Raw genomic sequence first — 57,671 nt, 5'->3', positions numbered from 1 at the left:
ATGAAAGTACAAATCAACGCCTATTGAATGAAACAACACAGATGCGTGTTCAATTGGATAACTATGAAGCAAATCTAACAGATGTGAATGAGAAGATGCAGTATACAAACCATGTGTTAAATATTGTGGTTGTTGTGCTGATTCTATTGCTTGTAATCTTATTATTACTAGCAGTTTATGGCATTGTAATGAATAGTGGTAGGGCATAAGATGAAGATAAATATTGCGATTGATGGACCTGGTGCAGCGGGAAAAAGTACCATTGCTAAGTGTCTGGCAAAAAAATTGAATTATGTACATTTAGATACAGGTGCGATGTATCGTAGTACAGCATATAAGGCTTTACAAAATCATATTTGTTTGGAAGATGAAGAGGCTGTATGTAAAATGTTAGAACATACGAAGATTCAGTTATTGACGGATGGTTCTATCTTATTGGATGGAGAAGATGTATCTGATAAAATTCGTACGAATGAGATAAGCCTAGCAGCAAGTCTTGTATCTAAGCTAGCAAATGTACGTCGTATGCTTGTTGCACGCCAACAAGAAATGGCAAAAGAGAAGGGCTTTATTATGGATGGCCGTGATATTGGAACTGTAGTTTTAAAAGATGCGGAAGTGAAGATTTATATGACAGCTACGCCAATGGCCCGTGCAAAGCGTAGATATGATCAGAATATCGCTAAGAATATTCCGACTGGAAGTATTGAAGAAATAGCGAAGGAAATCGCAGAACGCGATTTACAAGATATGACACGTGCTAATTCGCCACTCAAAAAAGCAGATGATGCGGTTGAAATTGACACAAGTGATATGTCAATCGAAGAAGTAACAGAACGTATCTATGATCTTGCTAAGCCTTTTATTGAAAAGGAGGTTTTGTAATGCATAGTGGAGTAATCGCAATTGTTGGTCGTCCGAATGTTGGAAAATCAACAATTTTTAATCGTATTGCGGGTTCTCGTGTATCTATTGTGGAAGATTTTCCTGGTGTAACACGTGACCGTATTTATACGACTGGTGAATGGACTGGAAAGAAGTTCCAGCTGATTGATACAGGTGGTATCCAATTAGCAGATCAACCTTATCAAGAAGAAATCCGTGCCCAGGTACAGATTGCAATGAATGAAGCTGATGTTATTCTCTTTGTTGTAAATGGCAAGATGGGTATGACGGATGATGATTCCTATATTGCAGGGATTTTGCAGAAACAGACAAAACCGGTTGTTCTTGCGGTAAATATGATTGATGATTCAACTCGTATGATGAATATCTATGAGTTCTATAACCTTGGTTTAGGTGATCCAATCGCTGTATCTGGTGTACATGGTATTGGTATTGGCGATGTTTTGGATGAATGCTTACGCTTGATGCCTGAAGAGGACAAAGATGATAAGCATACAGGTATTCACATTGCTGTTATTGGAGAACCAAACGTTGGTAAATCATCACTTGTAAATGCAATTCTTAAAGAGAAACGTTCCATTGTTTCTAACGTACAAGGAACAACGCGTGATGCGGTTGATACACCATTTGTTTATGAAGGAAAACCATATGTTATCGTTGATACAGCAGGTATTCGTAAGCGTGGTAAAGTATATGAATCTGTTGAAAAGTATTCTGTACTAAGAGCAATGACAGCGATTGAACGTTGTGATCTAGCTTTATTTGTCATTGATGGTGAAGCAGGTATCCGTGAACAAGATAAACACGTTGCAGGATATGCTTGTGAAGCTGGTAAGCCAATTGTCATCGTTGTCAATAAGTGGGATGCAGTTGAGAAGGATGATAAGACAATGAATGCGTTCATTGAACGTATTCGTATTGAATTTGCTTATCTTAGTTATGCGCCTATTGTATTCGTAAGTGCTTTAACACATCAACGAGTAGATACAATTATTCCGGTTGTTGATCAAGTATATGAAAATTCTTGCCGTCGTATCGCTACAAATATCCTTAATGAAGTGATTACGGATACACAGATTACAACTCCAGCCCCAGCTCGTAATGGAAAACGTTTCCGTGTATATTACGGTACACAGGTATCAATTCAACCACCTACATTTGTACTTTCCTGTAATGATCCAAGACTCATGCACTTTACGTATGAACGATTCTTAGAGAATTCATTACGTCAAGCATTTGATTTTAGTGGTACACCAATTCGTATTGTTGTTAGAAAGAAGGTATCCGAATGAAAATATGTGTATTAGGAACAGGTAGCTGGGGTACAGCTTTGGCACAGGTTTTAGCCGATAATCAACAGGAAGTTATGATGTGGGGAATTGATCCACGTGAAGTTGAAGATATTGAAGTCAATCATCATAATACAAAGTTTTTTGATACAGAAATTAACCATGATATTCATGCAAGTACAGATTTATCTGTTGTTTCAGATGCGGATGTAGTATTAGCGGCAGTTCCAACAATGGCACTTGAAGAAGTACTGACAAAAGCTAGTCAACATCTAACAAAACCAGCAATCATAATCAATGTAGCAAAAGGATTTCATCCTGTTACACATGAACGCTTGAGTGTTGTGATTTCTAAGATTGTCCCACAAGAAAAGTGTAAGGCTATCGTATCATTGATTGGCCCATCCCATGCTGAAGAAGTTATTCTACGTTTGATGACTTCTGTTAATGCGGTAAGCGATAATGAAGAAGCAGCTAAGACGGTACAGCACTTATTTTCCAACCAATATTTCCGTGTATACCGTAATGCGGATGTGATTGGTGCAGAAATTGGTGTTGCGATTAAGAATGTCATGGCGATTGCTAGTGGTATCTTAGAAGGTAGTGGACAGGGTGATAATGCAAGAGCTGGTCTTATGACACGTGGTCTTGCGGAAATGACTCGTTATGGTGTTGCCTTAGGTGGTAAACAAGAAACATATCTTGGACTTGATGGAGTAGGCGACTTGATTGTTACATGTACATCACGTCATTCCCGTAACTTTATGGCTGGATATCAGATTGGTCTAGATAAAGGCGCGAAGAAGTTCTGGGAAGAAAACAAAAAGACTGTAGAAGGTGTATTTGCATGTAAAGTTGTTTATGAAGAGGCGAAGAAACGTAACATTTCAATGCCTATCACAAATGAAGTATATGCAGTACTTTATGAAGGAAAAGCACCATTAGATGCAATGAAAGATCTAATGGCAAGAGATTTAAAGGCAGAATAGTATATTGGACATCTATATAGATGTCCTTATTTATTATCAAAAATCAAACAAAATGAAAAAAATACAACGTTTTATTCTGTTATCTTTTCTTATTTGAGAGTGATTAATATAAGTCGTAAAATTGTGATATTTCTGATTTATATTTATAATTATGATGGAACTTGTGGGGGTATATGATTAGGAGGTCATGTTTAATGCTTAACTTTAAAAAGATACTTATGAGTATTTTGGGCTTGTTGATGATTACTACTTTAGTTGGATGTAATCCTTTTGATAGTAAGAATGCAAATAAGCAAGCAGCAGATGAAGAAAAGATTGATAAGGTTCTTCAAGGCTTTGAAAGAATGAAGACAGGTGAAATACATATCGTTAATACAGAAGACGGTAAACATTCTACTCCATTGCCAGGTGAACCAGCTTCGTATCACAATGAAAAAGAATTTACGGGTACATTTTACCTAAGACAAGATCTTATTTTAGGTAAATTTAAGAATGAAGCTGGTGTTGTTTATGATTATTATTATGAAGATGGTGAGTTATATTACAAATTAGAAACTCAATCGCAATGGAAACGCAAGAAATACGATACAGATAAACAAGAAAGGCCAGTTGGAATCCAGCGTGATGCGATTTCATATTTCAGAACAATAAAAGATCAATTTACAATTACAGAAGATAAAGAAACTATCACAATACATTATCAAAATTCTGATATAGATTTCTTGAGTCAAAATTCAGATTTATTTGCTACATCAGCAAATAATCGCTTTCATTTTTTTCCTGATGATAAAAGTGCAGAATTAAACATTGACTTAACAGTATCGAAAAAAGACTATACACCATTATCAGTTACGTTTACATGTTCTAGACGTTCGTATTCATCTTCAAAGGAGAAAATGGTTAGTCAAGTGACATATTCTAATATTAACTCTGGAATTCATGTAGAAGCTCCTAGTGGAGTTGAAAATGCAATTTCGGATGAGGGGGAACTAAAATGAAACATATAAGAACTATCTTTCTGACATTCCTTACGGTTGTTTTAGCAGTTACTGTTTCTGCTTGTCGAAAACCAGAGGACTCTGCAGCAGAAACATCTACAGAACATGCGGCTGAAGATGTTATGAATTTTGCAACAATTCTTCATGATGCAAAAAGTTTAAAATATGAGAGTTCTTATTATACTAAGAACCTGCAAAAATATAGACAAACAAGACAGTATGGTTTTACAATGTTTGGTAGACAAGGGGAAATTATATTTGAGCCACAAACATATTATGAGCAATTCTATCGTCACTTTGCTGATTATGATGAAAGTAAAGGTTATAAGGATAGCATTGATGAAAGCCTTCTTAGGGTTACGGAACCGGCCTATTATCGATATAGACTGTTTTACTATTCTCCTAGCAAAGGGGTTAGCTACGCCAGTTATATTAATGATAGAAGGGATTTGGGATGGCAAAATATAAACAGCTGGAAAAAGTCTTTGGAAGGTATTTATGAAGAGAAAGATCCGGAGGTGGGCCATAGTGATGAATTCTATAAGTTATGTGAAACATTTGCGGATCAGTTTACGAGAGCAGAAGATGAACAATTTGTATTTCTAGACTTTAAAGGAGATGCAACAGATAACTATGATGTTGTCTCTGCATTTAGATCAACGTTCTTAGATAGTGGACTTTTTGAATCTGAAAAAGATAGTATAACATCTATCGATTTACAAATTCATCTTGTACTTGAAAAGATGGAAAATGGAGAGTTTAAACTTGTTCCTAGTGAAGTAAATATTTCAATTGACACACAATATGACAACAAGAAAACAAAAACAAAGATGTCTACTGAGGATAATTTCCAGCTATATATCAGTGGTATTAACCAAGTCAACGAGATTGTTACACCAGACCCTGTAAAACAGCTTATGGCAGAGGGAAAGTAGTATACAGTGGCGAATGATAGATGTATTTCTATTATTCGCTTTTTGTTTATAAAAAAAGAACCTATATCGCTATAGATTCTTATTGTTTATTTTGCATCCTTTGCGGCAGTAGCGTCTGGATCATAATAACCAGCATCTGTACAGATGGTATCTGATTTCTTACCACTACTTGTCACAAAGTAACCACAAGCTTTGACTTTTCCTTTGAAATATTCTGGTAGACCTGCATACATGTTCGTCTTACTTGTTACTGAAGTGATATAGACATCATCCTGATATAAATCTGCATAGAATTTACCGTTTGCAGATGTTTGTAGGAAACTGTTGTATGCAAGGCAAGCACCAGATTTAGAAATGTTGTTATAGTTATCTTTGAGAGATATATTACGGCTACCAGAACATGTATCTTGAGTCAGCCAATTAATATACACAATTCCATTTGAAATAGAAGCGTTAAGTCCTGCTAAATAACTGCTATTGTTACGATAAGAACTTGCGTATTGTGTTGGTGTGTAATTTAAACCGCTTGATGATACTTGCGAAGTTATTGTCTTACCGCCATAACTTGAACCATCATTTGCAACGTGTGGATATGTACCATAAAGGTAAGTTACATCTTGTACATCACTTGGTTGAGATACACCTCCAATTGTATCTGGAGAGATATAGGATTCAATGTCTAGCATGTGACGATTGATTTGCCCAGGTGTATTCAGGTCTCGCCAAGTAGGGAAGTACGTCATTTCACCATCAATTGCTTGATCAAATCCATACCATACTGCATTGGTATATTGAGATGTACTCGCAATCATCCATTTATCTTTTGCGGCACCACTTGGAATTCCGTATTGTAAACCATCATTGCCCCAGTCGGTTGTGCCAGTCTTTGCATAGACTGGATAACCACTCTGTAATATTTGCATATGGTTATAATACTTGTTTTGATTAACGTTATTTTCCATCAATTGGTCTACGAGGTAGGCACTACCGGAAGAAAGTGCACGAATATTCTGATTCTGCGGTTCATATACATTACCGTCATCAGTTTGTATACGACGGATAGTATGTGGTTCGTTATAAACACCTAGATTCACTAACATTGCATGTGCAGCTGCCATCTCAGCTACAGAAGCAGTAAAGTCGTTGCCACCGATTGCGTAGGATAGGTGATAATTACCATATTTTACTTGCGAGAAGCCTATCTTCTTAAGGTAATCGACAACTGCGTCAGAACCAATCTTGGCTGTAACTTTCTCTAACGTTTGGATTGCAGGGGTATTTAAGGAGTTTGCCATTGCATCTTTTAATGTAACATCACCCTCATATTTTCCGTTATAGTTTACAAGAACACGTTGTTCTGCTGGATAGGTAATTGGTCTATCAATCAAGACTTCATCTAATGAAAAACCTAAATATTCAAATGCAAGAGCGTATTCTAATACAGGTTTAATACTAGAACCTGGTTGTTTGTATTGTTGTAGAGCACGGTTTAATAGTCGTGATCCACCATCACCACCATAGTTTCTACCTCCACCAACACCAACGATTTCGCCGTTCTTGTTATTTAAAGTAATCATCGCTAACTGAACAAGGTCACTTTCAAAGTTAACAACTTCACCATTTTGAATGGCTTCGATTTCCGTTTGAATCGTTGGATCTAATGCGGTATAGATAGACATACCGGTTGATAATGGGTCAAGTCCTGTCATACGTTGTACTTCATCTAGCACAACATCTAAATAAGATGCGAAACGGGTGTTGCCTGTATTGAAATTAGATTTACCAACAAGCGTATCTTCGACTTTGATTGATTTGGCTAATGCGCATTCTTCACTTGTAATATAGCCATGGTATTGCATTAAATCTAATACGTTATTACGACGCTGTGTTGCGTAGTCTAGATAGTTATATGGGTTATAGGTATTTGGTAAATTGATAATACCAGCAAGTAATGCAGATTCCGCAAGTGTAAGTTGGTTTGCATTTTTGCCATAGTAGTATTGAGCTGCTTTTTGTACACCACGGATACGATCACCAAAGTTTAATTTATTTACATATAACTCAAAGATTTCTCGCTTGCTGAGTTGCTTTTCTAATTGCATACTCAGAACAATCTGCTGTGCTTTGTAGGAAAGGGTAGCAGAGCGCTCTGTACTGTTGTCGCCATCTTCGATGGAGAAGTAAGTATTCTTAACTAACTGCATCGTAAATGTAGAACCACCTTGTGTATTATGATGTAAAACAGTTTCTAGTATAGACTTCGTAAAACGTGGTATATCAAATCCATTGTGTTCAAAGAAACGTGAATCCTCAACAGATAAGAATGCATCAATTAAGGATTCCGGCATTTGTTCGTAAGGAATATTTTCACGATAGTAGGTACCGATTTCCGTTAGTAGTGTACCGTTACCATCATAGATTTTTGAGGATTCTGTACTAATTAAATCATCTACGTTTAACGTTGGCATTCCTTTTAACAGTTTATTAGCATAACGTACGGCATAGATGCCACCAACGACATAAATACTGACTACCAAAACCATAAATACAGTCAAAATCTTCTGCCAACGTAATTTACGTATGTATTGTTTTCGTAATTTTTCGCGCTGCTTTTCATCTGGCTGTTCTACTTTTTCCGGATGATCAAAGTCAGGCAAAAATGACTTTTTCTTTTGTGCCATAGAACCTCCATTTCTTAGCAGGTTTTAAAATATTGAATTGCAATACAACCAATACCAGTATGTACCGCAATTGCATTAGGTAATTCAATGACCTGAATCTTTGCGCTAGGGAAGCGCTCTGACATTGTATGGTATAGATTCATTGCCTCAGAAATATTTGCGACATGTGCAATTGTGATGAGTGTATTCTCATCTGGGTTATCTTTTGCAACTTCATCTACTGCTGTGCTAAGCGCTTTGCGGAAAGTTCGAACTTTTGTTAGAGTATCAACTTTACCTGCAGTTTTTTTGTTAATCTGTAAAACTGGGATAATCTTTAAAAGTTGTCCTAGTTTTGCCGCAAGAGGTGTCATACGACCTCCGCGAATAAACTGTTCCAAAGTCTCTGGGACAAGTAATGTATTTGTTGAGTTGATAATATTTTCAACTAAGATTTGAATTTCGAGATGAGACTTTCCTTCGTCATACCACTTCTTAATATTTGTAATCAGATAATCTTGTACAACTGCCGTAACATATGTATCAATACAAATAATCTTAATATCTAAACTATTCGCAATTGCGGTCATTGTGCTGATTGTGCCAGAAAGTCCATTACAAATAGGTACGGCGATGATTAATTCAACACCTTGTGCCTTGAGACTCTCAAAACATTCTTCAATAATACCTGCAGATGGTTGGGAAGTTGTCAGAACTTTTCCTTCCTTCATCAAGCGAATACAGTCATTTCGATTCAATGTTTCCATGTCTTGATATGTTGTATCATCTACGCTGATTTGCAATGGAAGACTAATGATTCCTTGTTCTGCGTATTCGTGAATAGATTTTCCAGTACCACTATCTGTAACAAATGCAACTTTCATACTGATTGACCTCACTTTTAAAAATGTATCATTTAATATTATATCGCAGTTTCGTCTCTTTTTTTAATTTTAATGACAACATTAACTTTTCCCTTAAGTTATTTCTTATTAGTATCGCCATAAGGTATAATAGTTATATGACTACACATCTATTTGTACGTAGCTGCTACACATTACTGGATAGCACAATTCGCATTCCAGAGCTTGTTTCAACAGCGAAAAAATATGGATATAAAAGTGTCGCTTTGACCGACCATCATGTGATGCATGGCGTTGCGCGTTTTCTGCATGAATGCAAGAAAGAGGGAATCCACCCGATAATTGGATTAGAAGTTGATGTTTTCTATCACGAACAGAAAGTTCCGTTTTTATTGCTTGCAAAAAATAATAAAGGCTATACAAACTTGATGAAGCTATCCTCTATATTATGCGATGGGAGAGAGTATGCCACATATGAAGAACTGCTTCAATACTGTGAACATAATTTCCTCATTGTCTATGGTGAAGGTGGATATTTTGACGCAGAACTCATCAGTGAAGATCGTACTGGAATCACACAGAAATTAGCACAGATGAAATCGGAATTACCTTCTTTTGACATTGCAATTTCATACGAAGAAACATCTTTATGGCGTTCTAAGAATGCTTTGTTAAAAGCGTTAGCAAATGCACAAGGAATTCATACAGTTGCTGTAAATAAAATCTATTATCTTGGCCAAAAAGATTATGAAACATTAAAGGTACTTTCAGCCATCAAGCAGGGTACAACCTTGAAAGATAAGAATGTAACTCCAATTACAGGAAGATATTTTTTATCAATTCCTGAAATGGAAAAAATCTATGATGCGGATGACTTACAAAGAGCCGATGAAATCGCTAGTGAATGTCATTGTGATGGAAATTTAGAAAAGACAGGTATACCTTTATTCCCGTTAAAAGATGGTATTACTGCAGAACAATACTTACCGCAATTATGTCTTGCGGGATTGAAAAAACGTTTGAATGGTGATCTAAAACCAGTGTATGTCGAACGTTTAAAGCATGAATTGCAGGTCATTCATCAGATGGGCTTTGAAGACTATTTCCTTATTGTCTATGACTTTATTCGTTATGGAAGACAAAAGGGAATTTATATTGGACCTGGAAGAGGTAGCGCTGCTGGTTCTTTGGTTGCGTATTGTTTGGGGATAACAATGGTAGACCCTTTACAATATAATCTATTATTTGAACGGTTTTTAAACGCAGAACGTGTATCGATGCCAGATATCGATACAGATATTCCGGATATTCATCGCCAAGAAATTATTGATTATGTATATCAAAAGTATGGTGAACAACATATTGCCAACATCATTACATTTGATACTTTAGCAGCACGCGCTGTCTTACGTGATGTTGGTAAAGCGATGGATATTTCGAAGCGTGAGATTGATATGATTGTTGGTTTGATTCCACAGACACCAAAGATTACGCTTGAGAAAGCGTATGAACAAAAAGAAAAATTACGTGTATTACTCAATGCAAGTCCTCAATTAATGAACTATTTTAATATGGCAAAGCAGATAGAAGGACTTCCAAAAAATAAGAGTATTCATGCGGCTGGTATTGTCATGTCAGGAAAGCCGATTGAAGAAATCATTCCAACAATACAAATGTCGGAAGGTATGAAAACAACGCAGTTTGTTGGAAATTACTTAGAGGAAAGAGGTCTTATTAAGATGGATTTCCTTGGGCTTAAGAATCTGACAACGATTGATGAAATTGTACAGATGATTCATAAGAATAATCCAGATTTTCATATTTTATCGATTCCGTTAAATGACGCAAGAACATATCGTTTATTTGCACAAGCAGATACAATTGGAGTTTTCCAGTTTGAATCGGATGGTATGCGTAATTTATTACGGAAGATGAAACCAAATTGTTTTGAGGATATTATTGCGGCTTTAGCGCTTTTTAGACCTGGTCCAAAAGATCAAATCAATGTTTATTTGGAAGGTAGAAAGAATCCATCGTCGGTTGTATATCCATCGAAGGAATTAGAACCGATTCTAAAGGAAACCTATGGTGTTACAATCTATCAGGAACAAGTTATGTTGATGGCGCAGATTGCGGCGAAGTTTTCACTCGTTAAAGCGGATATTCTTCGTAAGGCTATTTCAAAAAAGAACGAGGAAGAATTAGCTGGATTAAGACAAGAATATGTTCGTGGATGTAAAGAGAATGGTTATAGTGATCAAATGGCGAGTGATCTCTTTGATTTAGCAGAAAAGTTTGCTGGGTATGGATTTAATAAATCACATGCGGTTGCGTATGGATTAGTTGCGTATCAATTGGCGTATCTAAAGGCAAACTATCCATTAGAGTTTTATACATCAATTCTAAATAGTGTGATTGGGGATAGTACTAAGAGTGCAATCTATATTACAGAATGTAGAAGAAAGCATATCTCTATTGAAGCGCCTGATGTAAATCGTTCTACAGATATTTATTATCACAATGGAAAGTCGATTATTTTACCGCTCTCTATTATCAAAGATGTTGGAACATTAGCGGCTAGAACAATCCTTGATGAACGTAACAAGAGCGGAAATTTTAGTGATTACTTTGACTTTGTCGCAAGAGTTGTGTTACGCAAAATCAATCGAACCCAACTAGAACGTTTGATATCAGCAGGTGCACTTGATGATTTTGATTTAGGTAGAACTACAATGTTGAATACCTTAGATGATGCTATTAAGTATGCAAAGTTGATACAAGTACCTTTTGGCACACAATTATCTATCGATCCACAACTTGTTTCCAAACCGGTTGTGATTCGTATGAAAGATAGCCAAGAAGAACTCAGTGAAAATGAAAAGGCTGCACTAGGATTTAATCTAGGTGAACAACCAATCGTTCATTTAAGACAAAAACTAGGAATTACATATCCTCCACTAGCGGAATTAAATAGTAATCGAGGTTTGTACCGTGGATTTGCGTATATTCAAAGTGCAAGACAAATTCGTACTCGTAAAGGGGACTTAATGTGCTTCCTAAAACTAACTGATGAAACTGGTGAAAGTGATATGGCAGTCATGCCAAATCTCTATGCGCAATATAGTCAGTATCTAGTGAAGGGTGTATATATACAGTTTTATGCTAAAATTCAAGATGAAGCTTCCTTTTTAGCAAATCAAATAGAAATAGTAAGGCAGAAATAGTATGGCAAAAATTTTAATTGTAGATGATGAAGCAAATATCCGTGAAGTTGTACGTGAGTATTGTGAAATCAATGGTTTTGAAACAGAAGAAGCAGAGAATGGTCTGGTGGCAATCGAGAAAGTAAAGAATACACATTTTGATTGTGTAATCTTAGATGTGATGATGCCGGTGTTAGATGGTTTTTCTACTTGTAAACAAATTAAGAATATTGACCAAGTTCCTGTAATTATGTTAAGCGCAAGACAAGAGGAATATGATAAGTTATTTGGTTTTGAATTAGGTGTAGATGATTATGTCACAAAACCTTTCTCACCTAAGGAATTGATTGCGCGCATTAAGGTTGTTTTAGAGCGTGGTAAAAAGACGCAGACAAATTCCGATGTGATGAACTTTAAGGGATTACAGATTGATGTGCTTGGTAGAGTTGTAACCGTTGATGGGGAAAAGGCTCCATTAACACCAAAAGAAATTGATTTACTTCTTTATCTAGCAACACATCCAAATGTTGCGCTCTCACGTGAAACTTTATTAGTAGAAGTATGGAATTATGATTATTTTGGCGATGATCGCACGGTTGATACACATATCAAGATGCTAAGACATAACTTAGGTCCTTACCGTGATTTCATCACAACAGTTCGTGGAATGGGGTATAAGTTTGAAGCTTGATACACATGGTATCCGCTTTCGTTTGTGGCTAGCGTTCTTTACGATGGCCGTTGGCATTACGTTATTTATCGCTTTATTACAAACTGGCTTAATTCGTCCATATTATCGTAATTCTAAGATTGCGGCAGTACGTACCGTCGCTGATCACATCCAACAAACATTAATTAAAAATAATGCAAGTGGAAATGGAGTGGAGTCTGCGATTCGTGAAGCGGTCAATAATAACGTTTGTATCGCTATCTATAATGACAGTGGGACAAAAATTTACAGTGCAGATAGTTTAGGCGCAGGTTGCGCTTTACAAGATCCTAAGTCCGAAGAGATTCAGGGTCTTTTGGACCTTTCAACGATTGACAGTAAATTACAGAATGGCGAACTCAGTATGAATATGACAAATGAGCGTACTGGACAGGAGATGATTATCTATGCACGTCATATCCGTGAAAACCTTGGTAATTATTATCTGTTTGTTAATACTGCACTTGAGCCTATTGATAGCGTTGTAACGTTTTTTACACGACAATATGCACTCTATACGATGATTGTGATTGTCGTGGCTTCCATTGTAGCTTTGATGATTTCGGGTTTGGTAACCGATCCTATCATTCGTATGAAACAAGAAGCTGTGAAACTATCACAAGCGGACTATAGTGCGCATTTTGATGGTGGGTCCTTAACAGAACTACAACAACTTGCCAATAGTTTGAATACAGCAAATCGCCAACTATCTAAAATTGATGAGTTAAGAAGAGATCTTTTGGCAAATGTATCACATGATATTCGTACGCCTATGACGGACATTCGTGCATACGCAGAAATGATTCGAGATATCTCTGGTAATGACCCGGTTAAACGTGATAAACATTTAGGAGTCATTATTAAAGAGACGGATTATATGACTAGACTTATCAATGATATGAGCGAGCTTGCTAAGATGCAATCAGGCAATTATGTTCTCAATCGTACAAATATGGATTTGGCGAATAAAATCCGTGAAATTATCGAGTTAAATCAAAAGTCTATTACCCAAGGTGGACAGATTGTGGAGCTAAAGATTCCAGGAACACTTTATATCTATGCGGATGAAGTGAAGATAGGACAGGTTATTACAAACTTCTTAACCAATGCATTAAAGCATACTGCTGCAGGACAGCACATCACGATACAAGCTTATCGTAAGCCTGATGAAGAAACGATGCATTTTGAGATACGTGATGATGGCGAAGGAATCCCTGAAAGTGAACTACCATACGTATGGGATCGTTATCATAAAACATCGCGTTCTTTCTCACGGAATCAGTTAAATACAGGTTTAGGTCTAGCGATTGTCAAAGCAATCTTAGATGCACATGATGCACAGTATGGTGTTACGAGTATTGTTGGAAAGGGTTCAACATTCTGGTTTGAACTAAGGGAAACACATGAAGCTTGATTATTTAGGCGGAACAGAATTTCTTATCAATCAAGGGGTTGAGTTCTACCGTATGAACTCTGATACAGAGTTACTTGGTCGATTTCTGCGTATCAAACACCAACATCGCTTTCTTGAGATTGGTTGTAATACAGGTGCTATCTTACTGTATGCATCATTACGAAAACCGAAAGAACTGGTAGGGGTAGATTTATTTTCGGAAGTATTTGAACTAACAAGACAAAATTTAGAACGTTATAAAGTAAATGCTCAATTACATGCATGCAAGATTCAAGATTATAAAGATCAGCCCTTTGATGTCATTGCATGTAATCCACCATACTTTTCTACAACCAATCAAAACTTGATGAATGTAAATCAGTATAAAAGAGCAGGTCGGCATGAAGAAAATTTACCACTTAGCGAACTATTTACGGCGGTGAAACATTTGTTAAAGTCGAATGGTTCATTCTATCTTGTACATCGTGCAAGTAGATATAATGAGTTATATCAATATGCTAGTAGAGTGGGTATGTTACCGGTAAAAGTGACGTTTGCCTATGATCATCTTGGTGGAGCTGCGAAAACTGTGCTAATTGAATTTCAGTTTGCAACAACACATGAATGCATGGTTGGTGCACCAGTCTATTTGGATGATCGTAGTACATTTCCGACAATTGAATAAAACATGATAAAATCCACCAATTGGTGGATTTTTTATTTATGATAATTATGGTGCTACGGTTGGAACAGGTGTTGGTGTAGCGTTAGGATCAGACTCTGGTGTAGGGGTTAAAGTTGGCGTAGCCTCTGGTGTTGGAGTTGGTTCTATTGTTGGCTCTGGTGTAGATTCTGGAGTGGTTTCAGGTGTTGGGGTTGGTGTTGCCTGTGGGTTATCATTGAATATTCCTGGCGTTGTATTTGTTTCTGTTGCGGGTGCTGTTGATTTTAGGGTGTAGCATACAACTTCAGCTGGACTTAAGAAACGCATATCAACACCGATTGTACCGACTCCATTTGTGATATCGAGCATAAATGAATTTTGAATTAAGTGTTTTCCACGCAGATAATTGACTGCCTTTTCAGGTGCATAGTAGGCTCCTAAGAGGTAATATGCTTGACCACCTAAAGAATGACCTGCTAAGAAGTAATCTGTTGTATCAAGAGGTACTAGTGATGCAGTGTCTGGGGTATGGCAAACGGTAATGACATAGTTATCACTACTTACATTTGCATAAGCTGTATTTATATCTGGAGTACTGTTTAATTCATTTTCAAGTCCGACTAATGTAATAAAACCTGATGAACCATTATGTATCGATACAGAACTGTTGGAAATCACTTCAAAGTTTGCAGTTTGTAAGATGGATAATACATGTGATTTGATATCTGCAGTTGCACAGTCTTGATCACCTAATACCGCAAACTTACCAAGTGGAGCTTTGATGGAAGATAGTGCTGTTGCAACTTCACCATCAGAGTCTGCTGTGATTGTTGCGTTAGGTGCGTAGATATCTCCTCCAAATACTACCGCATCAGGAGCAATGCGATTGATGGTATCCACTAATTTTTGCAAACGACTTTGATTCATGTGATTGCCATAGTAGATATCAGATACATATAAGATTTTAGTGTTACTAAGATCTTGTGGAATCTTATCCGATGTAAGTGTCTGGTAACGCACTGTAAACTTACTTGGTGAAAGTAAGAATGCATCAACCAATAGATATAGAATTAAACCGAATATAATACCCAAAATCAGTAATATCTTTTGTATTTGTTTCATGTGTTTTCCTCGCGTGTATTATCATACCACATCTATGTGATACAATAAGCACACGAGGGAAGAAAATGTTAACAAGTAAAGGCTATATCATACAATTAGAAACATTGATGCAACAAAAACAAGCCATGCCAGGTGCTAAGGAACTCATTCAGGCATTCCAAATGGAGAATATCAGTTATTTGATTTTGACAGAACGTTCTTCTGTAACGGTTGATGATATCTTAAATCAGTTAGAATCTTGTGGAATTCATGGTGTTAAAAAAGAGAATATCTATACTTCCACAATGGCTGCAGTAGAGTATATCGTCACTCATGATAAAAAGGCAATCGATGTGGATTACATCGGTGGTAAAGGGATTCGTCAAGTATTAAGCGATACAGGCTTTCATATTACACATCATCATCCACAATATTTCTTTGTGGGAATGGATAGTAGTTTATCTTACGATGAATATCAGGATGTTTTTACACAGTTAAGAAAAGGTAGCCAACTTGTGTCAGTTGATCATCGTCGTATTCAAATGGTAGATCAAGTTGAAAAGATTGGTAATGGTACGATTGTGCGTATGCTAGAGTATGCGGCTGGTGTAAAAGCGATGAACTTTGGTTGCGGTACAAAGATTCTATTGAAGTCTGCAAGTACGCATCTACCATATTCCTTAAGTGAAACAATCATGATAGGAAATCGCTTTAAGAAAGATATTGTACCTGCATTACAGTTAGGAATGCTTACATTCTATGTAGCTGGTAGTGAAGAGATGATGAAACAAGGTATAAATGATGAACTTCATCCAGATTACATCTTGGATGATTTAACAGGAATATTACGTTAATTTTTTGGAGGACTTCAATGAAGATTATAGTTCCTATTGAAGATGAAATGATTTATCAACATTTTGGTCATACACCAATGTTTCGTCTTTATGAGATTGAAGAGAATCGGATTATACATACACAAGATTACCTGACAAGCGGTCATGGTCATGTGATAATGTGTCAAATGGTATTTGACTTAGGAGCTACTGTAGTTATTGCAGGGGGCTATGGTATGCCTGTACAGGAAGCTTTAGCTTCGCATGGCGTTAGGATATTTGGTGGGGTAAGTGGAAATGCGGATGAGGCTGTTAGTGCTTATCTAAACGGTACACTTATATATAATGCAAATATTGCACATCATTGTGGATGTCATCATTAAGCATTGAAAAAATAGATGATGATTGTTAATATATTGGTAATGCAGTGATAAAGAATAGTAGTGAGTGATTCATTTCCAGAAAGCCGTGGGTTGATGTGACACGGTATGATGATCTACATGAACTCACCTTTTGAGCAAACGTATCTTCTGCGTTAAAGAAGATTTGAGGTGTATGATTGATTTTCAATCATAAACTAAGGTGGTACCGCGTATATAACGTCCTTAGAGTGGGACGTTTTTTATTTTGAGAAGGAGATTGATTATGGCATTTGATCACAAGAAGATTGAAGCGAAGTGGCAACAGTATTGGGATGAACATCAAACATTTAAAACAGATGGTTATGATTTTTCTAAACCTAAGTATTATGCGTTAGATATGTTCCCATATCCATCTGGTTCTGGTTTGCATGCAGGTCATCCAGAAGGATATACAGCGACGGATGTTATCTGTCGTATGAAGCGTATGCAGGGTTTTAACGTATTACATCCAATGGGGTTTGATGCCTTTGGCTTACCAGCAGAACAGTATGCGATTAAGACAGGTAATAATCCAGCTACATTTACCGAAAAGAATATTGAGACATTTAAGAAGCAGTTACGTGCTTTTGGTTTTAGTTATGATTGGGACCGTGAGATTTCTACTGCAGATCCTTCTTTCTATCACTGGACACAATGGATTTTTAAACGTCTTTTTGAAGATGGCCTAGCAAAGTGTGTTGATATGCCAGTAAACTGGTGTGAAGAGTTGGGAACAGTACTATCAAATGACGAAGTCATTGATGGTAAGAGTGAACGTGGAGGATATCCAGTTGTTCGTAAGAATATGCGTCAATGGGTAATCGATATTCCAGCATATGCTGAAAAGTTACTGGAAGGTCTGGAGTCCATTGACTGGCCAGAGTCCACAAAGGAAATTCAGCGCAACTGGATTGGTAAGTCAATCGGTGCCCAAGTAACGTTTAAGGTTGATGGTCATGATGATAGCTTTGTTGTATTTACAACTCGTTGTGATACATTGTTTGGCGCAACATACTGTGTACTCGCTCCAGAACATGTTCTCGTTGACAAAATTGTAAGTAGCGAGCAAAAGGAAGCAGTAGAAGCGTATCGTAAAGAATGTGCAACAAAATCTGATTTGGAACGTACAGAACTAAACAAAGATAAGACAGGTGTATTTACAGGTGCATATGCGATTAACCCAGTGAATGGAAAGAAGATTCCTATTTGGATTTCTGACTATGTACTAGCAAGCTATGGAACAGGCGCAATCATGGCAGTACCTGCCCATGATGAAAGAGACTACGCTTTTGCGAAGAAGTTTGGTTTGGAAATTATTCCAGTGCTAGCTGGTGGTGATGTAACGCAAGAAGCTTGGACACAAGATGGTTTACACATTAACTCAGAATGGCTTGATGGTTTAAATAAGCAGGATGCCATTGATAAGATGATCGAATGGTTAGAATCTAACAATATCGGTCAAAAGAAGATCAACTATAAGATTCGTGAATGGATTTTTGCACGTCAAAGATATTGGGGTGAGCCTATTCCTGTCGTTCATCTTGAAGATGATCGCTATGTGGCAATCAGTGATGAGGAGTTACCACTCGTACTTCCGGTATTAGATGACTATAAACCAAGTAAGGGTGGACAATCCCCACTTGCTAAAGATGAAGAATGGGTAAATGTAACAATTAATGGTATTAAGGGAGAGCGTGAAACAAGTACAATGCCAGGGTCTGCTGGTAGTAGCTGGTACTTCTTACGCTATATTGATCCAAAGAATGATAAGGCTATTGCAGATCCAGAACTACTGAAACACTGGATGCCGGTTGACCTTTATGTTGGTGGACCAGAACACGCAGTAGGACACTTGTTGTACTCTCGTATGTGGAATCGTTATCTCTATGATAAGGGTATCGTTTCAACAAAAGAACCATTCCAGAAATTGGTTCACCAAGGTATGATTTTAGGTGCAAATGGTATTAAGATGGGTAAGCGTTATCCAGAGTTTGCGATTGATCCAAATGTATTAATTGAACAATATGGTGCAGACACTGTACGTCTATACGAAATGTTTATGGGACCATTAGAAGCAAGCAAGCCATGGAGTGAACAAGGCGTAGATGGTGCGCACAAGTGGTTAGAGCGTGTTCATCGTTTAATTGTAGAGTCTGATAAACTAAGTGATACAAATGATGGTTCCTTGGATGAAGTATATCATGCGACTGTTAAGAAGGTCACAAGTGATATCGAAAGCTTGAATCTCAATACAGCTATTTCACAGATGATGATTTTCATCAATGAATGTTATAAGGCTGAAACTCTCTACAAGCCATATATGGAAGGCTTTGTACAAATGTTTGCGTGCTATGCGCCACATTTAGGGGAAGAACTATGGCAATTCTTAGGTCATGATACTACTCTGACATTTGAAGCTTGGCCAACATACGATGAAAGTAAACTTGTAAAGAATCAAGTTGAAATGGTTGTACAGGTCAACGGTAAGGTTCGTGGTAAATTCATGGCAAATATCGACGAAGATAAGAAGGTTGTAGAAGAGATGGCACTAGCTATACCGTCTGTACAAGCACAGATGGAAGGAAAGACAGTACGTAAACTTATTGTTGTGCCAAATCGTATTGTAAATATTGTTGTTGGATAAAAAACTACCTTTGGGTAGTTTTTTATTTATCATCATAGGTAACATCATATTAATATTGTTGGATAGTAGATTGTTTGATATAATCCAAAAAATAAATTATGGATGATTTCAAGGTGAATATACCAGGAGGTTAAAATTACTATGAGTAATTTGAATCAAGCAGTTGATTTTATTAAAGAAATAGAGAAATTAAAGACAGTAACAAGATTTAACAGAACCCTTGATGGAAGATTTGAAAATAGTGCCGAGCATTCTTGGCAATGTGCGATATCTGCGATGGTTCTTAAAGATTTTTATCCTGAAAAGTTAAATATAGAAAAGGTAATTTCGATGTTACTGATTCATGATTTGGGGGAGATTTATGCGGGAGATACTTGGGTGTTTGATGATAAAAATAAAGTTCACTCACATGATAGAGAACTAGAATCTATCAATCAAACCATGAGCATTCTTCCAGAAGAACAATATTTAAATATGAAAAATTCCTGGTTGGAATTTGAAAAAGGTCAGAGTTCTGAAGCAAGATATGCAAGAGTAATCGATGCACTTGTACCACTTATCAATCACTTAGAAGTATCAGAACCAAATTATAATCCAGATAATATTAGTGCTGATATGGTATTAGAAAAGAAAAAATTTATAAAAGATGAATCGGAAGAATTATGGAAACTGACGGAAGAGTTAGTTAAGGAAAGTATCAAAAAAGGTTTATATCTATAACAGTAATTGTTTTCAAGTAAAATATAAATTCCATTTTTAAAGAATAGAAACTAAAGTAGAAGTAAATAATTTAAAAATGGTACTATCATGGATTGATTAAAACTACCTTTGGGTAGTTTTTATTTACCATTGTAGGTAACATCAGATTGATATGGTTAGATAGGGGATTATTTGATATAATGCAAAAGGTAAAAAATATGGAAGAATTCAAGGTAACGATAGAAAAATTTGATGGTCCACTTGATTTGATGTTACATCTGATCAAAGAGAAACAGATGGATTTAATGGACCTAGATATGAACGAATTAACTGACCAATACATTGCGTACTTAAACTCTATGCAACAATTGCATTTAGAGATTGCGGGTGAGTATTTGGCGGAGTTGGCTACTTTAATCGAATATAAATCTAAGAAAATGATTCCTGGTAATAAGGAAGAGTTAGAAGATGCGTATGAGGAAGATCCAAAGGAACGCTTGGTTCGTCGTTTGTTGGAATACCAGCAATATAAGGAAATTAGTGAAAGCTTAAATACCTTATTTGAAGAACGTCAAATGATGATGGGTAGACCTCTTAGTACGGAAGTTGATCAATGGATGAAACATTCTGATGAAGAGTTAAAGGTTGAAGGAAATCCTTATGATTTGATGAAGGCAATGAAACGTATCTTGATGCGTATGCAGTTGTCTAAACCGATAGAAGCACGTTATACAGTCAAAGAAATCTCAATGGAAGATCGTCAGATTGAAGTCCGTGCAAAGTTAGACCATCTACCTGAAACCTTCCGCTTTGAGGCATTATTAGATGATGTGCATGAACCGCAGATGTTCATTGCGACATTTTTAGCTGTATTAGATCTTGCTCGTCAACATAAGTTATTCTTTACGGTTGATGAACAAGAAGTAATTTGGTTTAGAAGAGGAGAGATGGTGAATGAGTGAGATGGAAAATCAGACAATCGTAGAAGATAACGCTGCTGTATTGGATGAAGAATTTGATGAAACAACTTCATCATCAGAAGAACAACAACCAGATCCAAAGGAGCGTATGCTTGCCATATTAGAAGGACTATTATTCCTTTGTGGGGATGATGGTTTATCGGTTGAGCAGGCTGCTGCGTCTATGGATGCGACCGAAGAATATGTGGCAGAACTATTTGATGATCTGCAGAAATACTACTTACAAGAAAGTCGTGGTATTGAAATAGCACGTTTTGGTGAGAAATATCGTTTCTTATCCAAGGCATCTATTCATGAGGCTGCTAAAAAATTATTCCAAACTTCTACCGAAGCCAAACTTTCCAATGCGGCTTTAGAGACACTGGCAATCATCGCATACAAACAACCAATCACACGTGTTGAAATTGAAGAAATTCGTGGTGTTGGTGCAGATGTGATGTTACGTAAGTTAGTAGCGAGAGGCTTAATTCAAGAAGATGGTCGTAGTGAAGCGGCAGGAAGACCAATTCTATATTCTGTAACAGATGAATTCTTAGATTCCTTTAAACTATTGAGTTTAGATGAATTACCAGAGCTTCCACAATTTGGTACAGAAGATGCAGATAATGGGGAATTATTCCATTCTTAATGGAGAAGAGGATTAGATTCATGTTGAAGAAATTGATCGTTGTAATAACGTTTTGTTTCCTAGTAGGTTGTACTGCTCGTCATAACACTTCTGTGACTCGTGATACAAATCGTGTATTAGACGCAGGAAAAGTCGCTTCCCAATTACTACGAAAATTGAACTTATCAGACTCTATGGAACAAGTAAGTGATAAGGTTATGGATAGTGTCTTTATGCAAGGTGAAGATTTAACAGATGATAAGGTTGCTTATCTTGCCAGCGATAAAGGAAACTCGAATACAATAGCTGTTTTTGTGGCAGATGAAGATACAAGTGTTGATGTACTTCGCCAACACTTATTGACATATTTAGATTCACAAAAAGTAACGATTGAAAATAATTATCCAACCGAAGTATTTAAGATATCAAATGCAGTATTGGAGGATAATGGTAGAGTTATTGTGCTAGTTGTTGCTGATAATATTGAGGATGCACGCAAGTATGTAAATGACATACTTGAAAAATAAATCAGGCAGTTGTTTCTAATGAAAAAAGGAGAGAGGCTATGATTGAAAGATATTCCCGACAGGTAATGCGTGATGTATGGAGTGAGGAAGCAAAATTCCAGGCTTGGTTAGATGTGGAAATTCTCATTGATGAAGCTTGGTCAAAGCTAGGTGAAATTCCGGCTGAGGATGTAGAAAAGATTCGTACAAATGCAAAATTTGATGTAAACCGTATTCTAGAAATCGAACAGGAAACAAGACATGACGTAGTCGCATTTACAAGATGTGTATCTGAAAGTCTTGGTGAAGAAAAAAAGTGGATTCACTATGGTGTAACTTCCACTGATGTGGTAGATACTGCAAATGGTATTCGCTTCAAGAATGCAAATAAAATTTTACGTGAAGATATTCATACATTTATGGATATTCTTAAGACAAATGCTCTGAAATACAAAGATACTGTAATGATGGGTAGAACGCATGGTGTACATGCGGAAATCACAACTTTCGGTCTAGTGTTTGCACTATGGTATGAAGAGATGAAGCGTAATCTAGAACGCTTTGAACTAGCATGTAAGGATGTTGAAGCTGGTAAGATTTCTGGTGCAGTCGGAACATTTGCAAATATTCCACCATTCGTACAAGATTATGTATGTGAAAAGTTAGGTATCCAAAGTGCTGCGATTTCAACACAGGTATTACAACGTGATCGTCATGCACATTACTTCGCAATTTTGGGCTTGATTGCCTCATCCTTAGAACAGATGGCAACTGAAATCCGTCACTTACAGAGAACGGAAGTTCGCGAAGCAGAAGAACATTTCAATAAAGGACAAAAGGGTTCTAGTGCAATGCCACATAAACGTAACCCAATTGGTTCAGAGAATATTTGTGGTGCTGCAAGAGTAATGCGTGGATATATGCTAGCAGCATATGAAGATATTCCACTATGGCATGAAAGAGATATTTCTCATTCCGGTGTAGAACGTATTATTTGCGCCGATGGAACAGAACTATTGGATTACATGTTAAATCGCTTTGGAAGAATTCTAAAGGATCTAACAGTGTTCCCAGAAAATATGAAGAAGAATATCTGGCTAACCAATGGCGTTATCTTCTCTCAACGTTTTATGTTAAAACTCATTGAAAAAGGTTGGTCACGTGAAAAGGCATATGATACGGTACAACCTCAGGCAATTAAAGCGTGGGAAAATAATCTCAATTTCAAAGAGTTGATGTTAGCAAATTCTGATGTAACAAGTACCTTAACATTAGAAGAAATTGATGATTGTTTCGACCCAATGTACCATGTACGTAACGTTGACACAATCTATAAACGTGTTGGAATTCTTTAAAATTACAAGATTATAATGAAGGCTGTATGGATGAATTTCCATGCAGTTTTTATTTATGAAAATAACAACAAAATGTAAAATATTTAAGTTATTTTTAATGTAGTTGCATTAGCATTGACAAAGGTTTTTAGACACCGTAAAATATCTGCATTATGGTTTAAAAGTTGAAAATCATATGTTGAGAATAACAAAAACGGAGGACACTAAGTCAATGAAAAAATATCTTAAATCATTACGTCTAGGATTGACAATTTCAACTGCTTTGGTGCTTGTAGGTAACCAAGTGGCTTATGCAGAAGAAACGAATACAGCAACAACGCAAGCTAGTCCAGCTGCTACTTCAGAATCAACTACAACTACTGCTCCAACAACTCCAACAACTACTCCAACAACTACTCCAACAACTACTCCAACAACTACAACAGCTACTCCAACAGCACCTGTAACAGGTACACAATCTTTACCTAGTGCTATCTCAACACCATCTTCAACTTCAGTTTCAACTGCTAGTTCTGGCATAGCTGCAGTAGACAATATTGTCGATATTGGTGGTTATGTTAACGTCGAAGGTTTACCAGCAACACTTAGTGAAGATGGTACTGGCGTTACATATAGTTTTACAGTCGCTTATCAAAGATTGCATACAAGTGATGAGGGACAAACAGTAAGTGATGTACTCATTCGTATACCAAACATTGATAATGCGGTTGTGAAGTTTACATTAATTGGTACTAGAGACGCAAGTGGTAATCCGGTAGATGTTAATGTACCGATGTCAATTGTTGACTATTATGAAGCGGATTATTCAGGTGGAGATGATTATGGTATTCCAACAGCTGAAGAATTAGCAGCTGGCAAAAAAGCATATACATTATCAGGCAATGACTATCTTCAAGACGCTGAAGTAGTGAAGTCTTATAACTTGTATACAACGCAAAATAATAGCCAGGCAGTTTTAGTACAAGTTACTATACCAATGGATCAAGCGAAGAACATCAAGTATTTACCACTTGATGCTAGAGCTGAGTGGAAGGCAAGTGATGGAACTTCGACAGTTCGTGGATATGAATCTGGATGCCAATCATTGGAAGAATACATTAATCATACAGTTACAATGAATGGTGGCCCAGAAAATGTAGGTGGTTTATCGAATGTATCCTTAATTACTGATGAATATGTAAATGATGGTCATTTAATCAAATCAGTATCAAATCCAAATACTTATATCACACCAAATAATGGTGATTGGAGAACGATTCCAAATGATACAAATATCAACGCTTCTACATTCTTTAACTATGTGGATATATTTACTTTAAGAAGATCATCTCCTGCAACTACATACTACGCACCAGTATCGGAGGATATGGCTGACCAGGATGTATCAATGGTACAGTTTGGTGATGTAGTTGTTGATTATGTTATTCAAGGTACATCAACACAACTTCAACCATCTTATGTGGATACAACATTACGTCCACTTTTCAACGCAGATGGTTCCCTAGGAATGTATGATACAGCAGAAAATACGTCTGAACTACCACAAACAATTACATATAATGGTGATGTTTATAATCTAGTTGGACCAAGTGCAACATCTCTTGTTTCAGGATTATTATTAGAAGGCACAACACATGTTGTTTATGAATATGTTTTGGCACCTGTACCAACTCCAACACCAAAGACAGCAGATACTACAAATCTTTCTGGATATGTAGCAGCTATTCTTGCGGCTTGTATAGGATTTACTATTACAGCCGTAAATAGATACAAATCTAATCAAATTTTCTAAAACTAAAAATGTCGATAGAAATATTCTGTCGACTTTTTATATGAAAAAATCCATATCAGAAAGTGATATGGATTCAATATTTATTTAAGAATATCTCTTAATACGATATTTGCGTTTCGATCTGGTCCAACGGATACAAGGCAGAACTTTGTACTTGTGTATTCTTCGATGAAGCGTACATACTTTTGACAGTTAGCAGGTAACTCATCAAATGTTCTAGCATTCGATATATCTTCTGTCCAGCCATCGAAGTATTTGTAAACTGGTTTTGCTTTTGCATAGTCCTTTAGGGAAGCAGGGACTGTATCATACTCTTTGCCTTCGATTTCATAGCCTACGCAAACTGGTAACTTTTCATAGCCTGTTAGGATATCTAGTTTTGTTAGTGCCATTTCAGTTAGACCATTAATTAATACAGCTTGTCGAACAACTGGTAAATCTAACCAACCTACACGACGTGGTCTTCCGGTAGTAGCACCATACTCTGAGCCTTTTTCGCGTAAAGCATGTGCATCATCACCTTGTAACTCGGTAACGAATGGACCTTCACCAACACGCGTGGAGTAAGCCTTTGTTACACCGATGATATGGTCTAGTTTTCGTGGGGATACACCTGCACCTTCACATACACCAGCTGCAGTAGGGGATGATGAAGTTACGTATGGATATGTACCGTAGTTGATATCCAACATATTTGCTTGTGCACCTTCAAATAATACAACTTGTTTTGCGTCTAATGCTTTGTTGATCTTATCTGTCGCATCACAAATCATTGGTAGTAGGCGTTCTCTATATTCTTTGAATGTAGCTACCATTTCATCATAATCAAATGGATCTGCATTAAAGAGTTTAACGATTTCTTCGTTCTTCTGTGCAAGTACTACTTTTAATTTTTCTTGGAATACGTCCCAATCACGTAAATCACAAACACGGATACCGATACGTGTGTATTTATCGGCATAACATGGACCGATACCATTCTTGGTTGTGCCAATCTTACCAGCTCCAGCACGTAATTCCTGTAATTCATCAATCTTTACGTGATATGGCATAAGAAGGTGAGCACGGTCACTGATCTTTAAGTGATCACATGTAAATCCTTGTGATTCTAATGTATCAATTTCTTTGAATAATACGGATAGGTTTACAACGACACCAGGTCCAATAATGCATGTAGCATCTGCATTTAAAATACCTGATGGTAATAAGTGTAAAATGATTTTTTTATTATTAACGACAACGGTATGGCCTGCGTTATTACCACCTTGGAAACGAACTACCATATTGACGTTAGTACCCAATAAATCTACGACTTTTCCTTTTCCTTCGTCGCCCCATTGGGAACCTACAACTACATATCCTGACATGATATATCTCCTTTAACGCAACAATAATATCATATATAACCTGAATATAGGCAAAATAGGGAAAATTTATCAATGTTTATAGTAAAATGAGTAAAGAGGTGATGAAAATGAGTGAAAGAAACGCAAAAGGAAAAACACCGGAAGACTATGGCTTCTGTATGCCTAATAAAAAAGGTATTCAGAAATTTGAATTACATGAGGGCGCTAGCGTCAAGAAAGTAATTGGTATTGTATCAGGTAAGGGTGGTGTAGGTAAGTCATTTGTGACATCTATGCTGGCATCTATGATGCAAAAGAGAAATCATAGAGTAGCTGTACTAGATGGTGATATTACTGGTCCATCCCAAGGGAAATCTTTTGGTGTTACATCAAAGGCTGAAGGTTTTAAGGGTACTATCTATCCAGCTATCACAAAGAATGGAATGCAATTAATTTCTTCTAATATGTTGTTGGATAACGATGAAACACCAGTTATCTGGCGTGGTCCGATGGTGGCTTCTATTCTACAACAATTCTATTCAGAAGTATTATGGGAAGCAGTAGACTACATGTTTGTAGATATGCCTCCAGGAACAAGTGATGTTCCATTAACTTTATTCCAATCTGTACCACTTGATGGAATTATCGTAGTTACAAGTCCACAGGATTTAGTATCTATGGTTGTTGAAAAAGCAATTAACATGGCATCAATGATGAATATTAAGGTATTGGGACTTGTTGAAAATATGTCTTATGTACAATGTCCTAACTGTGATGAAAAGATTTATGTCTTTGGTAAATCACATGCACATGAAGTTGCACAGAAGTATCATTTGCCATTACTTGCACAGATTCCAATGAATCCTGAGATTCCAGCTGCTGCAGATAAGGGCTGCATCGATGAAGTAGTCGTTCCAGAATTAGATGTTGTAGCTGAATTCATTGAAAGTATTTAAAGTATTCACGTAGTGTTCACACAGTTTTACTAAGATACTCATAAGGAGGATGTTCCATGACGAAGATTTTGATTGTAGATGATGAAGCGAAGATTCGCGAATTGATTATTAAATATGCAAAACACGAAGGTTTTGAAACAGCTGAAGCTGCCGATGGCATGGAAGCAGTAGAATTATGCGAAAAGAATAACTATGATCTTGTTGTCATGGATATTATGATGCCTCATTTGGATGGCTTCTCCGCGGTGAAAGAAATCAAGAAAACAAAACCACAGTTACCATTTATTCTTTTATCCGCTTTAGGTGAAGAATATGATCGCATTCATGGTTTTGATGTTGGTGTTGATGATTATGTTGTGAAACCATTTTCTTCAAAAGAGTTAATGATGCGTATTCATGCAATCTTAAAACGAGTTCATCCTGTTGAAGCAGTATCTTTAGAAAAATTTAAGATTGATGGTATGGTGATTGACTATTCCGCACGTACTGTAACGATTGAAGGTCAGCGTATTCAATTATCTCCTAAGGAATATGAACTTCTGGTATATCTAGTAAAAAATATGGGTATTGCCTTAACACGTGAACAATTATTACAGAATGTATGGGGTTATGACTTCTTTGGGGATGATCGTACGCTAGATACACATATCAAACTGTTGCGTAAAAATCTAGGTGATTATGCAAAGTATATTATTACGTTGAGAGGAGTTGGCTATCGTTTTGAAAAAGTTAACGCCTAAACAAAAAAAGAATATTAGTTTACGTTGGAAAATCGGTCTATATCTTTCTGTATTCTCATTTGTGCTTGTTGCGATTGTGTTTATATTTCAGGCTTTATTATTAGAGCCGATGTATGAAGCAAGTAAAAAACGCACAGTTGAGAATGTATCGAATGCGGTTGTCAATGTTGTAAAAGAAGATGATGATGCGGACAATATTGAAGAGTACATCAACATTGCTCAAGAAACCAATGAAACATGCATTCGTGTATTACGTGAATCAAATGTTTTTCCAGGTACATATGATGATACATATCTTGAATCAGGTGGCAAGAATCTAGGTTGTCGTCTATATAAAATGTCATCGAATGAAATCCTAACGCAGATTGCAAATGCAGAAAACAGCGATAAGGGTGAGTCAATGGTTGTACAAGATACAAACTTGATTACACCAACCAATGGTGAACGTTTCCGCAATATTACGTATACACGCATTATTAAAGACCACGATGGTAATAAATCAATTGTTATGGTTTATAGTAATATCACACCGATTTCTACGACAAAGAAAACATTGTCAATGCAGATGTGGTATATCTCTGCAATTATCTTGGTTGCTGTTCTGGTATTAACCTATATTATGTATCGCACGATTGCGCGTCCACTGATTTTAATTAATCAATCTGCGAAAACATTACCGGAAGGAAAATATGAACGTATAACAGTTCAAAATTATCGTGAGGCAGAAGAGTTAAACGATACACTCTTAACGGCGGCTGAAGATATTCAGAAAGCAGATAAAGCAAAGCGTGATTTGATTGCGAATGTTTCCCATGACCTTCGTACACCACTTACCATGATTTCTGGTTATGGTGAGATGATGAAGGATCTTCCAGAAGAGAAGACAGATGAAAATATTCAAGTAATTATTGATGAATCCAAACGCTTAACGTCACTCGTCAATGACTTATTAGATTTATCGAAACTACAAGAAGAAAAGATTCATTTAGAGAAAGAAAATTTTGACTTAACTAAGGTATTACACACACAACTTCAAAAATATGATGTCTATCATATGCAAGAGGGATTTACAATTGATACAGAGTTATCAGCAGAAGCAATCATCAACGCAGATATCAAACGTATTGAACAAGTATTTAACAACTTCATGACAAACGCGATTAACTATAGTGGTGATAAGAAACATATCATTGTTCGTGAAATATTAGAGCGTGATAAGGTACGTGTAGAAATACAAGATTTTGGTGAAGGTATTGCAAAGGATGATATCTCTAAAATCTGGGATCGTTATTACAAGATTGATAAGGAACATGTTCGTGTATCAAATGGTTCTGGTATTGGTTTAGCTATTGTTAAAGAGATACTTGAATTACATAATGCCAAATATGGTGTTATCAGTAATCTTAAAGAAGGTAGTACATTCTGGTTTGAGTTTCCTATTGTTAAATAAAAAGTCATGTACTTCATAATGAGAGGTACATGATTTTTTTAGATTATTTTGTTTGCTAAGTAATTGATATCGGAAATAATTTGTTGTTCAAATTGATTCGTATCTGCATGTTTTAAGACAAGTATTTTACTATTCTGGTTTGTTATAAATACTGTTTGTCCTCGTGTTTTTTCGCCAGAGAGGATAATATCACAATCACAATTTTCACCTTCAAAAATTTCTGGATGTAGTAAGTATTCGGTTACTGCCAAATCAAAAATCGTATGCCTTGTGCGATGATGTTGGCGGCCATATATCGCAAAGAAATCCATAATGCCACCAACCATTTTTGTTAAATATCGCTCATCGTGCATCCAACTTTGTATTGTTGTTTCGCTGATGGTGCAATCATCACAACATTCAAGTGGGATAATCACTGTCGAAACTTTACCAGAGAATACTTCTTTTGCCGCATGTGGGTCAGCATAGATATTAAACTCCGCATGCGGAATTACATTACCTTTGTACCAAGAACCACCCATTACAACTATCTGTTCAATATGATGAATGATTGTAGGCTCTTTCAGTAATAAATTGGCGATATTTGTCAAAGGGGCGAGTGCCATGATGGTTACCGGTTCTGGGGAAGAAAGAATCTTTTCCTTCATAAATGAAATAACATCTTGGTTCGTTGTTTTCAAATTATGCTTTGGAAAGTCAAATCCTTCTAGGCCATTATATCCATGTGCTGCTTGTGGTGATGGTGGATAAACAAGCGGATGTTCAGCCCCCATACATACTGGAATATCTTCTCTATGAATGTAATGGAGGACGTTTAACATATTCTCTGTGATAAGAGGTACTAGGTTATTGCCACATACTGTTGTGATACCGAGAATATGAAAGGTATCTGGATTAGCAATTGTAGAAAGAATGGCCATTACATCATCATGACCTGGATCGCAATCAATGAGTACATATTTTTTCTTCATTATTTTTCCTCAATTCTACAATTTAATAATTGAATAGTTTTATCTGATTCGTTGAAAATCGCAACACATGACGGTTCAAGTGTAAATGAAATCTCAAATTTTTGTGAATTAATATAGATTGCTTGTTCTTGATAATCAATAGAAATTGATGTAATCATTTCATTCATGCATGAAATAGATTTTCGTGTTACATTACGATTTTGATTTCTGGTTAAATAAACATTATGATAATCAATTTCAACAGATTGATAGTCATAGCAGCCATGCCATTGGTAACACATGTGAAGATGAATGTTATCTTGTGGCATCCATTCAAGCGACATATGATGGATTGAAACATCTGGACCGCTGAAGTTGAATTCGCTATGAGCATCTAATAAGAATCGTTTTTCTTCAATGGTTGCTGTTCCACGATGAATACGAATTCCAGAGATTCCGGAATGTTGTTTCAATCCGATGTCATATCCCCAATCTTCAATTGCTAATGTTGAAAAATCAATTTGGTAAGATGGTTGTTTTATGATTTCAAACTGATTTACAGCGAAATAATTTCGCTGAATACGATTTTGACTACGTATGATTAATCCATATTCTAAATAAGGGATATCGTTGATGGTAGGTTGATACTCTAAATTCAAGTCTTGTGTAAAAATGCTATGATAGATTTTCCCTGAATAACCCTTGATATAGATAGCTATTTCAAGGGGGAGATGTTCTGGGTTATCTAATTTACAGCGAATGATATCATTCGGTTCTATGATTGCGGCAAATTCTGGTTCATATCTGCAATCATATACATCTTGTGGACGATAATAACTCTGCGTATATACTTTGAACTCTTGATTTGAAAGTATATCATCTAAACATATTTTTAATTGATCATCTTGTACACGTAAGTTGCATGCATGGTAGCGACTTGTTTCTATCTGAAAGCCGTTTGTTGCATAAGGAAGAGTAAAATCTGTAATATGAGTACCAACTGTTTTATTAGGATATGGAATATCATGGATTTTACATGCTAATGTAGCAAAATAATATGCAGATTTAGAAATTGTTGTAATATTCTTTGAACCAATTGAGGAGGAACATAAAAGGGTATCATTCAATGGTTTAATCCATTTTTCATTGATGTTTTCTAGTCCGACCATCATTGCAATGATGGAACCTACATTTCCTAAATTACAATCTGTATCGCGACCTGCTTCAGCAATCAGTTGCATTGTTAAATCGAAGTTGTTTTTACCGTATAACATGCCATACAGCATGATTGCAGTATTCGGTAGGATATGACAGAGTCCTTCGTAGCGATCATAGCTATGCTTGTCTTCAATATACGCAATGCATCTAGCAGGGTCTTTAGGATATTGAAGGTGAAAGTCTAACATTTCTTGAATTAAATGGGCGTAGTTAGAGCTTTGATTGAGGTACTGTAGTGCTGTTTGAATTAGTTCTCTTGCATCATGAATATTCCAAGCAAGGGAAATACATACAGCTATAAATTTACCACCCTCAATACCATCAAGGTCATGGGTGACACTACTCATTTTTTCTGCTAAATCTTTTGCGATTTCTGGTTTATCTAATGCAAGGTATCCCCAACAATCACTAAAGATTTGACCCCCAATTTGTTCGGAAACAGCTTTTGAGTTTTGTTTACAAGAGCCGGATAGTGGAGCATCTATGTGATTCATTAGATTTAACCATGCGGTATGTTCTGTTGAAATACCTTTTCCTCCCCACCAAAAGAAGCCTTTTTCATATGGAACAACATTTAGGAGATTATTTGCCATATCTTGTGCGGTTACGTGATTGAATGAATGATGCTTGATGACATCTGCAAAAAACAATGGACCATTGGCATCATCGTCAGCCGCAAACTGTGAATAATCCGTTAGATAATCAGTAATAGGTTGATAACATTTACGCACTTCAGGACCAGTCCATGATTCGATTGGGGCACCTAAGCGTATGCCAATATTTTTTCCTAACCAAGAAGCATATATTCTCTTGTAAATATCTTGAAATGTAGTCATAAGGTCACCTTTGTATGGAAAATATTATAACGATTATTTCATATTTATGGAATGTTGGCATAGCAGTTATAGTCTTTTCGAAAATTTAATGCATCCTACATGCATATTGATAAAAGTATGTTATATTTAAAAATAGAAATGAGGAGGAAATTTTCGACTATGAGTGATATTTTAAATATCATCGCAGATGAAACTTTGACATATCATCAGCAAGTTTTAGCACTTGCTAGATATGCTGAAAATACTGACCATACACTTGCATTAAGTCCAGAATTAATTCAAGCAAAAGCAGACCGTATTATCTGTGATTTAGGTGAGGGCAACGCTCCGTATCGTCCACGCTATATCTGTCCAGATTATGAGTTGCTGATGGAGAAGGGTTGCAAGTTCTTGCAACTAGAAGCACCAAAGAATCTTTATGAGGCATTAAACACACTATTGATTTTCTATCATAGTGTTCCAAGTATTACATCGTTCCCTGTATATTTGGGTGATCTTGATGATTTACTTGAACCATTTGTATTAAAGGAAAGTCGTGAGAATGCAAAGGCAGCATTGCGTTTATTCTTATTGAATATTGACCGTACTTTAACAGATTCTTTTGTCCATGCAGATGTAGGACCACAGGACTCTGAAACTGCACGTATCTTATTTGAATTAACGGAAGAAATGCAGCTGGCAGTTCCTAATCTTACTTTGAAGTATGACCCTGATATTACACCACGTGACTTTGCGGCTTTAGCAGTCAAATGCATGATGAAGACATCTAAGCCATCTTTTGCAAACCACAAGATGTTTACAAGAGAATGGGGCGAGAAATATGCGATTGCTTCATGCTATAACGGATTAAAAGTATGTGGGGGTGGATTTACTTTACCACGTCTACGTATGTATGAATGTTCTTTAAAGGCGAAGGATACAGAAGATTTCTTAGAGAATGTTTTACCTTACTATACTTCTATCATGCTAAAGATGATGGATGACCGTATTGAATTCTTAGTTGAAAAGACTGCATTCTTTAAGTCTAACTTCCTTGTTACAGAAGGATTTGTGAAGTTAGATAACTTTACAGGTATGTTTGGTATGGTTGGTTTAGCTGAATGTGTAAACCACTTACTCGGCATTAAGGATCCTAAGAAGGGCTTTGGTAACAATGCAGAAGCTGATGCTTTAGGTTTACGTATTATGGACCGTTTAGAGTCACTTGTAAATGCGCATGACTCCAAGTACGCAGCAGCTTTTAACCATAAGTATCGTTTACATGCACAGGTTGGTATCGATAGTGATGGTCGTGAAGATTCACCTGGTGCACGTATTCCTGTTGGTGCAGAGCCAATTATCCCATTACAAATTAATCACTCTGAAAAATTCCATAAGTATTTCCCTACAGGTATTGGTGATATCTTCAAGTTTGAAGAGACTTGGGAGAATACACCAGAAGCTGTATTAGATATTATCGATGGAGCAATCAGAAATGATATGCGTTACTTCTCTGGTTATCTTGAGAATAACGATGTCGTTCGCGTTACAGGTTACCTTGTTAAGAAGAGTGAACTAGCAAAACTTGATGCTGGTAAACAGTCTTTAAATAATGTCTCTATCTTCGGTAAAGGTGCACGTGATTTCGGTGCAGCATTAGACCGTACAATTGTGAATGATGGCGACAGCTCCAATCAATAAAATCATCGAATTTTCAAATGTCGATGGTCCGGGTAATCGTACATCGATATTTGTCCAAAAGTGTCCATTCAAATGCCTGTATTGCCATAATCCTGAGACGATTCATATGTGCGTACATTGTGGTGTATGTGTAGAAACTTGTCCCAAAAAGGGCGAGGCTTTAGAAATCATCAACGGTAAAGTCGTTTGGCATAAAGAGAAATGTATTGATTGTGATACATGCATTCATGTTTGTCCGCATTTGTCATCTCCAAAAATTACGGATATGACTGCGGATGATGTTATAGAGCAAATTAAACCGTTGTTTCCGTATATTCAAGGTATTACGGTATCTGGCGGTGAATGTACGAATTATCCTGAATTTTTAACAGAATTATTTACAAAAATACATACGTATAACAAAACATGTTTCTTAGATTCTAATGGAGCATACTTATATGAACAGATGCCTAGGTTAATGGCTGTGACTGATGCAGTGATGCTTGATGTAAAGGCGTGGAACAAGTCCTGGCATGAAAAGTTAACGGGTATATCCAACGAAAATGTTCTTCGTAACTTAAAATGGTTACAAGAACATAATAAGCTCTATGAAGTTCGTACTGTATGTATGCCGAACATGCATGAAGATAACTTGTCGACAGCATTAGGTGTTGTCGCTAACTTAGACCCTAACATCCGTTATAAACTGATAAAGTATCGCCCATTCGGTGTAAGAGAAGAGGGATTACAGAAGTTGGGTAATACGATTACAACGGATGAAGAAATTCATTTATTGAAAGTTGCATGTGAAGAACATGGGGCGAAAAACGTTATTATTGTGTAATAGTTACAGATTTTGAAATAATGATTCATGATTTTGTTGTTGCATTTTCTAGATGATTATGAAAAAATAAATCTGCAGATGAGTTCAACTGCTTAATAGAGGAATGCAAAAATATGACAAATCAAATGCATCTACAACTCACTGAAACACTCTTTTAACAAGTTGTTTTAGTGTCGGTTTGGGTGCATTTTTCATTTTTTGATTCACTCGATGTTTTAAGAACTATCTTATTTAATTCAGGAGGGAAAAAATATGAATAAGATTTCCAAGTTAGTGCTTGGGTCTGTTGTTGCTTTATCCATGGTTGGATGTGGTAGCAAAACAGATTCTAAGTCATCAACAACTGCATCAGAATCAGGAGATAAGACAAAGATTTCATTGATCTTGCCATATATTGGTGACCAGTCTTATTTCGACACAACTTACAAGGGACTACAGTTGGTTCAACAAGAACTTGGCGACAAGGTTGAAACAAAGTTAATTGAAATGGGTACAGACGCTGCTGGTTGGGATACAGCATATCGTCAAGCTGCGGATGATGGCTATCAAATCATTATCTCTGGTAACTTCCAATATGAATCTTACATGTTGGCTGTTGCTGAAGAACATCCTGAAATCAAGTTCTTAAACTTCGACTATAGTGATGCTAAGGCAAACTCATTAGATAACGTATATTCAATTACTTATGCTGCTAACGAAGCTGGTTATTTAGCTGGTGTTGTTGCTGGTGTTAAGACAGAATCTGGAATTGTTGGATGTATCGGTGGTGTAGACTCACCTGGTATCCGTCAATTCTTAGCTGGTTATATGCAGGGTGTTTATGATGTAAATCCAAATGCTAAAGTAATCTCTGGTTTCGTAGGTGGATTTGGTGATCCAGCTACAGCAAAGGAAATTGCATTAAATATGAACAAGCAGGGTGCTGATGTTATTTATCACGCTGCTGGTGGTTCTGGTAACGGTTTATTTGAAGCTGCTGCTGAAGCAAACTTCTGGGCAATCGGTGTTGATGCTGACCAGTATGCTTCTATGAGTGGTAAGCCTGAATTAGCTAAGCACATCTTAACTTCTTCTGAGAAGAAGTGTGACGTTGCTATCTTACAATCTATCAAGTTAATGTTAGATGGTAAGGCTGAATATGGTACACAGAAGACTTTAGGCTTCGTTGATGGTGCTGTTGGTTTAGCTGAAAATGAAAACTATAAGGCTAATATGACTGCTGATCAACTTGCTAAAGTTGAAGAAATGAAGAAGAAGTTAGCGGCTGGAGAAATCAAGGTTAACGATCAGTTAAAGGATGATAAAGCCTACGATACTTGGTTAGATAAAGTTGGTCTCAAGTAATTCACGTTTTGAATACCAAAGATGCTCTATCGAAAGGTAGAGCATCTTCTTTAAAAGAGGTAACAATATGGACAATACGATTTTGAAGTTAGATGGAATCACAAAGATATATCCAAATGGTACTGTAGCAAACCGCAATATCAGTATTTCCTTTAATAAAGGTGAAATTCACTCCATTTGCGGTGAGAATGGTGCGGGTAAATCAACATTGATGAATATTATCTTTGCGATTGAGAAACAAACAGAGGGTAAGATTTCTTATAAAGGACAGGAAATCAATTATTCCTCTAGTTTAGATGCAATTGAGAATGGTATCGGTATGGTGCATCAGCACTTTATGTTGATTCCATCCTTTACTGTTGCGCAGAATGTTGTGTTAGGTGCAGAGCCTAAGAAGGCAAACGGCTTTATCGATATGGATAAAGCAAATCAAATTACGAATGAATTAGCGAAAAAGTATAAGTTTGATGAAATTAACGCTACTGATTTAGTCAGTGATTTGACGGTTAGTGCAAAGCAGAAAGTCGAAATTCTTAAGACACTATATCGCAAAGCAGAAGTCATTATTTTAGATGAACCAACTGCAGTTTTAACACCACAAGAAACAGTTCAGTTATTTGAACAATTAAAGGGATTTAAAGAACTTGGTCATACAATTATCTTTATTTCTCATAAACTAAATGAAGTAAAGGAAATTTCTGATCGTATCACAGTTATTCGCTCTGGTGAAACAAAGGGCACATATGATACGAAAGATGTTTCAATTGAAAAATTGACAGAATTGATTATTGGCCATAGTCTTGAAAGTTCATATGATTCTTTACGAAAACAAGCTAAGAATAACGATACGATTTTATCTGTTGAAAATTTATCGTTTGAAGTTGGCGGGGTTAAGAAAGTAGATAATGTTAATTTTGCGGTACATGCGGGAGAGATTTTAGGTATTGCGGGTGTACAGGGAAATGGACAGGAAGAGTTGATTAAAGTAATCACTGGTATGGAAGCGTTCCAATCAGGAAAGGTGATTCTTGGTGGTGTAGATATTTCTACAAGTGATATCTTGCATAAACGTGAAGCTGGTCTTGCGTATATCCCAGAAGATCGTATGCAAGATGGTATCGCAGCTACTGCAAGTATTCAAGATAATGCGATTTCAACATATTATCGTAAGCCAGAGTACTCTGGAAAAGTCTTTATGAAGGGTAAGAATATTCGTAAGATTGCCCAAGAGTTAATTCAAAAGTTTCAAGTAAAAACAAATTCCGAAAAACAACGTATTAATTCTCTTTCTGGTGGTAACATTCAGAAAGTGGTAGTTGCACGTGAGTGGCAAACAAGTCCTAAATGCATGATTGCTTCACAACCAACTCGTGGTATCGATATTGGCTCAGCTAACTATATCCATCACCAGTTAATTGATATGCGTAATAATGGGGCTGCAATTTTATTGATTAGTGCAGACCTGAATGAAGTAATGGCAGTTAGTGATTCTTTAATTGTCATGTTTGAAGGAAAGATCGTTGCGTACTTTAAGAGTGCAAAGGATGTTTCCGCAAACGAATTAGGTTTCTACATGTTAGGAACTAAGAAACAAAGTGAAGAAGAGATTAAGGAGGCGAGCAAATGAGTACGATGAAAAGAAAGTTTCGTATTACTGATGATGGACCTTTTGAAGCATTACGTATTCTAGCTTCCATTGGCATTGCATTAATTGTTACATTTGTAGTATTAGCGTTCGTGTCAAAACAACCGCTGACTGACTTTATTCGCTTACTTACATATCCACTTAGTAAGCCAAGTTATTTTGGATATGTACTTGTAAAGGTTATTCCTTTAACATTTGCAGGCCTTGCGACATTACTGTACTTTAGAACAAACTTATTTAATCTAGGTACAGAAGGTGTTTTCTATATCTCTGGTATTGTTGCGACAGTATTCGCTATCAATCCAGCGTTTATGACAGGGAATACTGTGATTGACTCAATGATTCCAATTTTAATGGCTACTTTATTTGGTGGAATCATTTCGCTTATTCCAGGTCTTATCAGTATACGTTATAAAGCTGATGAGATGGTTATTTCACTCATGATGAACAGTATTTTATTTGGTATTGGATATTTCATCTTGAAGAATTTCTTAGCAGTTGGAGGTGTCAATGGTACAGCCTCTCCAAATTTTATCAAGACAGCTCGTTTACAGAACTTGATTCCAAAGACACAGGTACATACTGGTTTTATCATTATGATTATCGCAGTAATCTTTATCTATGTTCTTCTCTATAAGACAAAGCTAGGATATGCGATTCGTATGACAGGTATCAATGCGAATTTTGCGAAATACTCTGGTATGGGTGCGTTTGGTATGTTTATGGCTGTTCATTTCTTAGCTGGTGCACTTGGTGGTATGGGTTCATCCGTTGAACTTTTAGGTATGTATCAAGCATTTACTTGGACAGTACTACCAGGACTTGGATTTACTGGTGCATTAATGGCAATGCTTGGTAAGAATGATCCGATTGGTGTATTGATTGCGGCGTTTGGTATTAGTTACTTACGTGCTTCTGCACAGTTGCTCGCAAATGACTTACCATACATCGATATTAAAATGATCTCTATTGTAGAAGTTATTCTAACGTTACTCATTTCATCTCAGTTCTTCTTGAGAAAGTGGCGCTCTAGACAACTTCTAAAGGAGGAAAAGAAGAATGGCTAATTTATTCAAGGACTTATTGAATGCAAGTTTTATCTTTATTGTCATTCGTGTTGCGGCTCCACTTGTATACGCATCACTTTCTTCCTACGTAGCTTCACTTGCGGGTATTCCTAATATTGCGATTGAAGGTGTCATGAACTTTGCGGCTTTATTCGGCGTATATTTTAGTGCCGTGTCTGGCTCTGCATGGATTGGTTTATTAGGTGCTATAGCGGTAGGTATCGCATGTGGTTTCGTACTTTCATTCTTCACGATTAAGATGAAAGCTAGTCCTATCATGGTAGGTATTGCGTTAAACTTATTCTCAGCAGATTTTGCGATTTACTTATTGTTACTGTGGACTGGATCAAAGGGAACTACAGCTAGTCTTCCATCAAAAGTGTTACCTACAATTGATATCCCATTCATTAAAGATATTCCAGTTCTTGGTGAAATTCTTAGCGGACATTATTTCTTAACTTATGTATGTCTATTGTTAACAATTCTCTTATTCATCCTTGTCTATAAGACACCGTTTGGTTTACGTATGAAAGCTTGTGGTCTTGATGCGCATGCGGCTGAATCTGTAGGTATCAAGGTGAATCGTGTACGTATGATCGCGGCATTGTTGTCATGTTTCCTAGCTGCTTTAGGTGGTGCATATCTTTCGATGGGATATATGTCATTCTACTCCAGTAACATGGTGGCATCTCGTGGATGGATTGGTATTGCGGCTGCAGCCGTAGGTGGTAATAACCTTGGGGTTGTAGTTTTTGTGACAATGATTTTCTCAGTAGCACAAGCGATTGTAAATGTACTATTGCTAGAAGGTTTACCTTCAGAGTTAGTAAATATTATTCCTTATGTTTCCGTATTAGTAATTCTGATTATTATCGGTATTCGTACAAAGAAACAACTAAAAGCGAAAGCATAGTATCTAATTTATCGTCATGAAGCAGACTGTAACAGGTCTGCTTTTTTAGGTATTTTCATTATATTTCTTTGTTTCAACATTTCTTGTTTTAGTTTAAAATGGAGATACATAATCGGAGGGTTAAAAATAATGGATTATAAACAAAGATATGAAGAATGGGTTCGAATGTTACCTGAGGGTGACCCCCTGAAAGATGAATTGTTGGCTATCAAGGATGATGATAATGAAATCAAAGAACGTTTTTATCAAAATTTAGCATTTGGTACTGCTGGTTTACGTGGCATTGTTGGTGCTGGTACAAACCGCATGAACTTTTATACAGTTGGTAAAGCAAGCCAAGGTGTAGCAGAGTATATCTGTGCACAGGGACAAGAAGCGATGGATAAGGGTATTGTAATTGCGCATGACCCAAGACATTTCTCAAAAGAATTCTCACAATTATCTGCTGGTATTTTCGCAGCGAATGGAATTAAAACGTATGTATTCCCAGACTTACGCCCTACGCCTGAACTTGCGTTTATGATTCGAAAGTTAGGTACAACATCTGGTATTAACATTACTGCTTCTCATAATCCTAAGGAATACAATGGCTATAAAGCTTATTGGAGTGATGGTTGTCAGGTAAGTAGTACTGTTGCGGATGGTATGGAAGAAAGAATTAACGCAGTTGATATTTGGAATGGTATTAAAAAGTCTGATTTCAATGAAGGCGTAGCTTCTGGCAAGATTGTTGTATTATCTGAAGAATATGACCGTGCATATTTAGATCTTGTAGAAAGTCTAGCAATTCACAGTGGTGATGAAATTGACTTAGATATTCCACTTGTATATACACCACTCAATGGTGCAGGGTCTATTCCATTTGCGACAATGATGAAGGACCGTGGATTTACTAACTGGCACATCGTACCAGAACAGAAGGATCCAGATCCAGACTTTACGACAGTAGGCTATCCTAATCCTGAAAGTCCAGCAGCGTTCAAGATGAGTGAAGAGCTTGGTAAGAAGGTTGGTGCAGAATTATTAATGGCTACTGACCCAGATAGTGATCGTTTTGCAATTGAATTACGTGATGATGATGGTAACTATATCCCATTAAATGGTAACCAGACAGGATACTTATTAGTCAATTACATCTTAGAAGGTCATAAGAGTGCTGGAACATTACCTGAAAAGGGTGTCATGATTAAGTCAATTGTTACTTCTACAATGAGTACTGTCATGGCAAATGCGTATGGTGTTGAGATGTATGAAGCATTAACAGGCTTCAAGAATATTTGCGGACGTATTCCTGCATTACTTGAGCAGGGATATACTTATCTATTCGGTTATGAAGAATCTGTAGGTTACGCAGCCAGTGTAGATATCCGTGATAAGGATGGTATCTCTGCTGGTATGTTAGTAGCAGAAGCTGCTGCTTACTATCGTAAGCAAGGTAAGACATTATGGAATGTATTACAGGAACTCTATGAGAAGTATGGATTCTATGCAGAAGATGAGCCAAACCTTGTATTAGAAGGTATTGCTGGTGCAGAACGTATCAAGCGTATGATGGTTTCTATCAGAAACAATCTTCCAACTGAAGTTGCTGGATATAAAGTAGAGAAGGTAATTGATTACTTACACGGATATGAAGATATTCCAGCATCTAACGTATTACGTTTCTATTTAGATAACGATAGTTGGTTCGCTGTACGCCCATCTGGAACAGAGCCAAAGATCAAGTTCTACTTCTATACAAAACAAGCTTCTCGCAAAGAAGCACTCGCAGTGAATGCGAAGATTAAAGAAGCAGTATTAGAAATTGTAAATGCAATTGAATAAAGATACCTTTGGGTATCTTTTTCTAACTTATGGTAAAATATTATGGGTGATAACAATGAAAAAGAAAACAAAACAAGTACAACGTATTGAAACAATGGAAGCGAATATGAACGAAGTAACTGCTGTCCTAGAAGAAACAATCAAGGCAACTAAGAAGTTAAAGCGTGTCATGAAGAAGTATGATGCGGTTAGTAAGTATTATGGTAGCCAAGATTGGTTTGATGATGCACAAGCACATAGTGCAGGAAAGCTTCCTGAAGATTTAGCTTGTGGTGTTCTATCAGAAGATCTTGCGTATAATATGATTGGTGATATGTATCAGTATGCATTGTCGCAACTTGAATTTGTAACAAACTTCTTAAAGAAACACTAAAGTATTTACCAGGAGGATGTTAAATGAGTAACATGAATAAAAACACTATCCATACAATTTTTCAAGTTGGTCAAAAATATCCTTCTTGTGAAAATGGGATTTGGATTGATTTTAAAGATAATACATTCTTATTTGTGATAAAGGATGATATTTGGACACAAGAGGAGCTAAGTAGATTAAAGACATCTGATGTGACAGTATCCTTTATTCAAAAGGGTATTATTGATGCATTTGTATTAGAGATATTTGATTGTTTGGAAGCTAGTGATTTACCATTCTATGCAAAGGATGGAGATGCAGAATTTATTGAAGCAATCAAATCAAAAAATTCATTTTCATTTGAAATCGTCTTTGTAAGTGGTAGTGATGAAGTTGTGGCGGTACGTCATGAAGAATTTAACAAAGAGGAATCTACTACATTACATGAAAAATTGCAAAAGAGATTGATGGAAGAAACGGATGGGTCAATGTTTGAAGCGGCGTATGAAAAGTTGATTTCTCGCTTTGAACCATTTGAACTCTTAGAGTTTGCGGTATTTACAAAGAAGTGTAGTTTACGAAAGAATTGAGGTAGCTATGATTTATATCGGTATTATTATCGTTACAGTATTAATTGATTTATTTTCAAAGATGTGGGCAGCTAGTTTAGGGTTGTTTCATGATATCCCTGTAATAGAAGGTTTCTTTCATATTACATACGTACAAAACACTGGTATGGCATGGTCATTGCTATCTGGACAACAAGGTGTACTTGCTCTTGTTGCGGCAGTGGCGATTGGTGTTATGGGTTGGTATCTATTTGTAAAGAAACCAGATATATTAACAGGAATATCTCTTGCATTAATGATAGGTGGTGCGGCAGGGAATCTAATTGATCGACTATTCTTAAATTATGTTAGAGACTTCTTAAATTTCTATATTTTTGGCTATGATTTCCCAGTGTTTAATGTTGCGGACATGGCTTTATGTATTGGTGTATTCTTATTGCTAATCGCAACATGGAAGGAAGAAAAAAATGGCAAAACAAACGTGGATCGTAAGTGAAGATACAAAAGAAAGATTAGATAAATATCTAAGTTTAAATACAGAACTATCTAGAACGCGTGTACAACAGCTTGCAGATGATGGCATGATATTCGTCAATGGAAAAGTCGCAAAGAGTTCATTAAAGGTTGTGGCAGGTGATGAAATCTGTTGTGATGTACCAGAAGATCGTCCAGTAGATATTCTTCCTGAGAATATTCCATTAGATATTCTATATGAAGATCATGATATTATCGTTATCAATAAGCCAAAGGGTATGGTCGTTCATCCAGCACCTGGTAATTATTCTAATACGATGGTAAATGCACTGTTATATCATTGTAAGGATTTATCGGGTATTAATGGTGTGATTCGTCCGGGTATCGTTCATCGTATCGATAAAGATACGACAGGTTGTATTGTGGCATGTAAGAATGACAAAGCACATGAAGCGATTGCTAAGCAGTTGGAGAATAAGACTTGTCATCGTGTTTATAAAACTATCGTTGTTGGAAACATCACACATGATGATGGTTTAGTGGATGCGCCAATTGGACGTGATCCGCGTGATCGTCAACGCATGAAGGTAACTGAAGAAAATAGTCGTGATGCTAGAACTCATTTCCATGTGTTAGAACGTTTTAATGTTGCAACTTACCTCGAATGTCGTTTAGAAACAGGAAGAACGCATCAAATTAGAGCACATATGAAATATATCAATCATCCAGTGATGGGAGATGAAAAGTATGGGCAGCCATGTCCATATATGGATACACAAGGTCAGGTACTACACGCCAGTGAATTAACGTTAGTTCATCCTACAACAGGGGAAACGATGACATTCCATGCACCACTACCAGAATACTTTGAAAAGTTATTAAATATTCTTCGTAAGAGGGTAGCCTAATGAAACAAAGAAAGACAATTGCGACAAATAGTATTATCGCAATATGTTTTGTGGTATGGGTGTTTATTCAATTATTTCCAAGTGATAGTACAATTACAAATTCAATTTTGATTGGTGCTTTCTATAAACCTTTTGTTTTAGCAGGTGAGTTTTGGCGATTATTAACAGCAGGTTTTGTTCATGTTCATTTATGGCATTTAGCGATGAACATGATGGCTTTATTATCACTTGGCAAAGTCTTTGAACCATTATTAGGGATTAGAAGATATCTGTTGATACTAATACCTTCAATTATTGTGGGATCTCTATTTGTACTAGCTTCACCAGAAAATAGTTTTGTTGTAGGACTTTCTGGTGGTATTTATGGGTTACTAGCAGCGTATGTGACATTGATTTTACGTACTGGTGGTTGGAGAATTCCTCCGGTACGTGCGGCGCTCGTGAATATGTTGTTTATCAATCTCTTATTGAACTTCTTGCCAAATATTTCTGTACACGCACATTTAGGTGGCTTTGTGACAGGACTGATTATGTATGGATTTATTACAACAGATAAAGCAGAGGTTTGCAAACGTGTAAATCATATTGTCGCTCTTGTTGGGTTAGTTGGAGTTTTATGCTTTATTTCATGGCAGAATCGCTATGTCCCAACGCGTTCTCGATATCTAGGGACAGATTTAAAGGTATTGCAAATTTTGAATGATGGTCCATTGCATCAGTATTCTATTTTCTTAGCTGAAAGATTGGATACTGTATATGGATTAGATGATGGATTTGTACAGGTTCTAGGAAAGGAATAGATTATGACAAAACAAGATAATATCTTAAGTTGGGACGAGTATTTTATGGGTCTTGCGCATTTATCAGCCTTACGTTCAAAAGATCCTAATACAAAGGTTGGTGCAGCGATTGTTGATGATAACCACCGCGTTGTATCTGTTGGTTATAATGGTTTTCCAAAGGGATGTTCTGATGAAGTTTTCCCTTGGGGACGTGATGGCGATACTTTGGATTCTAAGTATGCCTTTGTTGTACATGCAGAGTTAAATGCTATTTTAAATTCGAAGTGGCCGGTTACAGGATGTACGATTTATGTATCTTTATTCCCATGCAATGAATGTGCGAAGGCAATTATTCAATCTGGTATTCATCGCATTGTATATGAATCTGATAAATATAATGGAGTTGATACTAATATCGCCAGCAAGCGTATGTTAAAAGCTGCTGGTGTAGAGTTAGTACAACTCAAAGATACAATTCATTTAAATGTTGAAAAGATTCCAAATCCAGAATTATAGAAGATTTGGAATCTTCTCACTTTCTAATGAAAGAAGGTAAAGATGAAAAAATTGATTATCGTAATCCTATTAGTGACTTCAATCCTAGTCGGATGTACGACAAATGAATTAACAAATAAAACAGATACTGAAGAACTAGTGTTTCAACCATACCTAGAAATCCAGAAAAACTCATCTATTTCGTTAGGGATACACAACGTACCTGAAGGATATATGGTTCCCGCAAAACAACAGGGTAAAGTTGTACGCTTTGACTACATGACAAATACCTATGACTATCAAGACAGAGTCATGAAGAAATATGCGTATGTATATATTCCGTACGGATATGAAACAAGTACAGAACGATATGATGTTGTGTATACCATGCATGGTCATACGGGAGATGTAACTTCCTTTCCGGGTGAATTAGATGATTTAACAGATATAAAAAATGTAATTGATCATCTGATTGAAAAGAAAGAGATGAAGCCAATGTTAATGGTATTTGCGTCCTATTATCACGATAATGTCGATATGGATACAGATGATTATGATGCAAGTTTAACGGAAGCTTTTGGCAAAGAACTACAGAATGATTTGATACCACAATTTGAAAATGCATATCATACATATGCTAGCTCTACAAGTGAAGAAGACTTAATCGCTTCAAGAGATCATCGTATCTTCTTGGGATTTTCCATGGGTGCCGTCACAACATGGTATCGCATGATGGATAGCATGAGATACTTTAGATACTATGTGCCTTTTAGTGGATCGCTATACTGGGGAAACCGTACTACAGTAGCGCAATATGGTCGTGATAATCCAGCTTGGACAGCACAACTTTTAGAAAATGCAATCATTGCACAAGGATATACAGCAGACGACTTTTATGTATTAACACTTACAGGCACAAAGGATTTTGCGTATCGAACGGTAAAGATGCAAATAGACGATATGAAACAACATCCAGACATATTTCATTATGATAGTGATGAAGTAGAAGGAAATTTTACATTATTACTTGCCGCAAATGAAGAACATGACTATCATGCGAAAAGATTATATATCTTTAATTCTCTACCAATTCTTAGTCAGATGATAGCGAAGAGGGATGCGTTAAGTTCGTTAATTCATGATTGACGAATCAGATTGAATATTGTATCCTAGTTAACAGAAAAAACAGGCTTTAATATAGTACGAGATACTATGAAGGCGATGATAGATTACACTCTAGTAGTTTTTTTAGAGGAACTTGTAATAGATTACTTACAACCTTTGTATATTTTGTGCAAAGGTTGTTTTTTTTATGAAAAAGGAGAATGTAAAATGAAGAAGACATCGAGAAATCTGACAGTGAAAATGATGGGTGCATTAGGCTGTGGTCTCATTGTTGGTTTATTAGTGATTTTTCTAAGAGAAATATTAATGAAGGGAAATCAGGCAGAACTATGGAATACGATTAATAATCTGTTTTTCGCAGATATTTCTGCCGAAGGAAATGAGAAAGCGATTGGTATCTTCTACATTGTTGGACAATTATTCGTACGTGCATTACAAGTAGTTATCATTCCAATGGTATTTACAAGTATTGTACTAGCAATGATACATATTTCTGATACAAAGAAGTTAGGTCGTATCTCTGGTAAGACAATTGGATATTTTATGTTAACAACGATATGTGCCATTGTGATTGCGGCACTGGCAGGGCTTGTAGCATATAATGCAGGGGTATTTACCAATAGTGCCGTAGACTTAACACAAGCTACTGGAACAGCTGCTAAAAATCCTCTTATGATTGTTGTTAATGCGATTCCAAACAATATTACTACAGCATTTGGGAATAATGGTGCAGTACTTGCGGTAGTAGTTAGTGCAGCGATGGTAGGTATCTGTATCAATCACTTACAGGATAAAGTTACAGTACTTGTAAAACTATGCGAAGAAATTAACGCAATTATAACGGTATTCCTAGATATTGTTATCAATCACTTTGGACCAATTGCCATCTTCTGCTTAATTGTTAGAACTTGTGCAAGTTATGGTGTAACACACCTACAACCTGCTATCGCTTATGTACTCTTAACGGTATGTATCTTATTACTTGTGCTTGTGACGGGATATGCGTTATTTATTAAATTATCAACTGGTTTAAATCCAATTCCATTTGTTAAGAAGATATTTAAGGTAGCATTATTTGGATTCTCAACATCTTCCAGTGCCGCAACGCTTCCACTAAACATGAAGACAACTATTGAAGAACTTGGTGTAAATGAGGAAATCGCATCCTTTGTACTGCCACTTGGTATGACAGTTAACATGGATGGTACTGCAATTATGCAGGTTATCGCAACGATCTTTATTGCTGGATGTGCTGGATATCCAATGACATTTACAAGTATTCTTACAATCGGTTTCCTAGCAATCGTTGCATCTGTAGGAACACCAGCAGCACCTGGTGCAGGTGCAGTCATTCTATTTACAATCCTAAGTGGTGTAGGTTTCAACAATGAACTTGCATTAATGACATATACATTAATTCTCGCAATCAACCGTCCGATTGAGATGCTAGTAACATCCCTCAATGTAGTTGGTGATAGTGCTTGTGCAATCGCCGTTGCAAAGAGTGAAGGAGCATTAGATGTAGAAGCATACGAAAAACTATAATCAAATTCATATACAAAATACAGGAGGAGAACAAAATGAGTAAAGAAGTAATCATCGCATGTGACTTTAACAGCCAGGAAAAAACACTAGAGTTTCTACAACAATTCAAGGATGAAAAACCATATGTCAAGATTGGTATGGAAGTCTTCTATGGTAATGGTCCAGAAATCGTTAGACAAATCAAGCAGCAAGGACATCAAATCTTTCTTGATTTGAAATTACACGATATTCCTAATACGGTTTATCATGCGATGAGCATGCTTGCACAGTTGGATGTTGACATGGTCAATGTCCATGCGGCAGGAACAATTGAAATGATGAAGGCTGCACGCAAAGCATTAGATGATCATGGAAGCAAGGCAATCTTACTTGCGGTAACACAATTAACCAGTACAACAGAGGAAGCTATGCACGAAGAATTACTCATTCCACAAACGATGCAGGAAACAGTTGCTCAATACGCATTAAATGCGAAGAAGGCAGGTTGTGATGGTGTAGTATGTTCTCCATTGGAAGTAGAAATTGTTAAAAAGGTATGTGGCGAAGACTTCCAAACGGTTACTCCAGGTATTCGCTTTGCGACAGATAGCAAGGGTGACCAAAAGCGTGTGACTACACCTGCAATTGCACATCAATTGGGTTCTGACTATATCGTTGTAGGAAGATCTATTACAAAAGCAGAAAATCCAGTAGAAGCGTATCGCTTAGCCACAAAACAATTTCAGACAGGAGAAGAATAAGATGAAAAAACGTATTGCCAAAGACCTATTAGACATCCAAGCAGTATTTTTAAAGCCACAAGACCCATTTACATGGGCGAGTGGTATCAAGTCTCCAATCTATTGTGATAATCGTTTGACGCTTTCTTATCCAAAGGTTCGTGAAGATGTAGAAAATGCTTTAGCAGAAATTATTCGTAAAGAATATCCATCATGTAATATGGTTATGGGTACAAGTACTGCAGGTATTGCGCATGCGGCAATCGTTGCCACAATACTTGGTTTCCCAATGGGGTATGTACGTACATCTTCAAAAGATCATGGACGTCAAAATCAAATTGAAGGTAAGCTCATAGATAACGCAAAGATTGTGGTTATTGAAGACTTGATTTCTACGGCAGGTTCAGCCGTTGAAGTTGTAGAAGTACTACGTAAAGAAGGAGCGGAAGTATTAGGTATCGCATCTATCTTTACGTATGGTATGCGTAAGGCGACAGAGCGTTTGGCAGAACACAATGTACGGAATGTATCTGCTTCTGATTACGATACACTGTTATCAGTTGCAGTAGCAGAAAATTACATCAAAGACAGTGATGTAGAAGCACTCTTACACTTTAGAAATAATCCAAGTGATGAAAGCTGGATGTTAAAATAATTCTTTCAAATTATCATTAACTCTTTTATAATGGCATACATGGACAGAAGAAAATTAGTAACACTTACAAATCTTTGTATGATTACCAAAGGTGATGAAATTCTTGTTATCGATAGACAAAAGAAAGATTGGCCGGGGTTTACCTTTCCTGGTGGTCATGTAGAGGATGATGAATCGATTGTTGATTCTGTAATCCGTGAGGTAAAAGAAGAAACAGGATTAAATATTCAAAACCCTAAACTTTGCGGAGTGAAAGATTGGGTAAATTCTGATGGTAGCCGGTATATCGTATTCTTGTATACATGTAATACTTTTACTGGTGATATTATCTCTTCTAATGAGGGAAATGTATCTTGGATAAAGCGTGAAGACTTTTTGAAATTGAAGTTATCAGTCGACATGGATGTTTTGATTCGTGTATTTGAAGATCCTGATATTACAGAGTTTTACTATCAAAAAGTAAATGAAGAATGGAATATACACTTAAAGTGATATTCTGTTTTTTTCTTTTACGATATGAACGTGATACTATAGTAGTAGATATAAAGTTCGTTCATTAGGAGGAATCATTATGTATATTGAGATAATGCAGCCAGTGTTTATTCTGATGGTGATTTTAGTTGTAGGAATTTTTGTTTTTGCGACAACATTGCAAAGATATCACTCTGCAGGAGAGAAAACCGATATTCGTAATTATAATGACTATGGTGAACCAGCAAAATCACTCTATACGAGTCGATATTTATTTAGCTTTCATAAAGATATTGATGTAACGGATGAAAATGATAATGTAGTCTATCATTCATCTTCAAAATTATTTTCTTTTACAAATGAAACAACGATTACGGATGCACAAGATAGAGTTGTCGCAAAGATTGAAAGAAAGTTATTTTCACTTCACTTAATTCACTACATTGATATCGTTGGTGGAACGTCATTTGAACTTTCTAAAGACTTATTCCGCTTTTTGGATATGAAATTTACCATTGATGAACTTGGTTGGACTTTACAGGGTGATTTTACAAATTTGAACTTTGTATTATATAACAATCAAGAACGTGTCATTGCGGTTGTAGGACAGAAACTATTATCTATGCGTGATAAATATTGTATTGATTTGTATGATGTAAATGAAGAAACGACTGTAGTCGCGATTGTCATCACGTTAGAGAATATGCTGATGGCTAGAAGAAACGCAAATCGTTCTTCATCTCATTCTCATAATAGTAATATGTAAGTTATAAAAATACGTGTATTGATGATTCATACACGTATTTTTTCTGTATTTTTAAAATGTAATTTAGCAATTTCCCCAAGGCGCTCGAGTCCATATCGTTCAACAAACGCTTGTGCAACGATATCTACTTTATCTCCTGATCCTTTCGGTAGAGTCATGTTATATTTTTTCTCCATTTCTTCCCATGTTTTTAGAAAACCATAACGTGAGATGATAGAACCAACAGCGACGGATAAGTATTTATCTTCTGCTTTTGTTTCAAAATGAATACCACGAATAATTTGTGGCTCATTTTTCAGATAGCGATAATAAGAAGTTTCTGGTGTAAATTGATCAATAATCTTAAAACTTGGAAGTTCTATTTTCTTAGCAAGGTTGATATAGGCTTGGTTATGCAACTTTGCCTTAATAGCGTTTAGGTTATTTGACTCATGTACTCGATTGTATTTTTGTGGAGGTACAATCAATAAACTATGAGGAATACGCTCCATAAGTAAAGGTCCAATCTTTAACATATCCGCATCACTCATTTGTTTAGAGTCACGTACACCAAGCTTTATAAGGAAATCGACATTATCTTGTGTAACGTAACTAGCACATACACATACTGGCCCAAAGTAATCGCCAGTACCAACTTCATCACTACCCGCTTGGGGATATTGATTTGTCGTAGCGGTATTTGGAATTTCATCTTGTCCCTGCATAAAAGCTGCTGCGTATACATTTGCGTCTTTTCCTTGGAATACAGTTTTACCTGATGTATAACAAGTAATGACACAGTTTTCTGGTTTTAATTGCCATTTTGCATACTGTGGAGGTGTAGTTTGAAATTCGCTAAAAGTTTTGAACAATTGTTCCTCTTGAAACGATTTGAGTTTTAAAGTAATTGTGTTATTCATGCATTATATTTTATCATGCTGTTGGAAGTTTGCACTGTTTTGTTTTATCATCTTTATAGAGGAGGATTCTTTATGTTCACTTTACAAGAAAATTGGGCAATTTATTTTAGTGCTTTTATCGTTATATTTTTTGTTTTAAAAGCAGCGCAAGGATACAATACCGGTATTTTACGCCGGTTGATAGGACTTGTAGGTTCTATTATTTCATATTGGATTGCTTGGATATTATGTGGTGTATTTGCAAAATACGTTACAATTGTTCCGAGTAAATATCTTGGTTTAGCAGGTTCGCCATTAGAGGAAGTTGCGAAAACATATGTTAATCAGATAGCTTGGTTTATCTTATTATTCTTAGTTTTGCGTATTTTATTCTTTGTAGTTGACCGCATCGCAAAGGGCGTACATAAAGTTCCTGGAATTCATGCGATTAGTGCGCTATTAGGTGCTGCTTTTGGTGTTTTAGAGGCCTTTGTATGGATTGTTGTGATTACGGTATTCTTATGTACACCACTCTTTAAGAATAGTAGCTATATTGTAGAAAATTCCTTGTTTAAACAAGTAAACCAAGTGACACAGCTGGTTGCAAAGGATTATTTAGGGCCATTATTTAGTAGTGAAGGTTTCTCAAAGATTGAAGATGGCACAAAGACATTAACTGATTTACAACGAAACGCAGTTGAAAACTGGTTAAAAGATAATGGGTTTGTTGATGAAAGTAAACTGATGAAATAGGAGTTAGTATGAGTGTAATTGGTAGTCTAGAATTGAATGTGATATTAGAACAGGTAAAAAAACAATGTTCTTTTTCACTTGGCATTGAATACGTAGATACCATCAAACCATCATTTGACCCACTTGTGATACGTCGTGAACATGCATACATGAAAGAAGCACTTGCAATGTGTATTCATGAAGATCGTTTACCAATGTCTCAAATAAAGGATTTAAAAGATATTTTATTAAACGCAAAAAAGGGTAGAACTTTAACCGCACAAGAATTAATTGATGAGATGTTTTTGATACAAGGCATTCAAGGAATATTAAATTATTTTAAATCGATGAATGCTTTAGCACACGAACATCTACAAGACCTATATGATACATTAATTGTTCATGAGAAAATCGCAAAAGAGATAGGTAATTGTTTAAATCAATATGGTGAAGTAATGGATAAAGCTTCGACAGAGTTAAAGTCGATTCGTAGTAGTTTATCGCGCATTGATGGTGAAATCGCAACTGCCGCAAATCGATTTGTAGTAAGTCATTCAGATAGTGTGGTTGACTCTATTGTGACAATGCGAAATGGTCGTGCAGTTATCTTGGTGAAAGCATCAGATAAGAATATGTATGGTGGTTTACTGCATGGTGATAGTGCGTCAAAACAAGCATCATATATTGAACCTGCATCACTTGTTGGTTTAAATAATCGTAAGATGGAACTTGTTGAGAAAGAAAAAGAGGAGATTCATCGTATCTTGACGATGTTATCAAGAAGTGTATCATCGATTGCGGATGAAGAAATATCCAATATTGAAACATGTGGTATCTTAGATGCTATCTTTGCGAAAGCTCAATGGGGTAAACTTCATGATGGTGTTGCGGCCGAACTCACAGAACAAAAGGAAATTGAAATTATACGTGCCAAACATCCTCTTATTGATCCAAAGAAGGTAGTGGCGAATAACTATCATTTACGTGATCCAAAACGTATTCTTTTAATTACTGGTCCAAATACAGGTGGCAAAACTGTATCTATGAAAGTGATTGGTCTATTCGTCTTAATGACTTATGTTGGTATTCCTGTCACTGCAGAAAGTGCTATCATTCCTTTCTTTGATAATGTGTTTGTGGACATTGGTGATGATCAATCTGTTGTAGAATCTTTATCAAGTTTTAGTGCACATATCAAGAAACAAGCTGAAATTATTCGTAGCGCAACAGAAAATAGTTTAGTACTCATGGATGAAGTTGGCTCTGGTACAGATCCTAAAGAGGGTGAGAGTCTGGCAATTTCTATCTTGAATTATTTAAGAGATGTTAAAGCAACATGCGTTGCAACAACACACTATGGCCGTTTAAAAGCATATGGCAAACGCCACGACGATATTATGGTCGCAAGTGTTCAATTTGACCAAGAGAAGCTAGAGCCTACATATCGTTTTATCGAAGGTTTAACAGGACAATCGAATGCGTTTGAAATTGCGGAACGATATGGGTTGCCTAAATCAATTATTAAGTATGCTTCTTTCTTAAAAGAACAAGCCAAATCACAAGAAGATATTTTGATTGAACGTTTAGAAACACAGTTAAATGAAACAACCTTAAAGAATGATGAGCTTAGTCAAAAGATTGCGGAAGTAAAGGCATTACAGGAATCTCTTATTAAAGAGCGTAATCAACTCTTAAAAGAAAAAGATGATTGGCAAAAGAATGCACAAGCTGAAGCCAACCAATACATTGAAGAAGCACAAAATAAGGCAGATGAAATTCTTGCACAAATGCGCAATGAACAAGCAAAGTATCATGAAGTGCTCAATGTACGTAATCAATTAAAGAAGATTCAACCACTCGAAGAAGTGGATGAAACGAATTATGACAATATCACCTATCATGTTGGTGATGCGGTAGAACTACGTTCTTCCAATCAAGTATGCGAAGTAATCAAGATTGGAAGAAAAGAAATTACTGTGAGTCTTAATGGTAGAATGATTCATGTAAAGAAAAATCAGATTCGCCCAAGTTCACATGTCATTCCAAAGAACAAGACAAATACATCTGTACATATACGTTCACATAACATCTATGCAAGCATGTCACTTGAATGTAACTTAATTGGTATGCATGTAGATGAAGGAATTGAAAAGATGAAAGACTATATGGATCAAGCAAAGATTCATGGTCTTAAGACATTCCGTATTATTCATGGAGATGGTACAGGTAAGTTACGTAAGGCTGTACATGATAAATTACGTAGTGATAAGTCGGTTAAAGAATTTAGACTAGGAATGCCTCAAGAAGGTGGAACAGGCGCAACTGTAGTAACATTAAACTAAAGGAATACAATGGATAAAGAATATATCAAAGCAAAACTAAAGAACTTACCAAATGAACCAGGTAGTTATCAGATGAAGGATAAAAACGGAGAAATCATCTACGTTGGTAAGGCAAAGAATCTTCATAATCGTGTGAACCAATACTTTGTTGGTGCGCACGATTTTAAGACGACTAAAATGGTTAGTAATATCGATGATTTTGACTTTATCGTCACACGAAGTGAAAAAGAAGCTTTGGTATTAGAAATTAACTTAATCAAGAAATATCGTCCAAAATATAATATTCAATTTATCGATGATTCATCTTATCCATATATCAAACTGACGAAAGAAAAGTATCCACGTTTATTAATAGCACGCGATGCAAAGAAAGATAAGAAGGCAAAGTACTTTGGACCATTTCCAGATGCGACAGCTGCTAGAACAACTTTAAAACTATTACAATCACTCTATCCATTTAGAAGATGTACACACTTGGAACCTAAGGTATGCTTGTACTATCACATGCATCAATGTATTGGACCATGTGAATTTGATATAGATCCAAAGGTCTATGATGAGATGAGCGATAAAGTTGTTCGTTTCATGAATGGTGATACCAAAGATGTAGAAGTCGAGTTACAAACAAAGATGTTAGAAGCTAGCCAAGCACTTGAGTTTGAAAAAGCGCAAGAATATAAAGAGATGTTAGAGTCAATACGCCATGTAGTAAATGACAAGCAAAATATTGAAAAAGATAACCGCGGCTCACGAGATGTTTTTGCTTGGTATGCTAAAAAAGGTTATCTTGCGATTACTGGATTCTTAGTGCGTGAAGGAACAATTCTGAACAAGGAATTCCGACTTAGACCACTTTATGGTGATGCAGAAGAAGAATTTACATCTTTCTTAGTACAGTATTACCAAGAGCATCCATCTGTTCGCGAACTTGTATTGCCGATGGAGTTAGATGTTACAGCATTACAGGAAGTATTAGATATGCCTATCTTTCAACCGCAAAAGGGTTATAAAGTGAAACTCTTAGATATGTGCGTTGAAAATGCTAAAAAACAATTAGACCTTAAGTTCAATGCGGTCGCAAGACAAGATAAATTAACAGAACAAGCTGTATCACAGCTTTGTGAAATTGCAAAACACCCGATGAATCGTGTTGAGTTATTTGATAACTCTCATATTAGTGGGGCTTTTACAGTTGCCTCATGTGTTATATATGAAGATGGATATCCAGATCGTAAGAATTATCGCTTATATAAGCTACATACAGGGAATTCTGATGTGGATTCAATGAAGGAAGTTATCTATCGCCGTTATTTCCGTATGCTAAAAGAAGGGACTAGAATGCCAGATGGTATTATTGTTGATGGTGGTAGAACACAGATTGACGCAGCAAAGGAAATTCTAGATTCACTTGATTTATCGGATGCAATCAAGTTAATGGGTTTGGTAAAGGATGATAAACACAGCACAAATGCCTTAATGGATACAAACGGTGATATCTTTGATATCGATAAAGATTCTGGTTTATTCTTCTTGCTAACACGTATGCAGGATGAAGTTCACCGTGTTGCGATTACGTATCATCGAAAGCTGCGCACAAAGGCACAGACTAAATCTGTTTTAGATGAGATTGCCGGTGTAGGTCCTAAACGTAAGAAGTTATTATTAAAGGAGTTCGGCAACTTCACAAATCTAAAAGCCGCAACGGCTGAAGACATTGCGAAGGTTGTACCTTTAGAAGTAGCAAAAGCTGTATATGATGCATTGCATCAAGCATATGAAAATACCGATGCATAAAGCACATCGGTATTCGTTTTATTTGGTGAATATACGTTTGAAGACTTCACTATTACCACGTCTTACAAACTCACGTTTACCAGCTGTTAGGTAACCTTTAAGGCCTTGTAAGTCCTCATCTTGACGATAAGTTAGAATGATAGAAACAACGATAGGAAGAAGAATCTTAATGAGTTGCTTCTGAATTTTCTTCTTTACTTTATTTTGCTCATCGATTGCGTTTGAAACGTATTGTAAATGATCAACTTTAGCTTTAATCACTTGAATATTAACATTAGTAGTCTTTATTAATTTTTGGAAGTTCATCATTTTTAATAAAAATATGGTGAGATAACATATAAGAAATGCGCATGCGGCATATAAGAAATACATGTTGTAGGGATAAATATTCATATAAATACGCTCCTTAATGGTATTTTAACATGTTTATCTCTTTTACGTATGACAAAGATTCATTATAATAGTTACAACGGTGAACGAAATGTCAAAGGATATTATATTGGTGAGTGACTCTCATAGACAAACGGAATGTTTAAAACAGATTCGCAAGATGTATCCCGATGCATATGCATACTTACATGCGGGTGATAGTGAACTGCCTAGGCAATTAACAGAAGGATATGCATGCGTACAAGGCAATTGCGATTACTACGGCGATTATGAGTCTGAACTTGTATTTGAAGTAGAAGGCCACCATATTTTATTGGTGCATGGTCATCATGATATTGGATATGGCTCGTTATTT

53 protein-coding genes and 1 other annotated feature (2 of these 54 cut by a window edge) are annotated in these 57,671 nt (G+C 36.3%); of the genes, 45 read left to right on the top strand and 8 right to left on the bottom strand.

The genetic code is table 11. The features are described from left to right. From RWM19_RS00795 to RWM19_RS00770, 6 genes are all read left to right on the top strand, one after another. A protein-coding gene (locus RWM19_RS00795; protein WP_313982697.1) for a hypothetical protein crosses the window boundary here: on the top strand, positions 1 to 209 show its end. It extends 952 nt beyond the left edge of the window; the window shows 209 of its 1,161 coding nt (coding positions 953-1,161); its start codon lies off the left edge, out of view; its stop codon occupies positions 207 to 209. A 1-nt stretch (position 210) separates the two neighbouring features. Then, positions 211 to 885, top strand: coding sequence for a (d)CMP kinase (cmk, locus tag RWM19_RS00790; RefSeq protein WP_294021110.1), 675 nt, complete (start codon positions 211 to 213; stop codon positions 883 to 885). Then, positions 885 to 2,198, top strand: a complete 1,314-nt coding sequence (der, locus tag RWM19_RS00785; RefSeq protein ID WP_313982694.1) for a ribosome biogenesis GTPase Der — start codon at positions 885 to 887, stop codon at positions 2,196 to 2,198. The genes cmk and der overlap by 1 nt, the downstream gene beginning before the upstream one ends. After that, complete coding sequence (locus tag RWM19_RS00780; RefSeq protein ID WP_313982692.1) at positions 2,195 to 3,184, top strand: NAD(P)H-dependent glycerol-3-phosphate dehydrogenase; 990 nt, start codon at positions 2,195 to 2,197, stop codon at positions 3,182 to 3,184. Before der ends, RWM19_RS00780 begins: the two co-directional genes overlap by 4 nt. A 194-nt stretch (positions 3,185 to 3,378) precedes the next feature. Then, entirely contained in the window at positions 3,379 to 4,182 is an 804-nt protein-coding gene (locus RWM19_RS00775) for a DUF6612 family protein (protein ID WP_313982690.1), read from the top strand. Further along, complete coding sequence (locus RWM19_RS00770) at positions 4,179 to 5,117, top strand: hypothetical protein (RefSeq protein WP_313982688.1); 939 nt, start codon at positions 4,179 to 4,181, stop codon at positions 5,115 to 5,117. Before RWM19_RS00775 ends, RWM19_RS00770 begins: the two co-directional genes overlap by 4 nt. Positions 5,118 to 5,203: 86 nt before the next feature. On the opposite strand, the gene RWM19_RS00765 is transcribed toward RWM19_RS00770, so the two are convergent. Further along, positions 5,204 to 7,798 (bottom strand): transglycosylase domain-containing protein, encoded by a 2,595-nt coding sequence (locus RWM19_RS00765; RefSeq protein WP_313982686.1) that lies wholly within the window; start codon positions 7,796 to 7,798, stop codon positions 5,204 to 5,206. 14 nt (positions 7,799 to 7,812) lie between these two features. Next, entirely contained in the window at positions 7,813 to 8,661 is an 849-nt protein-coding gene (locus RWM19_RS00760; protein WP_294023427.1) for a DegV family protein, read from the bottom strand. 137 nt (positions 8,662 to 8,798) lie between these two features. Between RWM19_RS00760 and RWM19_RS00755 the strand changes: the two genes are divergently transcribed. The 4 genes from RWM19_RS00755 to RWM19_RS00740 are packed head-to-tail and all read left to right on the top strand — an operon-like array spanning position 8,799 to position 14,630. Next, entirely contained in the window at positions 8,799 to 11,864 is a 3,066-nt protein-coding gene (locus tag RWM19_RS00755; RefSeq protein WP_313982683.1) for a DNA polymerase III subunit alpha, read from the top strand. Position 11,865: 1 nt separating this feature from the next. Then, on the top strand, positions 11,866 to 12,534 hold the full coding sequence (locus RWM19_RS00750; protein WP_294023425.1) for a response regulator transcription factor: 669 nt from the start codon (positions 11,866 to 11,868) through the stop codon (positions 12,532 to 12,534). Further along, complete coding sequence (locus tag RWM19_RS00745) at positions 12,524 to 13,966, top strand: ATP-binding protein (RefSeq protein WP_313982680.1); 1,443 nt, start codon at positions 12,524 to 12,526, stop codon at positions 13,964 to 13,966. Before RWM19_RS00750 ends, RWM19_RS00745 begins: the two co-directional genes overlap by 11 nt. After that, positions 13,956 to 14,630: a methyltransferase gene (locus RWM19_RS00740; protein WP_313982678.1), complete on the top strand. Its 675-nt coding sequence runs from the start codon at positions 13,956 to 13,958 to the stop codon at positions 14,628 to 14,630. The genes RWM19_RS00745 and RWM19_RS00740 overlap by 11 nt, the downstream gene beginning before the upstream one ends. Before the next feature lie 45 nt (positions 14,631 to 14,675). On the opposite strand, the gene RWM19_RS00735 is transcribed toward RWM19_RS00740, so the two are convergent. Then, entirely contained in the window at positions 14,676 to 15,731 is a 1,056-nt protein-coding gene (locus RWM19_RS00735) for a hypothetical protein (protein ID WP_313982676.1), read from the bottom strand. Between the two features lie 65 nt (positions 15,732 to 15,796). Between RWM19_RS00735 and RWM19_RS00730 the strand changes: the two genes are divergently transcribed. The 9 genes from RWM19_RS00730 to RWM19_RS00690 all read left to right on the top strand — a co-directional run bounded on the left by RWM19_RS00730 (position 15,797) and on the right by RWM19_RS00690 (position 25,527). Then, positions 15,797 to 16,564: an HAD hydrolase-like protein gene (locus tag RWM19_RS00730; protein ID WP_313982674.1), complete on the top strand. Its 768-nt coding sequence runs from the start codon at positions 15,797 to 15,799 to the stop codon at positions 16,562 to 16,564. A 17-nt stretch (positions 16,565 to 16,581) separates the two neighbouring features. Further along, positions 16,582 to 16,926, top strand: a complete 345-nt coding sequence (locus tag RWM19_RS00725; protein ID WP_313982672.1) for a NifB/NifX family molybdenum-iron cluster-binding protein — start codon at positions 16,582 to 16,584, stop codon at positions 16,924 to 16,926. Positions 16,927 to 16,961: 35 nt separating this feature from the next. Further along, positions 16,962 to 17,153, top strand: a binding site (T-box leader). Between the two features lie 35 nt (positions 17,154 to 17,188). Continuing rightward, on the top strand, positions 17,189 to 19,588 hold the full coding sequence (gene leuS / locus RWM19_RS00720; RefSeq protein ID WP_313982670.1) for a leucine--tRNA ligase: 2,400 nt from the start codon (positions 17,189 to 17,191) through the stop codon (positions 19,586 to 19,588). Between the two features lie 141 nt (positions 19,589 to 19,729). Beyond that, a complete protein-coding gene (locus RWM19_RS00715) occupies positions 19,730 to 20,308 on the top strand; it encodes an HD domain-containing protein (protein WP_313982668.1) in 579 nt (192 codons plus the stop codon). Between the two features lie 197 nt (positions 20,309 to 20,505). After that, a complete protein-coding gene (locus RWM19_RS00710) occupies positions 20,506 to 21,249 on the top strand; it encodes a segregation/condensation protein A (RefSeq protein ID WP_313982666.1) in 744 nt (247 codons plus the stop codon). Continuing rightward, entirely contained in the window at positions 21,242 to 21,895 is a 654-nt protein-coding gene (gene scpB / locus RWM19_RS00705) for an SMC-Scp complex subunit ScpB (protein ID WP_313982663.1), read from the top strand. The genes RWM19_RS00710 and scpB overlap by 8 nt, the downstream gene beginning before the upstream one ends. 20 nt (positions 21,896 to 21,915) lie before the next feature. Then, the gene (locus RWM19_RS00700; RefSeq protein ID WP_313982661.1) at positions 21,916 to 22,401 is read left to right on the top strand and encodes a DUF4358 domain-containing protein; all 486 of its coding nucleotides are present in this window, start codon (positions 21,916 to 21,918) and stop codon (positions 22,399 to 22,401) included. A gap of 38 nt (positions 22,402 to 22,439) precedes the next feature. Beyond that, positions 22,440 to 23,735, top strand: a complete 1,296-nt coding sequence (gene purB, locus RWM19_RS00695; protein ID WP_313982659.1) for an adenylosuccinate lyase — start codon at positions 22,440 to 22,442, stop codon at positions 23,733 to 23,735. Between the two features lie 211 nt (positions 23,736 to 23,946). Further along, positions 23,947 to 25,527 (top strand): hypothetical protein, encoded by a 1,581-nt coding sequence (locus tag RWM19_RS00690; protein WP_313982657.1) that lies wholly within the window; start codon positions 23,947 to 23,949, stop codon positions 25,525 to 25,527. A gap of 80 nt (positions 25,528 to 25,607) precedes the next feature. Here the strand turns inward: RWM19_RS00690 and RWM19_RS00685 are convergent, their stop codons facing one another. After that, positions 25,608 to 26,894 carry an adenylosuccinate synthase gene (locus RWM19_RS00685; protein ID WP_313982655.1) on the bottom strand — a complete coding sequence of 429 codons (1,287 nt, stop codon included), beginning with the start codon at positions 26,892 to 26,894 and terminating at the stop codon, positions 25,608 to 25,610. Between the two features lie 107 nt (positions 26,895 to 27,001). On the opposite strand from RWM19_RS00685, the gene RWM19_RS00680 reads away from it, so the two are divergent. From RWM19_RS00680 to RWM19_RS00670, 3 genes are read left to right on the top strand one after another with little or no spacing between them, the layout of a single operon-like run. Then, complete coding sequence (locus RWM19_RS00680; RefSeq protein ID WP_313982653.1) at positions 27,002 to 27,829, top strand: Mrp/NBP35 family ATP-binding protein; 828 nt, start codon at positions 27,002 to 27,004, stop codon at positions 27,827 to 27,829. A 56-nt stretch (positions 27,830 to 27,885) separates the two neighbouring features. Beyond that, positions 27,886 to 28,569 (top strand): response regulator transcription factor, encoded by a 684-nt coding sequence (locus tag RWM19_RS00675; RefSeq protein WP_313982651.1) that lies wholly within the window; start codon positions 27,886 to 27,888, stop codon positions 28,567 to 28,569. Further along, positions 28,550 to 30,019: a HAMP domain-containing sensor histidine kinase gene (locus RWM19_RS00670; RefSeq protein WP_313982649.1), complete on the top strand. Its 1,470-nt coding sequence runs from the start codon at positions 28,550 to 28,552 to the stop codon at positions 30,017 to 30,019. The genes RWM19_RS00675 and RWM19_RS00670 overlap by 20 nt, the downstream gene beginning before the upstream one ends. A gap of 38 nt (positions 30,020 to 30,057) precedes the next feature. On the opposite strand, the gene RWM19_RS00665 is transcribed toward RWM19_RS00670, so the two are convergent. Together RWM19_RS00665 and RWM19_RS00660 are read right to left on the bottom strand one after the other, a co-directional pair. After that, positions 30,058 to 30,990 (bottom strand): nucleoside hydrolase, encoded by a 933-nt coding sequence (locus RWM19_RS00665; RefSeq protein ID WP_313982646.1) that lies wholly within the window; start codon positions 30,988 to 30,990, stop codon positions 30,058 to 30,060. Further along, a complete protein-coding gene (locus RWM19_RS00660) occupies positions 30,990 to 33,023 on the bottom strand; it encodes an ADP-ribosylglycohydrolase family protein (protein ID WP_313982644.1) in 2,034 nt (677 codons plus the stop codon). The genes RWM19_RS00665 and RWM19_RS00660 overlap by 1 nt, the downstream gene beginning before the upstream one ends. Before the next feature lie 159 nt (positions 33,024 to 33,182). Between RWM19_RS00660 and RWM19_RS00655 the strand changes: the two genes are divergently transcribed. The 19 genes from RWM19_RS00655 to RWM19_RS00565 all read left to right on the top strand — a co-directional run bounded on the left by RWM19_RS00655 (position 33,183) and on the right by RWM19_RS00565 (position 51,180). Continuing rightward, positions 33,183 to 34,703, top strand: a complete 1,521-nt coding sequence (locus tag RWM19_RS00655; protein WP_313982642.1) for a YjjI family glycine radical enzyme — start codon at positions 33,183 to 33,185, stop codon at positions 34,701 to 34,703. Then, a complete protein-coding gene (locus RWM19_RS00650) occupies positions 34,678 to 35,526 on the top strand; it encodes a YjjW family glycine radical enzyme activase (RefSeq protein ID WP_313982640.1) in 849 nt (282 codons plus the stop codon). Before RWM19_RS00655 ends, RWM19_RS00650 begins: the two co-directional genes overlap by 26 nt. 252 nt (positions 35,527 to 35,778) lie before the next feature. After that, on the top strand, positions 35,779 to 36,870 hold the full coding sequence (locus RWM19_RS00645; RefSeq protein ID WP_294026222.1) for a BMP family protein: 1,092 nt from the start codon (positions 35,779 to 35,781) through the stop codon (positions 36,868 to 36,870). Positions 36,871 to 36,937: 67 nt separating this feature from the next. Beyond that, positions 36,938 to 38,497, top strand: coding sequence for an ABC transporter ATP-binding protein (locus RWM19_RS00640; protein WP_294023228.1), 1,560 nt, complete (start codon positions 36,938 to 36,940; stop codon positions 38,495 to 38,497). Further along, complete coding sequence (locus RWM19_RS00635) at positions 38,494 to 39,582, top strand: ABC transporter permease (RefSeq protein ID WP_294026218.1); 1,089 nt, start codon at positions 38,494 to 38,496, stop codon at positions 39,580 to 39,582. The genes RWM19_RS00640 and RWM19_RS00635 overlap by 4 nt, the downstream gene beginning before the upstream one ends. Further along, complete coding sequence (locus RWM19_RS00630; RefSeq protein ID WP_294023226.1) at positions 39,575 to 40,495, top strand: ABC transporter permease; 921 nt, start codon at positions 39,575 to 39,577, stop codon at positions 40,493 to 40,495. The genes RWM19_RS00635 and RWM19_RS00630 overlap by 8 nt, the downstream gene beginning before the upstream one ends. A 129-nt stretch (positions 40,496 to 40,624) precedes the next feature. After that, the gene (locus tag RWM19_RS00625; RefSeq protein WP_313982635.1) at positions 40,625 to 42,319 is read left to right on the top strand and encodes a phospho-sugar mutase; all 1,695 of its coding nucleotides are present in this window, start codon (positions 40,625 to 40,627) and stop codon (positions 42,317 to 42,319) included. 55 nt (positions 42,320 to 42,374) lie between these two features. Beyond that, positions 42,375 to 42,692, top strand: a complete 318-nt coding sequence (locus RWM19_RS00620) for a DUF4298 domain-containing protein (protein ID WP_313982633.1) — start codon at positions 42,375 to 42,377, stop codon at positions 42,690 to 42,692. A 23-nt stretch (positions 42,693 to 42,715) separates the two neighbouring features. Next, on the top strand, positions 42,716 to 43,261 hold the full coding sequence (locus RWM19_RS00615) for a hypothetical protein (RefSeq protein WP_313982631.1): 546 nt from the start codon (positions 42,716 to 42,718) through the stop codon (positions 43,259 to 43,261). Positions 43,262 to 43,268: 7 nt separating this feature from the next. Then, the gene (gene lspA, locus RWM19_RS00610; RefSeq protein WP_313982629.1) at positions 43,269 to 43,736 is read left to right on the top strand and encodes a signal peptidase II; all 468 of its coding nucleotides are present in this window, start codon (positions 43,269 to 43,271) and stop codon (positions 43,734 to 43,736) included. Next, positions 43,708 to 44,622: an RluA family pseudouridine synthase gene (locus RWM19_RS00605; RefSeq protein WP_313982627.1), complete on the top strand. Its 915-nt coding sequence runs from the start codon at positions 43,708 to 43,710 to the stop codon at positions 44,620 to 44,622. Before lspA ends, RWM19_RS00605 begins: the two co-directional genes overlap by 29 nt. After that, entirely contained in the window at positions 44,622 to 45,422 is an 801-nt protein-coding gene (locus RWM19_RS00600; protein WP_313982625.1) for a rhomboid family intramembrane serine protease, read from the top strand. Before RWM19_RS00605 ends, RWM19_RS00600 begins: the two co-directional genes overlap by 1 nt. A gap of 3 nt (positions 45,423 to 45,425) precedes the next feature. Continuing rightward, a complete protein-coding gene (locus RWM19_RS00595) occupies positions 45,426 to 45,920 on the top strand; it encodes a dCMP deaminase family protein (protein ID WP_313982623.1) in 495 nt (164 codons plus the stop codon). 42 nt (positions 45,921 to 45,962) lie between these two features. Further along, positions 45,963 to 47,045, top strand: a complete 1,083-nt coding sequence (locus RWM19_RS00590; protein WP_313982621.1) for an alpha/beta hydrolase-fold protein — start codon at positions 45,963 to 45,965, stop codon at positions 47,043 to 47,045. Between the two features lie 186 nt (positions 47,046 to 47,231). Continuing rightward, positions 47,232 to 48,569 (top strand): dicarboxylate/amino acid:cation symporter, encoded by a 1,338-nt coding sequence (locus RWM19_RS00585; RefSeq protein WP_313982619.1) that lies wholly within the window; start codon positions 47,232 to 47,234, stop codon positions 48,567 to 48,569. Positions 48,570 to 48,604: 35 nt separating this feature from the next. Then, positions 48,605 to 49,309: an orotidine-5'-phosphate decarboxylase gene (pyrF, locus tag RWM19_RS00580; protein ID WP_313982617.1), complete on the top strand. Its 705-nt coding sequence runs from the start codon at positions 48,605 to 48,607 to the stop codon at positions 49,307 to 49,309. A 1-nt stretch (position 49,310) separates the two neighbouring features. After that, a complete protein-coding gene (pyrE, locus tag RWM19_RS00575; RefSeq protein ID WP_313982615.1) occupies positions 49,311 to 49,943 on the top strand; it encodes an orotate phosphoribosyltransferase in 633 nt (210 codons plus the stop codon). 39 nt (positions 49,944 to 49,982) lie between these two features. Next, positions 49,983 to 50,435, top strand: coding sequence for an 8-oxo-dGTP diphosphatase (locus RWM19_RS00570; RefSeq protein WP_313982613.1), 453 nt, complete (start codon positions 49,983 to 49,985; stop codon positions 50,433 to 50,435). A 79-nt stretch (positions 50,436 to 50,514) separates the two neighbouring features. Continuing rightward, the gene (locus RWM19_RS00565; protein ID WP_313982611.1) at positions 50,515 to 51,180 is read left to right on the top strand and encodes an LURP-one-related family protein; all 666 of its coding nucleotides are present in this window, start codon (positions 50,515 to 50,517) and stop codon (positions 51,178 to 51,180) included. Positions 51,181 to 51,206: 26 nt separating this feature from the next. Here the strand turns inward: RWM19_RS00565 and rnhC are convergent, their stop codons facing one another. Continuing rightward, positions 51,207 to 52,079 (bottom strand): ribonuclease HIII, encoded by an 873-nt coding sequence (gene rnhC / locus RWM19_RS00560; RefSeq protein ID WP_294023212.1) that lies wholly within the window; start codon positions 52,077 to 52,079, stop codon positions 51,207 to 51,209. 72 nt (positions 52,080 to 52,151) lie between these two features. On the opposite strand from rnhC, the gene RWM19_RS00555 reads away from it, so the two are divergent. Genes RWM19_RS00555 through uvrC form a run of 3 tightly spaced genes read left to right on the top strand, consistent with a single transcriptional unit; the run spans position 52,152 to position 56,926 of the window. Then, the gene (locus tag RWM19_RS00555) at positions 52,152 to 52,811 is read left to right on the top strand and encodes a CvpA family protein (protein WP_294023211.1); all 660 of its coding nucleotides are present in this window, start codon (positions 52,152 to 52,154) and stop codon (positions 52,809 to 52,811) included. Between the two features lie 8 nt (positions 52,812 to 52,819). Further along, positions 52,820 to 55,132 (top strand): endonuclease MutS2, encoded by a 2,313-nt coding sequence (locus RWM19_RS00550; RefSeq protein ID WP_313982608.1) that lies wholly within the window; start codon positions 52,820 to 52,822, stop codon positions 55,130 to 55,132. Positions 55,133 to 55,141: 9 nt separating this feature from the next. Continuing rightward, the gene (uvrC, locus tag RWM19_RS00545; RefSeq protein ID WP_313982606.1) at positions 55,142 to 56,926 is read left to right on the top strand and encodes an excinuclease ABC subunit UvrC; all 1,785 of its coding nucleotides are present in this window, start codon (positions 55,142 to 55,144) and stop codon (positions 56,924 to 56,926) included. Positions 56,927 to 56,944: 18 nt separating this feature from the next. Here uvrC and RWM19_RS00540 read toward each other — a convergent pair whose 3' ends face one another. Continuing rightward, entirely contained in the window at positions 56,945 to 57,319 is a 375-nt protein-coding gene (locus RWM19_RS00540) for a hypothetical protein (RefSeq protein WP_313982604.1), read from the bottom strand. A gap of 88 nt (positions 57,320 to 57,407) precedes the next feature. Here RWM19_RS00540 and RWM19_RS00535 point away from each other — a divergent pair, with 88 nt between their 5' ends. Further along, on the top strand, positions 57,408 to 57,671 hold the 5' portion of the coding sequence (locus RWM19_RS00535) for a metallophosphoesterase (RefSeq protein ID WP_294025987.1). Its footprint extends 207 nt past the window's final position; the window shows 264 of its 471 coding nt (coding positions 1-264); the start codon lies at positions 57,408 to 57,410; the stop codon falls past the right edge of the window.

Source organism: uncultured Solobacterium sp., assembly GCF_963517755.1.
GTDB lineage: Bacteria > Bacillota_I > Bacilli_A > Erysipelotrichales > Erysipelotrichaceae > Bulleidia.
Note: the sequence above shows the minus strand (reverse complement) of the source record. Positions and strands in the feature narration are given on the sequence as shown.

Coding starts and splice junctions, on each gene's coding strand:
- cmk (WP_294021110.1), top strand. CDS start 211: ATGAAGATAAATATTGCGATTGATGGACCTGGTGCAGCGGGAAAAAGT.
- der (WP_313982694.1), top strand. CDS start 885: ATGCATAGTGGAGTAATCGCAATTGTTGGTCGTCCGAATGTTGGAAAA.
- RWM19_RS00780 (WP_313982692.1), top strand. CDS start 2,195: ATGAAAATATGTGTATTAGGAACAGGTAGCTGGGGTACAGCTTTGGCA.
- RWM19_RS00775 (WP_313982690.1), top strand. CDS start 3,379: ATGCTTAACTTTAAAAAGATACTTATGAGTATTTTGGGCTTGTTGATG.
- RWM19_RS00770 (WP_313982688.1), top strand. CDS start 4,179: ATGAAACATATAAGAACTATCTTTCTGACATTCCTTACGGTTGTTTTA.
- RWM19_RS00765 (WP_313982686.1), bottom strand. CDS start 7,798: ATGGCACAAAAGAAAAAGTCATTTTTGCCTGACTTTGATCATCCGGAA.
- RWM19_RS00760 (WP_294023427.1), bottom strand. CDS start 8,661: ATGAAAGTTGCATTTGTTACAGATAGTGGTACTGGAAAATCTATTCAC.
- RWM19_RS00755 (WP_313982683.1), top strand. CDS start 8,799: ATGACTACACATCTATTTGTACGTAGCTGCTACACATTACTGGATAGC.
- RWM19_RS00750 (WP_294023425.1), top strand. CDS start 11,866: ATGGCAAAAATTTTAATTGTAGATGATGAAGCAAATATCCGTGAAGTT.
- RWM19_RS00740 (WP_313982678.1), top strand. CDS start 13,956: ATGAAGCTTGATTATTTAGGCGGAACAGAATTTCTTATCAATCAAGGG.
- RWM19_RS00735 (WP_313982676.1), bottom strand. CDS start 15,731: ATGAAACAAATACAAAAGATATTACTGATTTTGGGTATTATATTCGGT.
- RWM19_RS00730 (WP_313982674.1), top strand. CDS start 15,797: ATGTTAACAAGTAAAGGCTATATCATACAATTAGAAACATTGATGCAA.
- RWM19_RS00725 (WP_313982672.1), top strand. CDS start 16,582: ATGAAGATTATAGTTCCTATTGAAGATGAAATGATTTATCAACATTTT.
- leuS (WP_313982670.1), top strand. CDS start 17,189: ATGGCATTTGATCACAAGAAGATTGAAGCGAAGTGGCAACAGTATTGG.
- RWM19_RS00715 (WP_313982668.1), top strand. CDS start 19,730: ATGAGTAATTTGAATCAAGCAGTTGATTTTATTAAAGAAATAGAGAAA.
- RWM19_RS00710 (WP_313982666.1), top strand. CDS start 20,506: ATGGAAGAATTCAAGGTAACGATAGAAAAATTTGATGGTCCACTTGAT.
- scpB (WP_313982663.1), top strand. CDS start 21,242: ATGAGTGAGATGGAAAATCAGACAATCGTAGAAGATAACGCTGCTGTA.
- RWM19_RS00700 (WP_313982661.1), top strand. CDS start 21,916: ATGTTGAAGAAATTGATCGTTGTAATAACGTTTTGTTTCCTAGTAGGT.
- purB (WP_313982659.1), top strand. CDS start 22,440: ATGATTGAAAGATATTCCCGACAGGTAATGCGTGATGTATGGAGTGAG.
- RWM19_RS00690 (WP_313982657.1), top strand. CDS start 23,947: ATGAAAAAATATCTTAAATCATTACGTCTAGGATTGACAATTTCAACT.
- RWM19_RS00685 (WP_313982655.1), bottom strand. CDS start 26,894: ATGTCAGGATATGTAGTTGTAGGTTCCCAATGGGGCGACGAAGGAAAA.
- RWM19_RS00680 (WP_313982653.1), top strand. CDS start 27,002: ATGAGTGAAAGAAACGCAAAAGGAAAAACACCGGAAGACTATGGCTTC.
- RWM19_RS00675 (WP_313982651.1), top strand. CDS start 27,886: ATGACGAAGATTTTGATTGTAGATGATGAAGCGAAGATTCGCGAATTG.
- RWM19_RS00665 (WP_313982646.1), bottom strand. CDS start 30,990: ATGAAGAAAAAATATGTACTCATTGATTGCGATCCAGGTCATGATGAT.
- RWM19_RS00660 (WP_313982644.1), bottom strand. CDS start 33,023: ATGACTACATTTCAAGATATTTACAAGAGAATATATGCTTCTTGGTTA.
- RWM19_RS00655 (WP_313982642.1), top strand. CDS start 33,183: ATGAGTGATATTTTAAATATCATCGCAGATGAAACTTTGACATATCAT.
- RWM19_RS00650 (WP_313982640.1), top strand. CDS start 34,678: ATGATGGCGACAGCTCCAATCAATAAAATCATCGAATTTTCAAATGTC.
- RWM19_RS00645 (WP_294026222.1), top strand. CDS start 35,779: ATGAATAAGATTTCCAAGTTAGTGCTTGGGTCTGTTGTTGCTTTATCC.
- RWM19_RS00640 (WP_294023228.1), top strand. CDS start 36,938: ATGGACAATACGATTTTGAAGTTAGATGGAATCACAAAGATATATCCA.
- RWM19_RS00635 (WP_294026218.1), top strand. CDS start 38,494: ATGAGTACGATGAAAAGAAAGTTTCGTATTACTGATGATGGACCTTTT.
- RWM19_RS00630 (WP_294023226.1), top strand. CDS start 39,575: ATGGCTAATTTATTCAAGGACTTATTGAATGCAAGTTTTATCTTTATT.
- RWM19_RS00625 (WP_313982635.1), top strand. CDS start 40,625: ATGGATTATAAACAAAGATATGAAGAATGGGTTCGAATGTTACCTGAG.
- RWM19_RS00620 (WP_313982633.1), top strand. CDS start 42,375: ATGAAAAAGAAAACAAAACAAGTACAACGTATTGAAACAATGGAAGCG.
- RWM19_RS00615 (WP_313982631.1), top strand. CDS start 42,716: ATGAGTAACATGAATAAAAACACTATCCATACAATTTTTCAAGTTGGT.
- lspA (WP_313982629.1), top strand. CDS start 43,269: ATGATTTATATCGGTATTATTATCGTTACAGTATTAATTGATTTATTT.
- RWM19_RS00605 (WP_313982627.1), top strand. CDS start 43,708: ATGGCAAAACAAACGTGGATCGTAAGTGAAGATACAAAAGAAAGATTA.
- RWM19_RS00600 (WP_313982625.1), top strand. CDS start 44,622: ATGAAACAAAGAAAGACAATTGCGACAAATAGTATTATCGCAATATGT.
- RWM19_RS00595 (WP_313982623.1), top strand. CDS start 45,426: ATGACAAAACAAGATAATATCTTAAGTTGGGACGAGTATTTTATGGGT.
- RWM19_RS00590 (WP_313982621.1), top strand. CDS start 45,963: ATGAAAAAATTGATTATCGTAATCCTATTAGTGACTTCAATCCTAGTC.
- RWM19_RS00585 (WP_313982619.1), top strand. CDS start 47,232: ATGAAGAAGACATCGAGAAATCTGACAGTGAAAATGATGGGTGCATTA.
- pyrF (WP_313982617.1), top strand. CDS start 48,605: ATGAGTAAAGAAGTAATCATCGCATGTGACTTTAACAGCCAGGAAAAA.
- pyrE (WP_313982615.1), top strand. CDS start 49,311: ATGAAAAAACGTATTGCCAAAGACCTATTAGACATCCAAGCAGTATTT.
- RWM19_RS00570 (WP_313982613.1), top strand. CDS start 49,983: ATGGACAGAAGAAAATTAGTAACACTTACAAATCTTTGTATGATTACC.
- RWM19_RS00565 (WP_313982611.1), top strand. CDS start 50,515: ATGTATATTGAGATAATGCAGCCAGTGTTTATTCTGATGGTGATTTTA.
- rnhC (WP_294023212.1), bottom strand. CDS start 52,079: ATGAATAACACAATTACTTTAAAACTCAAATCGTTTCAAGAGGAACAA.
- RWM19_RS00555 (WP_294023211.1), top strand. CDS start 52,152: ATGTTCACTTTACAAGAAAATTGGGCAATTTATTTTAGTGCTTTTATC.
- RWM19_RS00550 (WP_313982608.1), top strand. CDS start 52,820: ATGAGTGTAATTGGTAGTCTAGAATTGAATGTGATATTAGAACAGGTA.
- uvrC (WP_313982606.1), top strand. CDS start 55,142: ATGGATAAAGAATATATCAAAGCAAAACTAAAGAACTTACCAAATGAA.
- RWM19_RS00540 (WP_313982604.1), bottom strand. CDS start 57,319: ATGAATATTTATCCCTACAACATGTATTTCTTATATGCCGCATGCGCA.